Raw genomic sequence first — 55,514 nt, 5'->3', positions numbered from 1 at the left:
CCTCGCATAGCCTGTAACGCTATCTTCCGCGCTGTTGCGCTCATGAAGGAAAAAGCTCAGGTTGCGATTAATCGCACAATCAACGATCGCGACAAGCTATTATTTCGGAGCAAGTGCTAACCAGCGATCAATTACATACTGGCACAGCGGCTGGATAAAAACCACGCGGGAAATTTGTGATTACACACAGGTTAAGGGCCTATTTCTGACGATAGCAAAAAACAGTAAATAAAATCATCACGCCATCATCAATTAATTGCTCCTTCCCTCAGTGATTTACGTCTCTTTCAGCCAGGCAACCGTAAAACTATTCGCCCTTCATTACGCCGTATAACGCAAAAGAAAATAAAAGCTGAAAGTTCTGAGGTCAAGTATAGCTTCTCTTTTTCAGAGCTATCCGGTTAGCTAAAAATCGCAGAAAGCTACTTTTTAACCAAAAGTAATTGTGAATAAGTATTTATTTTACAGAAAACTATAGCGTATCAGGGAAATGAACCACAGGATGAAGGGCAGGATAGTTTATTTGCAGAGCTAAATGCTGTTCGATGGTTTACAGGCGTCCATGCCCGCTGAGCTAATCTTTATCGCTGTTTTCGTAGCGCTCTTTTGCATCCCGCGCTTCCTGCTCGCTTTCATGTTCGCTAATCAGCGAATTAGGCTTGGGATGATCGGCACGTAGCTCATAGCGTGTAACGCTCTGTCCGGCAGCGCCTTTATCAACCTGTACAATTCGGGCTTCGCGTGGGTAAGGTGGTCTGGTTGGCATAAGGTCTTCCCTCTTGTGGTGAAAGTGGTATCCGCTCTCTCCGTCCGCCTGTCGGCATTCGTAAGGCAAGTATAGACAATCATGCTGTTCCACCAGCGCCACGGCAAAGAAAGATAACAAAAACAGCCGGATTGCTAACCAGTGAGGCTGATACCTGAGCGATCGCTACGTGCCAGCGCCGCCAGAATCTGCGCCGCTACCCGTTCAGGTGCCTGCATCGCATCAATAACGTGATGGGCCGCATCCCGGTAGAGCACTTCCCGCTGTTTCAGCACCTCTGACATTTCTTCCGTAATCGGTCGCCCCGTCAACGTAGGCCGCTGGGCGCTTTGCGGATAAGCAGAGAGGCGCGCAGCCAGCACAGCGGCGTTAGCCTGAAGCCAAATAACCTGTCCCTGCTCGCGCATAAAGCGACGATTAATCTCTGCCAGTACCATGCCACCACCGGTAGCGATAACGGTTTGCGGTGCGCTAACCGCCATCAGCGACTCGGTTTCGCGCTGGCGAAACCCTTCCCAGCCTTCCGCCGCCACAATATCGGCTACCGTTTTGCCGGTAACCTGCTGGAGATGATGATCGGTATCGCAGAATTCATAGTTCAGTGCCAGCGCCAGCGCGGCACCGACGGTGGTTTTACCGCAGCCACGCGCGCCGATTAAAAAAACAGGTGATGACATAACTGTCTACCCTCTGCCAGCGCTGCGCTATGCCGCAGATGGCTTATTGATCTATGCATGCCGGGCATCATACCGACAAAAAAATGCTGGGGCTACCTGTAACGTTGTTTTTACGCCCCTCAGTAAGGTCAAGGCTAATGCTGCCTGAAAGGATGGATAACAGGGAAAAGTATTTTAATCTTTGGCTCATGATGAGCTGGCAATATTTACTTACGCAGCGCCAATTTACTTTCGCCATATAGCGTCCAGAATAAACAAAGAGAGCTTGTTGAAGGAGGTTCCCATGCAGAGTGAAGAACAACGTTTGATAGAAAGTCTGTTTAGCCGACTAAAGCAGGCTGAAAGCCAGTCCGCACCGCGTGATGGTGCCGCCGAACGCCTGATTGAACAGCAGCTGCGCCAGCAGCCTGCCGCGCCCTACTATATGGCCCAGGCAATCCTGATTCAGGAAGCGGCGATGAAAAAACTGAATGCTCAGGTTACCGAGCTGGAGAATCGACTGGCGCAGGCGCAGCAGCAGCCTGCCCGCCAAAGCGGCGGCTTTCTTTCCAGTCTGTTTGGCAGTGGTCAACGGCAGACCCAGCAGCAGCCCGCCTGGGGCAATAGCGCACCGCAACAGCCATACGGCCAACAACCCTATAACGCCCCGCAGCAGCCTTACAGCGCACCTGCGCCACGCGGCAGCGGTTTCCTCGGCGGCGCGTTACAAACGGCGGTGGGTGTGGCAGGCGGCGTGGTGATGGCGGATATGCTCACCAGCATGTTCCACCATTCACAGCCGGAAGAGATTGTAAATATTATTAATGAGCCAGCGCTGCCCGATCCGGAACCGCTGGATACCAGCCTGGATACCTTTAACAACGGCGACGATCGGGCATTTTTGCAGGATGCCAGCTGGCAGCAGGATGATAATGCCGGTTTCGACAACGACGATTTCGGCAATGATGATTTCAATGACGACGACAGCTTTATTTAAGCAGTCATCCTGCGCGGTCGATGAAGGCTGACCGCGCACTCCTGTTATCTACGCTGCTGCGCCAGTAACCACTTATCCAGCTCGGCGGCAAACTGCTGGCGATCGCGTTGGTTAAGCGAAGCTGGCCCGCCGGTTTGTATACCGCTGGATCGCAGCGTATCCATAAAATCACGCATCGTCAGACGCTCACGGATAGTGGCGGCGCTGTAGCGTTCGCCACGCGGATTCAGCGCGGCAGCGCCTTTCTCCAGCACTTCTGCCGCCAGCGGAATATCGGCGGTTATCACCAGATCCGTCGCGCTGACGCGCTGTACGATCTCATTATCCGCCACGTCAAAACCTGCCGCCACGCGCAGCGTGCGGATAAAACGTGAAGGCGGTACGCTAAGCGGCTGGTTAGCCACCAGAATCAGATCGATCTGGCTACGCTCCGCCGCACGATAGAGAATATCTTTAATCACTTTTGGACACGCATCGGCATCCACCCAAATTGGCATCGGCTTTCCTGATCAGGAGTGGGGAATAATGCTGATTTTGCCGTTCTTCTCCAGAATGGCAAATTTTATCTGCTCAAGCCGTTCCAGCCCCTGCGAACTGCGCGCCGAAGCCAGAATATCCTCTTCGGTAATCCCTGCCCTTTTTGCCCGCTGCGTCAACAGCTTGCCATCCTCTACCAGAATCAGCGATGCACCATCAATTAACAATTCCAGACGCGGAAACCAGCTTTTAAACTTGCCGAGCAGAATATCCATCACGATCAGCGTAATGATGGTCAGCGCCGCGCCGGTTACGGAAAAATCATTACCTAACAGCGCCTGCTGCGTCGCCTCACTGATAATCAGCAGCAGAATAAAGTCGAAGCTGGTCATCTCCAGCAGCGTGCGTCGTCCGGCAATTTTCAGCACTACCATCAGCAGGAAGTACATGCTGACCGCGCGCAATACCGTTTCCATACTTTTTCTCCTAGGGATAAACCCACTGGGTAAACTGCAACTGCGCGCCGCTATTATCGGCAACGTTAAACCGGTAACGTCCCGGCGACTGCGGCTGCCCACCCAGCCAGATTGAAGCGCCGTGCGGAACGTTTTGCGCGTGATACCACAGCGTCAGTGAGTGCTCGCCGCTTTCGGCACGCAGCGGCTGCGGCTGTATACTTTGTAGCTGAAAATTATCCACGCCGTTGCCGCTGAGCGTGATGCGGTACGCGCCTGGATGTGACGAACGCAGGTGTATGGTCATTGCCGCATCGCTTTGCTGACGCGCGAAGCGCTCATACTCCACTTGTAAATTCCCCTGCGGTGCGGCAATACGGCGATCGCTCAAAAAGCCTTTGGAAAACAGCCCGCAGGCACCGCAGATTACGATGGCGATTAACAGCACGTAGCCGCACTGCTGTATACGCCACTCGATACGCTGCCAGCGCATATGCTCCTGAACCGGATAGTGGCGGTTCCGCCCTTCATCTTGCTGAAACGGGGCCATTTTTCCCTCCTTTAGTGACGCTTTGAGTTTAGCCGAAGCTGGATAAAGCGGCAGAATGACGTAAGCTGGTGCATTACGCGAAACAGCTAAGCAGATGGAGGAACCATGCTGGAAAAGAAAATCGGCTTCATTGGCTGCGGTAATATGTCAAAAGCGATTATTGGCGGACTGGTAGCAAGCGACCAGATTAACGCGGCTCAAATCTGGGTCTATGACCATAAGTCAGAAACCAATCAGGCTATGGCGCAACAGTATGGTATTAACGCCGCGCAGAGCGCCGAAGAGGTGGCGCGCGAAGCAGATATTCTGTTTGGCGCGGTAAAACCGAACGTGATCCTGAAGGTTCTGAAAGATGTCGCCAGCGTGCTGAATAAAGAGACGCTGGTAGTCTCTATCGCCGCAGGCGTTACGCTGGATGCACTGGCAATGGCGCTGGGACACGATCGTAAAATCGTCCGCGTAATGCCGAATACGCCCGCGCTGGTGAATGAAGGCATGACCTCTGTTACGCCAAACGCGCTGGTTACGCCCGAAGAGACCGAGGAAGTGTTATCTGTCTTCAACAGCTTTGGCAAAGCTGCCGTGGTGCCGGAATACCTGATTCATGCTGTGGTTGGCGTCAGCGGTTCGGCCCCCGCCTACGTCTTTATGTTTATCGAGGCGATGGCCGATGCCGCCGTGCTGGGTGGTATGCCGCGCGCGCAGGCCTATCAGTTTGCCGCGCAGGCGGTAAAAGGAGCGGCGCAGATGGTGCTGGAAACCGGTAAGCATCCGGGCGAGTTGAAAGATATGGTCTGCTCACCGGGCGGCACCACGATTGAAGCGGTCAAGGTGCTGGAGGAGAAAGGCTTCCGTTCGGCAATTATTGCCGCGATGGAACAATGTATGAATCGCTCTGAAGCGCTGAGTAAAAACTAAGTCTCGCCTTTTGACGCGGTAAAGCGAAGGCGGCGATGATTTTCATTATTCGCCCTCTCTGCCGCTTATCCCAGAAACATCACGCCCGCCTTACTGTGGTAAAGCGGGCGCAATAACACAGAAAGTCAATCATCAATAACGTGGATAGTTGAGCAGCTTATCAATATAGCTGTGCAATAAAGAGGCATCCTCCGCGCTGGCACCATCGGCAGCCGTTGCTAAAGCCTGACCAATTCCCTGACTTAATTCCTGACGTTGTTCATCACCCAATTTTCGCAGCAGCGCCGTAACCACAATTTCCAGCGCTTCTACCTGGGCGACCAGCTCTTTTGACTCTGACTCTTTCTCTGCCAGCTTATCCAGTAGTTCTGCAATAAGGTATTTCATCACATCATTCCGACAATAATGCAAAAACAAACACTATCACCTTAATTAACAAATTTGAAGCAAATGACACTGGTGTTTTACATATTTTCCAGTTGCATAGTGAAAGCGTGATGGGTTTCATACTGGTTAAACCTTATCCGGCGTGCGCTTTGTTTTGGGTTGCAGTGAGAGCGGGCATAGAGAGCGTGAAGAAACGCGGGCAAAGTTAAGCAAACGGCAACAGGCAGCCTGGAGGAACAAACCCGCTTAGAAAAGCCCGTTATATGGTTAATGCTTTCGAGGTAGATAAAAAAGTGCGCTATTATTTACGTGCCGTTGCGAGGTAATAATAAATATAGCGCTGGGCTGGTTTAATATTAGTACAGCTGATCATTTATTAAGGATTTAATTATGTGTTGTCCTGGCAGTCATTTTTGAAAATTATTTTCATACAACAGGCGGCATACTGAAAATATTATACATTGCATACTGCTGTCATTTTCCCGGCCCCAAAAAACGAAAACCCCGCGCAGGGAGCAGCAGGGAGTAGCGGAGTTTACGGGTAGTTTAGCGCATTTCAGGGAAGCGCAGAGCATACCAGCTCGGGAAAATATTTTAATATTAAATAACCGGTGTCTGCGGCTAATTTGACCCACCAGCGGTTTATTGTCAATATCGTGACAAGACAATAAACTTTAACGCCTTTCCGTCATCATTAATTAAAAATCTCATCCACCATTATTTGATAATTTCCTCTGTTCAGTTGTGCAGTTGAATTTGTCGGCTTACGACTAAAACCATTAACTTTCAGAATAACCATCCTCGTCATCATTATCTGCTGTACATCAGCTGACCTCTGGTAAAACAACCGCAGCGTGAAGATGAAAAAGATCAGCAAGAATGTTCCTGGAAACGGTAGAAATAAGATCAACACTTTTTTATTTATGCTTTTTCTTCAGCAACTTATAAAAATTTTTAATATGACATCATATTAATATTATTATTTTTCAAATAGTTAAAAATAAACCACGCCGGAATGTTATCCTGGAAAAGCGCGCCGGGTTACCTACACTTAATAACGCTAAGCAGAATAAGTCTTGCTCTGGCGATTCATATTCTGACGCTCACTCAACCGGAACGGTAATCAGGAGACGATTATGGCAGAACATCGTGGTGGTTCAGGTAACTTTGCAGAAGACCGTGAGAAAGCCTCTGAAGCCGGTAAAAAAGGCGGGCAGCAGAGCGGCGGCAACTTTAAAAATGACCGTGAAAAAGCTTCTGAAGCGGGTAAGAAAGGTGGACAAAGCAGCCATGGTGGCCGTAAGTCCTGACCGATTTAACAAGCTTACCACGCACCGCTGATGTCAGTAATAAACCAGCCACATCAGCCGAAGGTAATACTCATGCTGCGAGATTTGCGGCAATAAAAAACCCGCCAGAAGGCGGGTTTTTTTAATTCTGATTGCTTAGCGTACGGTTACGTTAGCAGCAGCCGGGCCTTTCGGACCGTTTTCGATGGTGAACTCAACGTTCTGACCTTCTTCCAGAGTTTTGAAACCCTGGTTCTGGATAGCAGAGAAGTGTACGAATACATCTTTGCTGCCGTCAGCCGGAGAAATAAAGCCGAAACCTTTCTCAGCGTTGAACCATTTTACTAAACCAGTCAATTTTGCAGACATTTGTCTTTCCTTCAGTCAATTAACGCCCTGTGGGCAACAGGTTTGTGTACAGATGTTATGAGGCACTCAGGAAGGCGATACTGAAGAAGGGATATCAGAGATAACTCTTACACTGCAGACTGCTTTACTAAAACTGCTCGCATACCCGGTTCTGTTTTAACAAACCGACGGCGCATTTACTCATAAATGCTCAGGCAATGCAAGCAGGATTTCACGCTTGCTCCACGAAAAAGACAGATGTGGTTCGCTAAGCGGCAAAATATTTCATTTTGTTACTGGCATTTCTTTCTGGCGGATCTATGTTTAAAAAATCGCCACCTGCTTTTGGCGTGGCGGTAGACGGCGCGTTTTTCTGGTCCCTGCCCGGTAAGCGGTTATCAATTTTGACCGCCGCAGGCTGATGCGCCGACGTTGCGTTTTCGGAGGTTGAACATGAGAACACAATCCACCAGCGCTGGGCGCGAAATTACCGATTACTTTAACAGTCCGGCATGGCATGCGCCTAAAGAAGCGGAACTGCTGGCGGTCATCATGATGGAACTGATGCAGTCAGGTAAGCCCACCACCGACAAAGCACTTATCGCCAGCGTGATTAAAAAGCTCGATCTGGAACGGGAAGAAAACGTGCTACAGGGCTATCGCAACGTGCTGGCGCAGCTGATGAAAGGTATTAACAGACGCTAGCCGTGCGGTTTAAACCACAAATACCAAAACAGCGCGACCTCAGCCGGATGTGCATGGAGGGCGCGATAAAGATGGCGATCGATGCCGCCCAGCTCAAATCCTAACTTTTCATACAACAGGCAGGCGGCAACATTGGTGTTTTGCGTCTCCAGCGTGACGCCAGCCAGCTGCTGCTCATGTGCCCAGCCTACGCCGTGCGTTAGCAAAGTAGTAGCGCAGCCGCTGCGCCGAAACGCCCTGTCGATGGCGATATCCTCCACCAGCGCTAATCCATTCCAGTGGCGGCTGATAACCAGATAACCCGCAGGCTCGCCATCAACCAGCGCCACGAAAAAAGCGCCGTCCCGGCTGTTAAGGTAGTCAGCAAACTGCTGCGGATCGTTAAAGTAATTTTTTTCGCGCGCCTTTACCGTTCGCAGGCTCGCGCTTATCGGACGATCGAACGCCGCATCCAGCTCCTGCTCAACGGTAAACCGGTAGTCCAGCGTCTGAAGCGCCTGTAACAGCGCCGGTGTGGCATCCACTACCGACAAACTCTTCTTGTTCTGCATCTCCTCGCCTCCTCTAACTTCCCCAGTCCGTCCGACCAATAATAGCGTGTCGTTTTCCAGGCGTGACCGATTGTGGCTGCGCGGTAAGCTAAAGCCGATCGCGGCATAAAAAAATCCCGCACGCGGCGGGATGAATAAAGACGAGCACTGCATTGTTATAGACAGGGAAATCACACTCTTTCCCCGTTACCCTATCCTGTGCAGATGACAACAGCGTGACAGCCATTGCCCGGTTAAACAACTCAGCCGCAGTAAACGCGGCTAATCACATCGTCTTTATCGCCGAGGAAGTTCAGACGATTAAGGTTGAAATCCATCGTAACCGCAGAGTGATAAGGAATAACACGCACCGGGCCATTTATGTGCAGACCGTTTACGGCAGTTAACGGTTTGCCAATATAGTTCTGATAGTCAGACGCGCCGCAGCGGTTATTTTCTACATCGGTCGCCGCTGTATCGCTGCTTTTTTGCGGGTGCTGACAGGCCGCCAGCATAAAAAGCGCCATCACCAGCGCCGCTTTACCATAACGTTTCACCGTTGTTCTCCTTCAGGATCTGTGCATTTCACGATCGGCTTTAAAGCGTAACAGATCGTCTAAAGAATGCAGCCCGTTTTAGCATCGGTTGCTACAGACTCAACGGTAAAAGAGGCACGAATAGCGCAAATTATGCACACCTGCTGCGTATAATCGTCTAAGATTAATCTCAGGAGGTGCGTTATGGAACTGGCTATCTTTATTGGCTTTGCGGCGCTGATGACCTGCGTGGCCGTCCGCGTTCGTTAAGCACCTGAACGGGTCAGCCTGGCTGGCCCGTTTCTTTCTGATTTTCATCCTCTTCCGTACCGTGCAGCAAACGCGCAAAGTCGCCTCCAGGCATCGGCCTGCCGAGAAAGTATCCCTGCCCCTCATCACAGGCGATCGCCTGTAATTCCGCAAACTGCTCGGCGTTCTCAATCCCTTCGGCGGTGATCACCAGTGAAAACGCTTTGCCCAAACCGATGATGCCGTTAACGATAGAGTGCGCCTGCTGCGAATGCGGAAAATCCTTCATATAGGAACGATCCATCTTCAAGCCGTCAAACGGGAAGGTTTTCAGATAGCCCAGCGAGGCGTAGCCGGAACCGAAATCGTCCACCGTTAATCTCACTCCCAGCCGTTTCAGACTCTGCATCACTTTTAACGTGTTGTCAGGATTTTCCAGCGTCACGTTTTCCGTAATTTCCAGCTCCAGCCGTTCAGCAGGCAGGCCGGTCAATTGCAGAACGCTGGCGACGCGCCCCGCCAGATCGCCGCGACAAAACTCCACCGGCGAAATATTCACCGAAACATAGAATTTTTCGGGCCAGCTAAGCGCATCGCGACAGGCTCGCTGAAGTACCCAGTCGCTGATAGGCAGAATCAGGCCGGTCTCTTCAGCCAGCGGAATAAAACTGTCTGGCATAACCAGCGCAGGCGGAGAAGGCTGCCAGCGCAGCAGCGCCTCAGCACCATCCATTCTGCCGCTGTGTAACGAATAGCGTGGCTGGTAAAACAGGCGCAGCTCGTCGCGCGCGACGGCCTGGCCCAGCGCCCGCTCCATTTCGCGGCGGCGCACCAGCTGCTCCGACATCTCCGGCGAATAGAAAACCCAGCGATCGCGTCCCAGATTTTTTGACTGGTAGAGGGCGATATCCGCCATCCGCAGCAATTCTTCCGGCTGTAGCGCATCCTGTGGCGCGCGGGCAATGCCGACAGAAGCCCCGATATGCACCCTCTGGCCCGCTACGTTAAACGGCTTATGAATTTCCTGCATCAGGCTGCGGCAGCGCGCCTCAATTGCCTGTTGGCTGGTCAGGCCGCTCAGCAGCAAAATAAACTCATCGCCGCCCTGGCGTGACAGCAGATCTCCCGCTTTTAGACAAACGCGCAGGCGCTGCGAAACCTCGTTTAATACGCTGTCGCCCGCGGCGTGGCCGTAGAGATCGTTAATCGGTTTAAAGTGATCGAGATCGAGACTAAACATGACCAGCGGCTCTGCTTCCGTGGGCTGTGCCTGTAGTTTGCCACTGAGAAATTCATTCATGCGGTGGCGATTTGGCAGGCCGGTCAGCGTATCGTGCTGTGACAGATACTGAATGCGCGCCTGCGCCTCCACCTCCAGCGTAATATCCGATACCGTACCGCGAAACCCGATTAGCCCGTCCTGTAGCGCTACCGGCTTCGCCACCAGGCTACAGATACGCTCCTCGCCCTGCGCCGAGTGGTAATGGCAGCGCAGCGTGCGGCGATCGCCACCGGTTCCCAGGCGCAGCATCCACTCCGATACCGGCTGGCCTTTGCTGAGCAGCAGGCAATCGATGGGTTTGCCCAGCTGCACCGCCACATCGTAGCCGGTCACCGCCGTAAAGCGTGACGAGAGATAAGTCAGAACGCCATACGCATCGGTTTCCCAGATCCAGTCGGAGGCCGCCTCCGCCACGTCGCGAAAACGTGCCTCGCTGTCGCCCAGCTCCCGTTGACTCTGCCTTAGCTGCTCGAAGCGCCAGTCGGAAAGACGCGCATTATCCATCGCGTGACGCACGACTCGTCGTGAAACCATCCCCAGCATCAACATGGTCAGCGCCATCAGCGGTATCATGATGACCAGCAGATGATGCCCCGGCTCGCTGCTTTCCCAGCCCAGCCGCAACGGTTCATCCCGATCGCCCAACAATGTCAGGCTCGCCGGAATCACAGACGGCCCCTGCGCCGAAACGGTATGCAGCTGGCTGACGCCCACGCTTTTCCCCAGCGCCAGCATCTTCTGCGGCGTATAGCGATCGACAAACACCATGACCGAGGGCGGGTCCGCCGTGATGCTCAGCCCCGGCACCTTGCCGGTGGTTATCGGTGCAGCCGCGACGATCGCAGGCGTTCCTGCAATGCTGGCATTTCTTACCAGCGCATTTTCATCCTGTAAAAAGGTGCGCGCCTGCTGCACGATCTCAACGCTTGCCTTACCGAGCCAGTGCTCAAGCTGCATCGTGCTCAGTTTTCCGTTGATGACTGCATAACGCGTGCGTCCGCTGCCGTCCACCACAAACACGCCTTCATAGTGATATTCGCTGTAGAGCCCCGGCCCAAGATTTTGCTGATCGAAAGCCCAGGCTTTATCTACCTGCAAATGCAGGTGATTCCACGCTTCTCCCCAAAAGGCGTAGTCGCGAATATCGGTCAGGATCGATTTTTGCCGCGCCTGCCAGGCATTACGCACCAGGAACTTCTCCTGCGCCAGCGCCGCGCCGTTCTGCCGCACGGCGATGGCCACAATGGTCATGGCGGTGGTGAACAGTACGGCAGCCAGCATCATGCCGAGAACCAACAGGGTACGCCGCGTAAAGAACGTTGCCGGGGCATCCGCCGGGCGGAGGTTGAACGGTAATAAGGTTGGTAAATTCATCTGTGAAACCCTGATAAGAATGCGCTGGATAACCTCCGCTGTAGCACGCCGCGCCCGTTGCGGCATGGCGTTAAGTCCTGCCTGCCTTATGCTCAGGTTGGTTATCGGCCCACGTTGGCAAGGGTTTAGTGAAAACGCACAACGGCGTGCGTATCTCGACAGAAATAATGTCGATTGCTACACTCCCCTCCCCCTTTCGCCGCGCAGGCTGCCTATGAAAACGCAATCCGGCAAAGCCGTTGTCACTCTGTTCTATCTCGGCAGTTTTGTTATTTACTATTTGATCACGCTGGCGATCACCTGGTTTCCTAATTACACAGCGTTACGCCAGCAGGGATTACTGGTGCCGGTGCTTTGCCTGTTTGAGTTTGCCGTGCTGTGGCCGCTGTATCGTTTTTATCAGACGCGCCGCGAGGATATTCCGCTGGGGCGGATAGCGCTGAAGCCAGCGCTATTATTTGTCCTGCTGCTGCTGGGGCTGATGGTGGCGCAAATGTTGTTCCTCCAGCCGGAGCGCTGGCTGGAAGATCAGGCGCATCAGGACACCTTTACGCTCTGGGTGCTGTTTTTTTCTGCGGTACTGCTGGCACCGATATTTGAAGAGATTCTGTTTCGCGGCTTTTTACTCCAGGCATTTTTGCTGTGGGCGCCGCGCAGCCGCTTCGCCGCTATTCTGCTGACCTCGCTGCTGTTTGCCGCTATGCATACCCAATATATCCTCTGGCAAACCATTGTGGTGCTGACGCTGTTCTCCATACTGCTTTGCTATGCACGTTTGCGTGCCGGTGGATTACGGCTGCCGATTGCTCTGCATATGCTGAATAACCTGATCGCACTGCTGCCGTCGCTATGGTATGTGTAATATTGCGGTGAGTTGTTTTATAACCGTTTCCGCGAGGTTATAACTTTAATGCATAAGCATAGCGAATAATCTACTATCAGACCTTTCTGTTGTTCCCTTACACTCGCGAAAAAGTGGTAAGGAAATAAGATGAAAAGTTTAGCTCCCGCCGTTCTGACGCTGGCTCTCGCCGCCAGCTTTGCCGCCAACGCGGCGACGCCGCCCGATACGCTGGTTATCGCACAGTCTATTGATGATGCCAGCAGCTTCGATCCTGCCGAAGGCTTTGAGCTGACTTCCGTACAGGGCTTCACCAATATTTATCAGCGCCTGTTACAGTCCGATCCGCAAAACCCTGGCGAGCTGAAGCCGACGCTTGCCAGCAGCTGGGAAGCGGGGAAAGATAACCGTAGCCTGACCATGACGTTACGCGATGGCGCAACCTTCGCCTCCGGCAACCCGCTGCGCCCGGAAGATGTCATCTTCTCGCTGTCACGCGTGGTGAAGCTGAATCTCGATCCGTCATTTATTCTTACCCAGCTCGGCTGGAGCAAAGATAACGTTGACGGCCAGCTGAAAAAAATCGACGACAAACGCGTACAGATTAGCTGGACGGCTGACGTCAGTCCGGCCTACGTGCTCAGCCTGCTGGCGGCACCGGTTGCTTCCATCGTCGATGCGAAAACCGTGCTGGCTAACCAGAAGAATAACGATCTGGGCAACAAATGGCTGGCCATCCATTCTGCCGGTAGCGGCCCGTTCCAGATTCGTCGCTTTGTGCCACATGAGGTCGTGCTGTTGAGCGCTAACCCCAGTTCACCGGGCGATGCGCCAAAGCTAAAAAACATTCTGATCAAGAACGTGCCGGAAGCAGCTACCCGTCGCCTGCTGCTGGAACAGGGTGATGCGGATATCGCCCGTAATTTAGGCGTCGATCAGATGGCCGCGCTGAAAAACAAGCCGGGTGTGAAGCCGCTGGCGATCCCGATGGCGTCGCTCTACTACATTCAGTTCAATATTGATGCACAACCGGCGCTGAAAAATCCGGCGCTGTGGGAAGCTGCACGCTACCTGTTTGATTACCACGGCATCGCTGACGATCTGCTGAAGGGCCAGTTCCAGGTTCATCAGTCTTTCCTGCCGGAAGGCTTCCCCGGCGCGCTGAATGACAATCCCTACCGCTACGATCCGGAAAAAGCGAAAGCGATTCTGGCGCAGGCGGGCCTGAAAAATGTCAGCTTTAAGCTGTCGGTCAGCAACCAGCCGCCTTATCTGGATATCGCCCAGGCGTTGCAGGCCAGCTTCGCTAAAGGCGGTATCAAGGTTGAGCTGCTTCCCGGTTTGAGCACCGAAGTGGCAACCAGGGTGAAAGCCCATCAGTATGAGGCCACGCTGAACGCCTGGGGCGCGGACTACTTCGATCCCAATACTAACGCCGCCGCCTTCGCCTATAACCCGGAAGACGGCAGCAAAACGCTGGCGTGGCGTTCCAACTGGCATATTCCTGAGCTGAGCAAGCAGACGCTGGCGGCAACGGCGGAAAGCGATCCGGCGCAGCGCATCAAGCTCTATCAGGCGATGCAGCGTGAAGTGATGAAAAACTCGCCTTACGTAATTGGCTTACAGGCGCGTAATTTGATCGCCGTGCGCGATAACCTGAAAGGCTACGTGCAGGGCATCAATCCGGATATGGTTTATTACAGCCAGGTCAGTAAGTAATGCGTTTATCTGCAACAAATGCCGGGTTCGCCCGGCAGTTCTGGCGGTCTCTCAGCCGCTTTATCACCAGCCTGCTTTCCCTGTTAGTCACGCTGCTCGGCCTGCTTGCTTTTACCTTTATGCTGTCGCATCTGTCGCCCGTCGATCCGGTCTTGCAGGTGGCGGGCGATCATGCCAGTGAATCCACTTATCAGCAGGTACGCCACGATTTAGGGCTGGATAAGCCGCTGCCGGTGCAGTTCTGGCGTTATCTGACTCATCTGGCGCAGGGTGATTTGGGCACCGCCAATATCACCAGTCAGCCGGTGCTCAGCGATCTGGCGCGCACCTTTCCGGCGACGCTGGAACTGGCAACCTGCGCGATGCTGTTCGGCGCATTTTTCGGTATCGCGCTGGCGCTGCTGGCGGCCTGGAAACCGGGCAGCCTGCTGGATAACCTGGCGCGTCTGATCTCCCTGCTCGGCTATTCGGTGCCGGTGTTCTGGCTTGGTCTGCTCGGCCTGCTGCTGTTTTATGCGGTACTGCACTGGTCTGCCGGGCCGGGGCGGCTGGATGATATCTGGATCTACACGCTGGAACCAAAGACCGGCTTTGTGCTGATTGACAGCTGGCTGTCGGGCGACAGAGAGATGTTCCGCAACGCCATTGCCCACCTCTGGCTGCCGGTGGTGGTACTGGGGATGCTGTCGATGGCGGCGATTACCCGTCTGCTGCGTGCCGCGCTGCTGGAGGAAAACGGCAAAGAATATGTCACTCTGGCGCGTGCTAAGGGTGCCAGCCGCGGGCGTATTTTGCTGTGCCACCTGTTGCCTAACGTGCGTGGCACGCTGATTACCGTGCTCGGCCTATCTTACGCCACGCTGCTGGAAGGCTCGGTGCTGACGGAAACGGTATTCGCCTGGCCCGGCGTGGGCCGCTACCTCACTACCGCGCTGTTCGGCTCTGACGTGCCCGCCATTCTTGGTGCCACGCTGCTGATCGGCAGCTGCTTTGTTCTGTTAAACGCGCTGGTTGATGCGCTGACCTGGTTAACCGATCCGAGAACCCGATGACACAACATTTATCCGATGCAGAAATCGTGGTAGCGCCGCCGCGCCGCCGTCGTCGGCTGACCACGCTGACTATCGGCGCAACGCTGGTAGTGATTCTGGTACTGACCGCTCTGCTTGCACCGTTGCTGGCCCCCTTCGATCCCAATGCGCAGACTATCTCCGCCCGCCTGCTGCCGCCTTCCGCCACCCACTGGTTCGGCACCGACGGCTTCGGGCGCGATCTGCTGTCACGCGTGATTTACGGCACGCGCCCTACCCTGCTGCTGGTGTCGCTGATCCTGGTGCTAACCATTCCGGTCGGCCTGCTGGTGGGCATTGTGGCGGGCTACTCTGGCGGCTGGGCCGAACGCGTGCTAATGCGCATTACCGATATTTTTCTCTCGCTGCCGAATCTGGTGATTGCGCTGGCGCTGGTTGCGGTGCTTGGTCCCGGCCTGCTGAACGGCGCGCTGGCGCTTGCCCTGACCAGCTGGCCGCCCTTTGCTCGACAGGCGCGGGCGGAAACGCTGGCGCTGCGCCGTAGCGACTACCTTGCCGCCGCACGGATGCAGGGTATCAGCGGGCTGCGCCTGATGTTTGGACATATTTTACCGCTCTGCTTACCGAGCGCGGTGGTACGTGCGGCGCTCAGCCTCGGCGGTATTATTCTTTCTGCGGCGGGTCTCGGTTTTCTTGGCATGGGTGTCCAGCCACCGACTGCCGAATGGGGATCGATGGTAGCGGAAGGCAGTAAGGTGATTTTCGATCAGTGGTGGGTAGCTGCCGCACCGGGCGGCGCTATTCTGTTCGCCAGCCTGGCCTTTAACCTGACAGGCGACGGCCTGCGCGACCGACTGGATACCCGCCATGCAAGCTGAACCGTTAATCGTTGCTAAAAATTTGACCATCCACAGCGGCACGACGCCGCTGGTTAAGCCGATCGACTTTACGTTAGGCCGCGAGCGCGTGGCGCTGGTAGGCGAATCAGGGTCCGGTAAATCACTCACCGCTCGTTCGCTGATGGGGCTGCTGGCTCCAGGTCTGCATCTACAGGCGCGTCAACTACAAGTCGCCGGACGCGATGCGTTAACGCTGAGTGAGAAACGCTGGAGCCAGCTACGCGGCAGCGAGCTGGCGATGGTTATGCAGGATCCGAAGTATGCCCTTAATCCAACACGCACCATCGGCTGGCAGGTTGAGGAGCCGCTCAGGCTGCATCACAGGCTAAGCCGCGCTGAACGGCGGGAAAAAGTGGCAGAAATGCTGGCGTCGGTCGGCCTGCCGCAGCCCGTTCAGCTAATGACGCGCTATCCGCATCAGCTTTCCGGCGGCATGGGCCAGCGCGTAATGCTGGCGATCGCCCTGATCGCCGATCCGCAATTTTTGATTGCCGATGAGCCCACTTCGGCACTCGATCATGAAATGCGCGATCAGGTACTGGCGCTGATCCGCCGCCTGGTAGAAGAGCGCAATATGGGCCTGTTGTTGATCAGCCACGATCTGCAACAGGTATCCGAGCACTGCGAGCGCGTGATGGTGATGTATAAAGGGCAGCTGCTGGATAGCCTGCCTGCGGCGGAGCTGCCGCGCGCTACCCATCCCTATACCCGCACGCTGTGGGCCTGCCGTCCCAGCAAGGCCACGCACGGACAGCCCTTGCCGGTGCTGGATCGCGCCGCGCTGGAGGTACAGCTTGAACATGATTGAATTACAGAATCTTAGCGTGGCACATCGTCAAGGCTACGATCTGCGTACCGTGGTACATGATGTTTCACTGTCGGTAGCACCCGGCGAATGTTTCGGCCTGGTCGGCCCTTCCGGCTGTGGTAAATCCTCACTGCTCTGGGTGATGGCGGGCCTGAATCCGCACTGGCAGGGCGAAATGCGTCTTGCCGGACATCAGGCGCAGCCGGGGAGCGCCTTTACCGGCGATCTGCGGCGCGAAGTGCAGATGGTATTTCAGGATCCTTATGCTTCGCTGCACCCGCGCCATCGTCTGCGTCGCACGCTGGCGGAGCCGCTGAAACTGCTGAAGCGGGACAATATCAACGATCGCATCAACGCGGGCTTTCGCCACGTGGGTCTCGATCCGGCGCTGGCTGACCGCTATCCGCATCAGCTCTCCGGCGGTCAGCGCCAGCGCGTTGCCATTGTACGCGCGCTACTGCTGGAGCCTAAGGTGCTGTTACTGGATGAGCCAACTTCGGCGCTGGATATGTCGGTACAGGCAGAGATCCTGAATCTGTTGAATCAGCTAAAACAGCAGGATGGTTTAACGATGGTGCTGGTCAGCCACGATCCGGATGTAATCGATCATATGTGCGATCGCGCCGTTCAGATGGCGGCGGGACGGATTGTCGCTGCCCGCAGCGCCTGAGGTCATAGCTCAAGGCGGCCTGCGGGCCGCCTCAGATTATCGATAACCGCGCTGAGAAAAGGCGATAAGCAAGCGTCCCGTCTGGGGACGCCGGATATATCGTACTGACAGGTTTATCGATCAGGCAATGACGGAGCCCGACGCGTCTTTTTTCTTTTCAGATTCAAAATGCGTTTTGAACTGCTCATAAATAGAGATCATATTGCTGGCATCACCCTGCATCGGGCTAAGCTTACCCGCACGCACCAGCTCAATCACCAGCTGTAGCGCAGCCTGTTTCGGGCTGCTGGAAGGATGGGCAATCTCGTTCGACATAAAACATTCCTGTCACTGTTTGGTTGAAACGGCAGAGTTTAGCCCAAACCGCAGGAAAAAGCCGCGCTTCGCTACCACGTTATTGTTGCTGCTGTTTTAGCCAGACCTGCATACGATCGATCTCCGGCTGCTGCGCCGCAATAATCTGCTCGGCCAGTTTGCGCATGTCAGGGTCTTTGCCATACTGCAACTCGGTTTTTGCCATCTCAATTGCGCCCTGATGGTGTGCAATCATCCCCTGCGCAAAGGCTACGTCGGCATCCTGCGCCTTCAGCCCCTGCATCATTCGATCGTGCATTTCCATCATGCCGTGCTGATAGCTTTGCTGTGCCGGACTTAGCGCCTGATGCTGATGCGCTTCGCCAGCGGCCCATGTTCCCATCGGGGACGCCAACAGGGTAAAGATGATTGCTACAGAAAGGTTTTTCATTATTGCTCCTCGTTAATCAGATTCAGGCCAACGCTAACAAGGCTAGACCTTACCCTTAGGGGAAGGTCAATTAATGGAATGGCAACAATAAAATAAGCGAGGCCGTCACGTTTCCGCATTGAAATAATAGCGAACAAATTATATTCCTGCGCACGTTCACATTTTTCATGATTGGCGCATGTTAAGACATCAGACCGGATAGACGTTCAGTTTCGCGCGCGCATTTGAATCAGATAAATCCATCTTCCCTTTATTTTTTTAGCGCCAATAATAGCTTTAGCTTCAGGAACAGCGATGGTTAATGCGTCAAATAAAGATCGGGATACAGCGTATGAAATATTCCAGTAAGTTTGTTCCGCTGTTACTGTTTATCGGGCTGGCGGCCAGCGCCCAGGCGGAAACCGTTGCCGTTTCTCTTTCACAAGAGCAGGATGGCGGCGCTCAGGGACGCGCCTGTATTTACGTTTATCAGGGCAAGGCGGAGTTTCGTAACGTCAAAGCTGGCGAAGCCTGTCAGCCGGAAATTTTACTTGAGACACACTAAGATTCTTCCCCGCTCCAGCAGACAAACCGTGATCTGGGCTTATCGGCTATACTTACATTTTGAAATATCAGTACCCCGAATAAATAAGGCGCTCGAAAGGAGCTGAGAATGTTGATTGGATTTGTGCTTTTAGTCAGCGCCTGCGGTCACGACGCCTGCGATGCCCTGCCGGTTACGGAACATATCTATCCAACACGGGTCTCCTGCGAACATATGGCCTGGCGCATTCAGCAACGGCGGCCCCATGCGGTACTGCTTTGCGGTGAAGTTCATCGGTAAGTGAACGTAAAGATGCTTTTTTCTGTCGCTTAGTCGTTTGCTATTCGGCACTAAACGGGTCAAAATATGAGCTGTTTTCGCACTAACTAATATCGTAGTGAATCCCATGAAAATCCGGAAACCCCGTCGTCCTAACGGACGATGGATTTATTACATCCTGCATGATGGTATTCTCTGGCCCTGCCCGGTACGTTGGGAATGGGAGAGCGGCTACGGCGGCTGGCTGCCGTTCTACTTCTCTCCAACGCTGGAGTTTGTCGTAGGCGATCCGGCGAAGGCCTGGCGCGTGCCCGGTTCCGGCAACCGTCCCGCTAAACGGCAACGTTGGGCGGAAGCGGCCTGAAGCAGCGCGTTCTGTCGCGCTGTTTGGCTCGTCGTAGCGGTAAGCGTATATCGTTAACGACGGGCCGGTATCTTTCCTTTCTTATTCATTTTCCCTCCCGCTAAAGCAGATTTTATTTACCGCATAACCTTTAACGTTATTGATCATCGTCTTTTAACGCAACTTGTAACGCCCCTAAAAACACTAAGATTTTTCCTGCGATCAATTGACTCATTACCTCTTTAGTGGCGTAAAGCCGCCTAAATTATAAGACGATATTTTGTAGTGCTCTGCGCTACGTTTTTGTTCGCCGCTGCGCTACGCCTCCTGTTTTTGCTGCTGTTGCTGTCCGTTATTTACGCAGACATGGCAAAGCCTTAACATCAACTTTCTTTTTTTAACAGCAACTCACTCATCATTATTCAGTTTTCATAACGAAAGCGGCGCGTTAAGGTAAAGGCATCCGGAATACCGTCAACGAATAATAAGGAACGGTTATGTCATTCTCAGCAGAAACGCACGCGATTTCACGCAATCCAGCCAGCGGTGAGATCCTTTCCGCCCTGCCCTATATCAACGAACAACAGGTTGATGCCGCGATTGCCGCTAACCATCGGGCCTTCCAGCAGTGGCGTCAGCAGCCCATCGCGGCGCGGGCGCAAAAGCTGCGCGATCTGGCAAATGCTATTCGCCGTCGTAGCGAAGAGATGGCGCAAATCATCACCGCTGAGATGGGCAAACCCATTCTTCAGGCACGCGGCGAAGTCGAAAAATCAGCCCGCCTGTGCGAATGGTATGCCGACCATGGCCCGGCGATGCTGGCAACCGAACCCACGCAGGTCGAAAATAACCAGGCGGTGATTGAGTATCGCCCGCTCGGCCCGATTCTGGCGGTGATGCCGTGGAATTTCCCACTGTGGCAGGTGCTGCGCGGTGCGGTGCCGATTCTGCTGGCAGGCAACAGCTATCTGCTGAAACATGCACCGAGCGTGATGGGCTGCGCCCTGTTAATCGAGGCGTTATTTAACGATGCTGATTTCCCGCCGCAGTTGTTCAGCGTGATCAACGCAACCAACACGGGCGTAAGCCAGGCAATTAACGATACCCGCATCGCAGGCGTAACGGTTACCGGTAGCGTACGTGCGGGCGCGGCTATCGGCGCGCAGGCTGGCGCAGCGCTGAAAAAATGCGTGCTGGAGCTGGGCGGATCCGATCCCTTTATCGTGCTGAAAGATGCCGATATTGATGCAGCGGTAAAAGCCGCCGTTGCCGGACGCTATCAGAATACCGGACAGGTCTGCGCCGCAGCCAAGCGCTTTATTATCGAGCGCGACATTGCCGATGCCTTTAGTGAAAAATTTGTCGCGGCGGTGCAGCAGCTGAAAATGGGCGATCCACGTCATGAAGAAAATGATATCGGCCCGATGGCGCGCTACGATCTGCGCGACGAGCTGCATCAGCAGGTGCTGGCGACGTTGAACGAAGGAGCCACGCTGCTGACCGGCGGCGATAAGCTGGCCGGTGCGGGTAATTATTATCAGCCCACGGTACTGGCCAACGTTACGCCATCAATGACGGCGTTTCGTCAGGAACTGTTTGGCCCGGTTGCCGCCATTACCGTAGCGGAAAACGCACAGCACGCTCTGCAACTGGCCAACGACAGCGATTTTGGCCTGATGGCGACGATCTATACTGCCGATGAAGCGCTGGCACAGGAGATAGCGGCACGTCTGGAGTGCGGCGGCGTCTTCATTAACGGCTACAGCGCCAGCGATGCCCGTGTTGCCTTTGGCGGCGTGAAGAAAAGTGGTTTTGGACGCGAACTGTCGCACTTTGGCCTGCACGAGTTCTGCAACGTACAGACCGTCTGGCGCAACCGGGGATAACGGACAACAACGGTGCCTGGGTAAGCCGGGCACCGTCATAATAAAGGTTTAAGCGCTATCCCAGCGCATCGCCTTCATATCGATCACAAAACGATATTTCACATCGCTTTTTAACATTCGCGTAAATGCTTCCTCAATCCTTTCACCATCAATAAGCTCAACATCAGCGGTAATATTATGCTCGCCGCAAAAATCGAGCATCTCCTGCGTTTCACGCAGGCTACCGATAGAGGTGCCGCTAATACTAAGACGACGGAAAACCATCGGCGTGATATCAGGTGCCGGATGTGGATTTTCCGGGATCCCTACCAGCACCAGATGTCCGTTAGCGCGCAGCGTATTCAGGTAAGGATCCAGATCGTGCGGCGCGGCGACACAGTCAAGAATAAAATCGAGCCGTTGATGCCAGGCCGCCATCTGCTGCGCATCACGGGAAATCACCACGTGCTGCACACCGAGACGACGCGCATCCTGCTCTTTTCCTGCCGAGGTGGTAAACAGCGTTACTTCAGCGCCCAGCGCGGCAGCAAATTTTACCGCCATATGTCCCAGCCCTCCGAGGCCGATAACGCCTACCTTATCACCTGCTTTCACCTGCCAGTGACGCAGCGGCGACCAGGTCGTCACGCCCGCACACAGCAGCGGCGCGACCGCTTTCGCATCGAGATGCTCCGGGATGGTAACCACGAATCGGCTGTCGACGATCATAGTCTGTGCATAGCCGCCGCGCGTGGTTTCACCGCTGACACTGTCGGTGCCGTTATAGGTTGGCACAAAGCCCGCTTCGCAATACTGCTCCTCTTGCTGCTGGCAGAAATGACAGCTGCCGCAGGAGCCAACCATTACGCCTACGCCAACCAAATCGCCCGCACGCAGATGAGTGACCGCTGCCCCTGCTTCGGTAATACGGCCCACGATCTCATGTCCCGGCACCAGCGGATACTGGCTGACGCCCCACTCGTTACGCACCATATGCAGATCGGAATGGCAAACGCCACAGTAGAGGATGTCAATTTTTACATCCTGCTCGCGCATGGCTCGCAGCGTGATGCTGCCGGTTTGTAATGGCACATCAGCCGCGTGCGCTACGATTGCGTTAATTTTCATGCAGGTTATCCACGTTAAACGGGCCGGAAAGTGGCCCGCTGGCAAAGGGCGCTTACTATAGACAGCTGGTTTCGCTTTTGGTAGTAGTTACTTTTTAGAAACATAGTCACCAAATGGTTACCTTATGCCAACACTGGTTGATGGAAAATTGTACTTTTATGCCGACTCGGAACCGCGTCGGTTAATGGAGCTGTTCGCGGTGAAATGGACCACGATGGTGATCCATGCGCTTTATCACTGGCCGGGTGGCAAGTGTCGTACCGGCGAACTTCAGCGCAGCCTGCAAGGTATCTCTAAGAAAATGCTGATTCAGACCCTGCGTGAGGTAGAACAGCGCGGGCTGGTGCAGCGCCACGTCTATAATGTGATCCCGCCGAAGGTGGAATATCAGCTAACCCCGCTGGGCTGGACGTTTGCCGAACCGATCGAGCAGATGTATCAGTGGGGGCTGAAAAACAAAGCGGCGCTGGATGCGATGGAGGCTGCCTTACGAGCAAGCCGTCACGTGGATGAATAATCAGTGCCATCCTTTGTCTGATAACGCGCGTTCTGCTCCGCGCCGTACTGAAACAGAGTCTGATAAGCGATATTATTATCTGCTTAATTATTTGACGACTGGTGTGGCGCGGCTGTGCAGGTAACGGGCGCTATCCCGGTTCATTTTAAGGTTCCTCCCTGATGCTCAGGGAGCGGCCTCTTATTCGAAGGAGTACCTGGTGGCGGTAAAATTGATTGCGGTTGATATGGACGGAACCTTCCTGGATTCCGCCAAAGGTTATAACAAGGCGCGCTTTCTGCGTCAGTATGCCCGCTTGCAGGAACGCGATATTCGTTTCGTGGTTGCCAGCGGCAATCAGTACTATCAGCTGCAAAGCTATTTTCCTGAAATCGCCGATGAGATCGCGTTCGTGGCGGAAAACGGTGCCTGGATCAGCGATCGTAATGAAGAAGTGTTCTGTGGCGAACTCAGCGCCGAAAAGGTAAAGCAGGTGCTGGCGATCCTGGCAACAGAGCCAGACATTCATACCGTGGTGTGCGGCAAGCGCAGCGCCTGGATCGATCCTTCGATGCCGGACGAGGTGGTGGCGCGGCTGTCAAACCACTATCGACGGCTGGAAAAATGTGACGATCTGAGCACCATCGACGATACTATCTTCAAGTTCTCGCTTAATTTGCCGCAGGAAGGCGTTGCGCCACTGATGGCGCGGCTGACCACCGCCCTTCAGGCGGCGGGCGATATTATGCACCCGGTTTCCAGCGGCTTCGGCTTTATCGATTTAATCATTCCTGGCCTGCATAAAGCGCACGGCATCAGCCTGCTACAGCAGCGCTGGGGCATTGACGATTGTGAAGTGGTAGCGATTGGCGACAGCGGCAATGATATTGAAATGTTGCGACAGGCGGGCTACAGCTTTGCGATGGCAAACGCGGTGGAAGCGGTGCTGGCGACGGCGCGTTATCGTACCGAAAGCAACGATGATGAAGGCGCGCTCAACGTTATTTCTCGCGTACTGGCGCGCGAGTATCCGTTTAATTAACGCGCCACATGACGGCAGCAACGCGACTGCCGTCAACAGCATATCGTCAGATAACGGCCACGCCGCCGGTTACCGCGATGGTTGCCCCGGAAATATAGCTGGCCTCATCGCTGGCAAGCATTACATAGGCGGGTGCCAGTTCAGCCGGCTGCCCCATGCGCTGAAGAGGAACTTCTTTACCAAAGTTTTTCACCTGTTCCGGCGGCATGGTGGACGGAATTAATGGCGTCCAGATAGGGCCAGGCGCTACCGTATTAGAGCGGATGCCTTTATCCGCCAGCAACGCCGCCAGACTGCCGGAGAAGTTAACGATCGCCGCTTTGGTCGCTGAATAGGCGATCAGTTTGGGCTTAGGCTGATCGGCATTCACCGAGGCGGTACTGATAATAGAGGAGCCGGCTGGCATATGGGGCACCGCCGCCTTACAGAGATAAAACATGGCGTAGATATTGGTTTTAATGGTGCGATCGAACTCATCATCGCTGATTTCATCCAGCGATTCGCGCGTCATCTGAAACGCGGCATTATTCACCAGGATATCAATCTGACCAAAGTTGCTGACCGCCTGTTGCACGATATGGCGGCAGTGTTCTGATTCGGTAATGTCTCCCGGCACCAGCACGGCTTTCTGCCCTGCCGCTTCGATTAGACGAGCGGTATCTTTCGCATCCTCATGTTCGTCCTGGTAAGAGATCAGTACGTCTGCACCTTCTCGCGCAAAGGCGATTGCCACAGCGCGCCCAATGCCGGAATCACCACCGGTAATAATGGCTTTTTTGCCTGCCAGACGGCCTGAACCCTGATAGCTTTCTTCGCCATGATCGGGCGCGGGCTGCATATCAAAAATAGAACCTGGTACTTCCTGCTGCTGCTCTGGCTGTGGCGGTTGTGGTCGACTGGTCATAATCGCTTCTCCTTCAGGTGGGCGGCATCTGATACCGTAAATACAATTCAGGATGGTTATTATTCAGTCAATATCGCGGCTCAAACGGTACTGGCGGCATAACTGAATACCGTTTCAGTATAGTTGACGGCCTCACATTGCAAGCGCAGCGGCGGGAATCAGAAGGCGCAAGCGAGGCCGTCGGCACCCGCTGATTTAAGCCTCGCCGGGCGAGTTTAGCTCTCTGCTAACTTTCTGGCGGAAAGCGTTTTAGTCCGGCTTCTGGCAGCGAGACAGGAGAGCAAGACGGCTGGCGGTACGCTGAATATCATCCAGCTCAACGCCCTGCGTTAGCGCGGGTAATGAGCAGGTTGTGGTAATAAACAGCTGGCATGCACTATCGTAAAGTACATCAATAAGATTAATAAAACGCTGCTGGACGGCGGGTGAAACGCTTTCCAACGGTGGCACATCTTCAATTAACCAGCGGTGATAATGCTGGCTGAGCGCCAGATAATCCATAACTGCCGTGGGCGTTTCGCATAGCGCATGAAAAGAAAAATGCAGTACCTCCTGCGCGGGCGAAAGCACCTCCAGCGTACGATAGCCTACCGGCAGCGGCAGAGGCGCGGCGGCAGGTTCAGGCAGCATCAGCTGTTGACGCCATGCACCCGCACCGGGAGGCAGCATTGCCCCGGTACTGAACGGATCGTGCTGATGCTGTCGCGTGCGGTAATCATCCCCGCCCGTCAGCGCTACCAGCGTCATATGCTGCTGTATCAGCTCAATGCTGGGCACAAAACGCTGATGATACAGGGGATTAGCCAGCAAATTCTCCGGTGGATGGTTAGATGTCGCCACCAGCAGTACGCCGCGCTGGAAAAGCTGTATCAGTAGCGGCTTAATCAACATCGCATCGCCAATATCATGCAGATGAAATTCATCAAAGCAGAGCAGCTGACAATCATTAATGCTGGCGGCTATCGCCGCATCCACGCTGCTGCCACGGGCGATTGTCTGATGCAGCTCACGAAAGAAAAGATGGAAATGTATCCGCTTTTTCTTTGTCAGTGGCACCCAGCGGAAAAAGGCGTCAACGATAAAAGTTTTTCCTCGTCCCGGCAGCCCCCAGACATAGAGCCCGTCACCGTTTTTGCCACGAGCCTGCCCCGTCAACAGGGGGGCAATTAATCCATCCAGCTGGGTTATCAGGCGTTGCTGCTGTGTATCCAGCACAATCTCTTTTTCTGCCGCCGTGCGCTGCATTGCCTGCTGAAAAGAGACTTCGTACCGGGTAGCTGGCTGGGTCATTTCACTCTCCTGTAGACGATCGCGATCGGCCCGCCATCATAGCCTGTACCGCAACAAACGGCAGCAACGGACTATCCTCCGGCTCCAGCGGGTTATCTGTAAAGATAAGCGTTTTTGCGTTACGCCGGGCCAGATAAATGACAAAACAAATATTCAGCGGCAGCATCATGCCTGAATTTATTATTTTCATTTACCGCAAATCTTCGCAATATAATTCCACCCAACGCTAAAAATGGTAACTTTTCTATTTCTCTCACAGAAAAACTCAGAAAATACTGAAATTTCTTATTAACTCTCAACCCGTGTAATGAAATACCTTCCGTATACAGCAACGTTATTGCGAAGAGGTATTCTACAAATCATTTCCACTATGGAAATTTATAAATTCTTTAGCGTCACAATTTCAATCGTGCTAAAAGTGATTTTTTTCGGCGATATTTCGATAAATGAATAAAATAAAAAACTCCTGTATTACATAAATTTACAGGTAACGTTTGGCACTCTTCTTTTATACAGACCTTATCCGCTCCCTGCTTTAGTCACCACAAAATCACAATTATTTATTCGATTTTAATTTCAATAAAAAACATTACCAGACTAATCAAATCTCCATCTGAAATTAGGCTATTGACAAAATCCGGGAACCCCTTAAAATCCATCATGTATATATATACAGTAGTACGTACGAAAGTAATCTGGAAAAGTATTTTCAAACTTCACGTTAAGGAATAACGCATGACCGTAACTAATAATGCACTCGCTTCACTGCCACTTTCAAAAACCTATTTTGACTTCGAAAACTGGTCAAAAGAAGTAACCGGAAAAAATCTCGTTTGCTGTGCGCCGAAAAATGGGGATGAGCTGATAACGGTAGCAAACTGGGCCTACAAAAATGGCTATACGGTACGCGCTGTCGGCTTCAAACATAACTGGTCGCCGCTCACTATCGCCAACGGTAATAATAATGAAAAAGTTCTTCTGGTTGATTTAACCCGTCACCTGAATAAAGTCACCATTAATAAAGGTGAGTCTTACGGCTATTTTACCGCTCAGGCCGGTATTGATATGGAAACCCTGCTGACCAAGCTGGAGAAAAAAGGCTACGGCTTCTACTCCACGCCTGCACCGGGCGACCTGACGCTGGGTGGCGTTCTGACTATCGACGGCCACGGCACCTGTACGCCAGCCGTTGGCGAAACGAAGAAGCCTGGCGGCACTTACGGTACTGTCAGTAACGCCATTATGGCGATGACCATCGTGGTCTGGAATGCGCAGAAGCAGTCTTATGAGCTGAAAACCCTGCAACGTAACGATCCGGAAATCGCACCGTATCTGACCGCTCTGGGCCGTACCCTGGTATATGATGTCACCATGCAGGTACCGGTAAATGATAAGATGCGCTGCGAAAGTATCGTGGATATTCATATTGATGAACTGTTCGCTGCCGAAACCAAACCTGGCATGCGTACCATGGAGCATTATCTGAATGCCTGTGGGCGCGCTGAGGCCATCTGGTTCCCGTTTACTGAATATCCGTGGCTGAAAACCTGGACGATATCACCAAAGCGTCCACGCAACGTTAAACAGGTTAACGCGCCTTTTAACTATACATTCTCCGATCAGGCACCCATTCAGATCTCCAGCCTGGTTAAGGCTATTGCTAACAACAAGCCAGATCTGACGCCGTTACTGGGCCAGACAGAAATGAGTCTGGTACAACTGGGCCTGCGCGAAACGCTGACCAGCGATATCTGGGGCTGGAGTAAAAACCTGCTGCTTTATGTTCGTCCTGACACGCTGCGCGTTACCGCTAACGGCTATGCAATTATCACCCGCCGTGACAAAGCACAGCGCGCCATCCATGACTTTATTCAGCAGTACCTGAAAATGGTGGATGTGTACAAAGCCCGTAACTCTTACCCGATGAGCTGCGCCATTGAAATCAGGGTTACCGGGATTGATAAACCGCAGGATTCAGTGGTGCCCGGTGCCGTTGCGCCTGCGCTTTCCGCCGCTCGCCCGGTTGAAGGCCATCCGGAATGGGATGTGGCTATCTGGATCGATAACCTGACCATGCCCGATACGCCGGACGCATTGCAGTTTTACGTGGAAATGGAAGAGTGGGTGTTTAGCCACTACAACACGCCGGATTCAACCGTACGTGTTGAGTGGAGTAAAGGCTGGGGCTACGGTGAAAAAGGTGCATGGACCAGTGAAAAAATGTTGACCAGCGTCGTTCCTTCCTGCTATCCGGACTGGAACAAAACTATCGACATCTTTGACAAAAACGATCCGCATAAAATCTTTACATCACCCTTTATGCGTAAGCTGTTAGTGAAACACTAACAGCCAATAAAAATAAAAACTAACAAAGAAAGCGGCGGCCTCACCCGCCTGCTTTCTGCAAAAAGGCCTGGTTAACAGGCCTTTTTTAATCAGCAGAAATTATTTCCACCACTGGGCATTCCAGTGATAATTAACCCAGCTATCGTCGCCACCCAGCAGAATACCAACGGTAGAAATAGCTTTCATTATGCTAAAGCCGATAAAATCAGCAGCAACATGGATAATACCAATGCCTACCGCATCAAAAACGGTCCCCACTGAGGAAACTAATGGGGTGTTCAGAAAATCATTAAACAGCTTTACACCAAAAATAATGGTATTACCAGCCAGAGCCAGGCCACCGCTTACTAATCCAAAAGCACCATCAATCAAACCGGCCCCGGTTACATGCTCAACTTCAGCAAAAGTCAATTCACGCATAATAAACTCCTTTTTAATTAGTCCTGTTTATTCGCCTTCGTCAGTTAACCTCTGACTTAACATTTTTAATCTACAACCGAAGGGATACTATAACGATAATTTCACAACGATATCGTATATTTACTAATTCCCTCTTCAGAAAGAGAAAAAGGTTTTTGAATAATTGAAAAAATATTTATTTCCACTCCGCTTTTCACTCCATTTTTAAATTAAACAACACCACCAAAATAGAGTATTTCTCCGCTATCCAGCGCTGTCTCCTGATTATTAATCTGTCGGATATGAAATAATGCTCAATTAGTAAAAATCTTTAGGCCTGCTGCTGAGGCAACCCGCTAAGGCTGCCCCGGAAGATATTGTGTTAATGACCGCTGATATGTCCTGCCAGTGTGGCCTGCGCCTGAAGATCCACCTGCAAACAAACCAGGATAGCGTCACGGCTGGCTTCAATTGGCGGCAGCGGGTTTAAGCCGTCGCTCAGTGCATCGCCCTTACCCAGCCGTTCACCACCTACGGTGATAGTACCTTCAGCAACGTAAAGCCACTGCGCCAGTCCGGCGTGCCAGGGTGCTTTTGTTATCGCCTGTTTCGCCAGGCGAATATCCCAGGCCCATACCCGTTGCCGCAGCGTCAGCGGGGCCGCTTCCCCTTCTGGTCCCGCCAACAATGTCCACCGATCTTCAGCGATGCCTTGCGGGCGAGTCATAAACTGAACGCGCCCTTCTCCACCTGCTTCTTCAGGCCGGATAAAGATTTGCAACATTTCCGTCTCTACGACAGGAGCAGACTCCTCATGCTCCGTACCTTCACCGGCGCTAATCAGCATCACTTTTTTCGTGGACAGCGGCGTCCGTTCGCCAGACCGATCTTCATGGAACAGGGAGCCACGCCAGACGTAATGCAGAATTTCATCATTAACATGCTGATGCATGGCGATACGCGCGCCGCTTTTCAGTTGCATATGGTCAACAATGGCCAGCGGCCCAAAGGCACTGCTGTTAGCCGCCGGGTCTATTTCACCAGGGCGCATGCGCCTGATGGTAAAAGGGCCATATTCAAACAGCTGTGTCGGGCTGGCACGCATGATATTCATTATTTCCCCTCCGGTGTTCCCCGGCAGACAACGCCGGACAGCAGCAAAAGTTATCCGCAGTCCTCTTTACAACGGCTTAGCGGCGTCGTTTATTTTGTCAGTTCGGCAGTCATGTGTACGCCGTTATTAAAATTCGCTTCGGTAATTTTGTAGCTGGCACCTTGCTGCTGTGCCTGCGCAGCGATTTTTGCCTCGGCGGCATCCAGCGTCAGCGCGGTAGCCGTTACGCTTTCAGCAAAGCTGGTGAATGAAAGCGTAGAAAGCACGACGGCTGCAGCAAAAAATTTGACGTTTTTCATAATAATTTTCCCATACAGTAGAAGGTTGATGAGGCATACTGCCTCGATGTGCTAATAGTAGGCAGGAAGATGGGGTTTAAAAAGCGGAAGGATTTGCTAAAAAAGTTCATAAAATTTGAATAAAAAACCATAGTGTGTTTTCTTCCTGTAGCCAGGATTCCGTTCACTACGCTTTCAACGCAAGCGCGCCCTTTCCCTTTTGTTAGCAACTAAGCAGCTTATTTTTCGGGCAGGCGTTTGTTTAGGGGAAACAGCCTCAGGCCCGCTTCAGTCACAACCGATTATTTACAGAAAATGCTTCACATCAGGCCTGTACCGCGTCATGAACTCAATGGCTTAGCTGAACTCATCTGATAAAAGAAACTGACTGTCTATGGCCCTGATAGCGTTTCGCTCTCGCCAGAAAAACAATAAATTTAATTAATGATTAAATGGATTAAACACCAGGGATATTCCGAAGAAAGACCGTAAACCTCCCTGTTTATTGCGCATATCCCCGTCTGACCTATACTTCGAACAAGAACTTTAGCAACGAAACTGTTTAATAAAATAAATATAACAAGCGTAGCCGTCACTTCAATAAACCGTCTACTGCGTTATTAAGACCCTTCATTACCTTCCTTAACTTTCACAGCAGTTACGGCATTACCCGCCGACATTTTGCCAAAAGATGTCAGCCATACACGAAGCAGCGCGCCCCCTCCATGCCGCTTTTTCCTGCTTCTTTTTTGCTTTATCAGGTGCGTTCACCCGCCGGGAATGTTGCGGATCGATCGCTGGAGAACGGTAATGACAACTTTTGCATCATTCTGGCAGGCAGGTTACGAAGGCGCGGACCATATCAATCCGCACGGCGAACCGCTGGCGATGAACGAAACCAACGATCATCTGCGCCGCGCCGGTGAGGATTACGCTGCGCTAAAAGCGTTTAATATTTCCACGGTGCGGGAAAGCATCGGCTGGCGGCTGGCGGATCGTCACGGCGACTATGATTTCTCCTCACTCGCTACCCGGCTACAGGCAGCACAGGAACATGATATTCAAATCATCTGGACGCTGTGCCATTACGGCTGGCCAGACGATCTTAATCTCTTTTCCGACGACTTTATCCCGCGCTTCGCTGCCTTTTGTGGCGCGGCAGCCCGTTATCTGGCCCCCTGGTCCACACAGCCGCCTGTCTATTCCCCCATCAATGAGCTTTCTTTTCTGAGTTGGGGGCTGGCCGTTGGCCTTTTTCCCTGCCGCTATCTGCCCCAGCGCGATCCCGCCGATGCCTGTAAGCGCCAACTGGTGAAGGCTACATTAGCCGCCTGCGATGCTATCTGGCAGGCCGATAGTCGGGCGCGCATTCTGCACTGCGATCCCATCATTCACATTATCGCCAGCGAGCAGACGCCGGAGGCGGTGCAGGTCGCCCGCTCACACAGTAACGCACAGTTTCAGGCGTGGGACATGCTGAGCGGCAGGCTGGCACCGGAGCTGGGAGGGGCACCGCGTTATCTCGATTTGATCGGCGTGAACTATTACCACGATAACCAGTGGGAGTTTCCTTCGATGGCGCGCCTGTACTGGCACCTTGGCGACCGCCGCCGAAAGCCGCTGCATCAGATGTTGACGGAGCTGCATCAGCGCTACCAGCGTCCGTTGCTGCTGGCGGAAACCAGCCACTTTGGTAGCGGACGCGGGGCCTGGATCCGCGACGTCGCCGCGCAACTGGCTCAGGCACAGCTGGCAGGCGTGGATCTGCGCGGTGCCTGCCTCTATCCCATCCTCGATCGCCCCAAGTGGGAGGATCTGAACGCCTGGCCCCGTAGCGGCCTGTGGGATCTTGACCACAACGGAATCGATCCTTTCCTTCGCTTAATCAATCAGTCTTACGCGACAGCGTTGCGTGAAGCGCAAAAGACGCTTGTTAATTTCCAGTCGTTTACTCCTCCGGCAGCGGAGAATAAGGAGAATGGTATGCAGCAGAAAACCTTGATTGTTTTTAGCCACCTGCGCTGGGGATTTGTTTTTCAGCGTCCACAGCATTTGCTGTCGCGTCTGGCACAGCATTACCGCGTGCTGTTTATTGAGGAACCTATTTATGATGAACAGGCGGCGTCACTTCACTATGACACGCCCGCCCCCAACATCACCGTGATCCAGCCTCATACGCCGATAGCCGCGCCCGGTTTTCACGACGATCAGATCGCCACCTTACAGCTGCTGCTGACGGAGCTGGTTGATGAGCAGGAGCAGCCGGTAGTGTGGTTCTACACGCCGATGGCGCTGCCGTTGCTCACGCCTTTTACGCCGTCGCTGGTGATCTACGACTGTATGGATGAGCTTTCCGCCTTTAATCAGGCACCGCGTCAGCTTCAGCAGCGTGAATCTGCGTTGATGGCACGCGCCGATCTGGTTTTCACCGGCGGCTCCAGCCTGTATGAAGCGAAAAAGCACCGGCATCACGCCGTTTACTGTTTCCCCAGCAGCGTTGATGCAGTGCATTTTGAACAGGCGCTGGATCGCAGTAACGGCCATCCGCTCCAGCAGACGCTGCCGCCAAAGCGCCTGGGTTACTATGGCGTTATCGACGAACGTCTCGATCTACCTCTGTTAGCCGCGCTCGCCGATGCCCATCCGGAATGGCAGCTGGTCATGGTTGGTCCGGTGGTAAAAATCGATCCGGCGACGCTGCCGCAGCGCGCCAATATTCACTGGCTGGGCCAGCAGCCCTATGAGGCGCTGCCGCAGTTCCTTGCGGGCTGGGACGTTTGCCTGATGCCTTTCGCCCTGAACGCCTCTACCCAGTTTATCAGTCCGACAAAAGTGCTGGAGTATATGGCTGCCCAGCTGCCAATTGTCAGCACGGCAATCACTGACGTGGCGCGTCACTATGCCGAACTGGTAGCGATTGCTTACTCCCCGGAGGAATTTATCCATGCCTGCGAGCGGGCGCTGACGCTGGAGGAATCAGATCGCGCGTTACTGGCGCAGCAGATGCAGGCGGTGGTTGCCGCCACCTCATGGGACGCCACAACGCAGCAGATGTATAAGCTGATGAAAAAAGGTGCAACGGCAGCACGCTCCCCGACGCCCGATATCACCCCGGTTATTGCCGACGAAGTGCAGCAGGTTACACACCGCCTGAATCCCGCCGAACAGCTTTCGGTGGTGCCCTGCCTGATTATCGGTGCCGGGCCAACGGGCCTCAGCGCAGGCTATCACTACGGCAAAGGAGCGGTAGTACTGGAGAAGAATGCCTCGCCGGGCGGCTGGTGCCGTTCGCTGAACGATAAGGGCTTCACCTTCGACTACGCCGGACACATTATGTTTTCCCAGGACCCTTACGTGCTGAAAATGTATGAAATGCTGCTGGGAGATAATCTCCACTGGCAGATACGCGAGGCCTGGATCTATAACGAAGGTGGAACATACACGCGCTATCCCTTCCAGGGTGCGCTGCATGGACTGCCTGCCAAAGTGATTAAAGAGTGCATTCTCGGCGCGATTGAGGCGCGTTACGGCACCGCTGGGGAAGCAGCGAACGCGGCGGTGACCCTTGCCGAAGCACGCGACTGCTGCGCCGATGGCGTGGTGGCGGATGGCGAATCCTGCGTACCGCAACCGGAAGCGAGCAAGACGGAAAACTTCGAGCAGTTTATCTATAAAACCTGGGGACGCGGCATCGCTAAATATTTCGCCCTGCCCTATAACAAGAAGCTCTGGACGCTGCCGCTGACGGAGATGGAAACCTCATGGCTGGGCGGACGCGTACCGCTGCCGGATCTCGATCAAATTGTCGAAGGCGCGCTGGCACCGCTGGAAAAACCGATGGGACCAAATGCCCGCTTCGGCTATCCGCTGAAAGGCGGTTTTCAGGCGCTGATGCACGGTTTCCTGCCGCATATGACCTGCGTTCTGGAAACCAACAGCACGCTGGCGGCGCTGCATCCTGAACAGCATATCGCCGTGCTGGCCGATGGTCGACGCTATCGCTATGAGCAGCTGATCAGCACCATGCCGCTGCCGCAGCTGATTGCCTTAATCGGTGATGAAGCACCAGCGGCAGTGCATGAGGCAGCCTCGAAACTGCGCCACGTTTCTATTCGCTGCGTCAATATCGGCGTAGGGCGTGCCGATCTCACCGAGAAGCACTGGATCTACTATCCCGGCGATACGCTATTCCACCGTATCTTTGTGCAGGGTAACGCCAGCCCGTTCTGTAACCCGCCAGGCGGCTGCGGCCTGACCTGCGAGATCAGCTACTCGCCGGATAAACCGCTGCCGGTCAATGGCGACGCGCTGATCCAGCGCTGTATTGAGGAATGTATTGCCGTTGGCATGATCAACGCCGACGATCCGATCATTACCGCCAGTCAGGTAGATATTCCCTACGCGTATGTGGTCTACGATCATGCGCGCAGCGCCAATATCGCGCTGATCCGCAGCTGGCTGCTCCAGCAGGATATCCTGCTGGCGGGCCGCTACAGCGAATGGGAATATTACAATTCCGATCACGCATTCCTCGCTGGCAAACGGGCGGCTGAATCTGTGAAAGCCCGTAACACCTCGCTGAAAATCCAGGAAACCGGCTACTGACGCTCTGCGGCATCAGGTGACGATCTGATGCCGATCTCCTTCGCATCCTCAGCATATCAGGCTGATCGCCCTGTCCGTCTGATCTACAATGAGTGACGTCGGTGAGCGCTCCCCTGCGCAGATAATCATAACCATACCGGCGGCAATAATACTGGGTGAAGCATGAAGATACGTTTTCTTTCCAGCAATGAGCTAAAGCTGGACGAAGTGTGCAGAATTCTGGGGCCGGTTGGCGTGGAAGTTCTGCCAGTAAGCTGTCGTATTGAAGAAATACAGACGGAAAATGAAGTGGCGCTGGTGCGCGACAAGCTCACTAAGGCGTTTGCCCTGATTGGGCGGCCGCTGTTCGTCGAGCATACCGGTCTTTATCTGGATGGGCTGAACGGTCTGCCCGCCGGACTGACGCGCGTTTTCTGGAACCGGCTGAAGGTGGAACGTTTTACCGCGCTGGTACAGGCGCTGGATAATCAGAACGCCACCGCCAAAACGGTGCTCGGCTACTGCGACGGGCGCAAAATGTATCAGTTTTCCGGCGAAGTCCGCGGTAAAATTGTCGCAGAGCCCGCCGGTTCACGTGATTTTCTCTGGGACTGTATTTTCGTGCCGGAAGGCCATACGCAGACCTTCGCCGAAATGGGCGAGCTGAAACATGAGATCTCTATGCGGCGTCTGGCGCTGGATCGTTTTGCCGCCTTTCTGAAAACCGCAAGGAGCCAGCCATGAAGCCCGAACTCAAACGCGCTTACAATGCCGGTAAGCTGATTCTGTTTGCCGGAGCCGGGGTATCGCGCAATCTGGGCCTGCCGGAATGGCATGAGCTGATTACGCATCTCGCTCACGAGTTGGGCTACGATCCGCAAATTTTTAACGCCTACGGCACGCATCTGTCGCTGGCGGAATACTACAAGCAGAAAAAAGGATCGCTGGGCCCATTGCGCAGCTGGATGGATCGCGAATGGCATCGCCCCGATATCGATGTGCGCTCGTCGGAAATCCATACCATGATCACCCAGGGTGACTTCTCACGTATCTATACCACCAACTACGATCGCTGGCTGGAAATGGCACATGATGCCCACAAGGTGCCCTACTATAAGGTGGCTAACGCCGCCGATCTGGTTTCGTTGACGGAAAACCGACGCCATATCATCAAGCTGCACGGCGATTTTGATGATGACACCTCGATCGTGCTGGATGAGAGCAGCTATTTTGAGCGTCTCTATTTTGATTCACCGCTGGATATCAAGCTCACGCACGATGTGATGGGCAATTCGGTGCTGTTTATCGGCTACAGCATCAGCGATTTTAATATTCGCCTGCTGTTTTATCGCCTGACCAAAATGTGGGGGCGCACCGGCCTGGCTTCCGCCCGCCCTACCTCCTATCTCTTTACTAACCGCACCAATCCGGTAGCAAAAGAGGTGCTGGGCCAGTGGGGCATCGAAATGATTGTGTCGGAAGAGGATAACCCGCGCAAAGCGCTGGGCGACTTTCTGGCTGAGCTGATCGCCTGATACGGCCTGGCGGCAGGAAGCATCGTTTTACACTAAAGCGTTTTTTGCCAAAACCAACGGTTAGCCCATGCCCGACAGCGCATTAAACATGCGATATGACGGGCACAGGCCAAAGGTTTCGCCTTACCGATCGCCTTTAGCGAGACGTATCGACCTGTAATTTGTCATAGCCGCACAGGTAATACCATGCCATTGATAACAACCAGCAGCCGATAAACAGGCCAACCATCCAAAAACCCAGGTGACCAAGATTATCATTCAGCACCGCAATCTTGTGCCATATGTTGCCCTGCAATTCCAGCTTATCAATAATCAACCCCAGAGCTTCCAGGCCGCCGATAAACAGAGCCACTACTACCGATGCCCCGGTAATCGTCAGGTTATAATAGAGTTTGCGTACCGGACGTGAAAAGGCCCAGCCATATGCCCCTATCATCACATAATTATCAAGGGTATCGATTAGGATCATGCCAGCGGCAAACGCAGCGGGAAACAGCATCAGATGCCAGAATTGCATCCCCTGACCAGCACCAGTGGCGGAAATTGACAGTAAACCAATTTCGGTAGCGGTATCAAACCCCAGGCCAAACAGAAAGCCAACCAAATACATATGCCAGTTGCGGCTGACCAGGCCAAACAGTGGACGACACAGGCGGCTAAGCCATCCGCCTCCCAGGTGCAGCGTATCAAGCTGTTGGGACTGCAGCGGTATCCCCTGTTTTACCTGACGAAATTTTTTCCATACGTCCAGCAAAATAACCAGATTCAGTAACGCCACAATCATTAAAAAAATAGCGGATACGGATGTTCCTATCACGCTACCGATCTGATGCCATTTTTCAAGCCGATCGCGTAACAGCATGGTAGCGGCGGCAACCAGAGCCGTTGCCAGAATAACAATGGTTGAATGTCCCAGTGAAAAAAATGCCCCGATACCGATAGGTTTTTTGCCCTGCTGCATCATTTTACGTGTGACGTTATCAATCGCCGCAATATGATCGGCATCCACAGCGTGCCGTAACCCAAAGCTATAGGCGAGAACAACCATGCTCATCAGGGTGGCGTTATGCCCAAAAACGGCAAAAGCCAGCAGCCAGACGGCGATATTAACCAGTACGATCAACGTCAGTAAGCCTGCGGCATGCCAGCGCAGCACGGCATGGCCATGTTCAGGTGCAATATTATGCTTCATTAACTTCCTCCCTGTTAAATGAACAGCAGTCATCGAACTGCTTTTTTGGCCTGGCCAACAGACAGCACCAGGTGACCACGACAAAAGGCATGGTAAACGCTGGCATACCCAGAGGCATAAGCAATGTATTTAAAGCGCTCTGCACTAAAACGGCGGCCAACACGCCCAGCACGCTACCGATAGCATCCCGCCAGCTGGCGAAGGGAAAAGCAGCCCCTAAAGCGACGGCGGTTAATACCGCGCTAAAGGAGTAAAGACCGTCATTAAACGCTTCTGCATCTGCACTCATCAGCCAGGCAAAGCCGAAAGCCACAATGGAACCGCCCAGAGCGCAGAGCATAGCCCGCCACGAGCTACACGCTAATCCCAACAGCATCAGCATACCTGCCAGGTCGCTTTGCAGCAGAAAAACCTGGGAAACGCCTGACAAAAGGGCATCCGGCATTAGCAGAGGCAACGCTGTCTGGACAGCCGTTACATGTGGTAAAACCGGTACGGGCAGAGGGCCCGGCTTCAGCGCGGCGAAATGATAGCTGGCTAAAAGTGCGATCCAGCTGATTAATACAAAAGGGGCCGTCAGTACCGGCAGTCGATAAACGGCAAAAGCCCGTTCCATCGCCGCAGTCAGCATGACTGAAAGCAGGCAACAGAACATTAGTACGCCCCACATCAGCGGCGTCGCCGCCAGAAAAAAAGGCAGCGCCGTGCCAATTAAACAGCCGTTATAGCCGTACAGCCCCTGCGCCGTTTTCTCTCGTTCTGCTGGCAATAATATCGCTGCTGTAACGGTCGACGTTGCCGTTCCCAACAGACACCCAACAGCGATCGTCAGCTCGTGCGCCTGACCGGCCGCGATAAAGACAGCAATAAAAAAGAGTAACCCGCACAGCGCACTCTCCTGAAACATGACCTGTGCGCAGCCACGCAGCACCCAGGTAGCGCCCTGTCCCGCGGCACTGCACCACCGCAAGCAGCTATTTCGCATACATTTCTCCCTTTCAGCCTCAGCGCCAGAGAAACTCTGGCATTAAAGACGCACCGGTTATTTCCTGGCGGGCAAGCTGCCAGAAAGCACGCATCGCACGTTTTACCTGATGCGCTTCATAGCCCAGCGCCTTAAATATCACTCCACACTGATTCGGCAGCAGGCTGGCTCCGCTGGCTATCCCGGTTGCCGCGTCATAGAGAGGTAACGTTTGTTGTAAAATAGCGGCATGATGATGCGCTGGCGTAAGCAGTATGAGATTACCAAATACGGAAAACGGCCCCATCACCCCCACATTATCCAGCGGCTGGCTTTTTGGCGTCAGTAGATAACGCTCGCTAAACAGCTCGGTGCCCTCGTTTGTCTGTGCAACGATCGACGAGGAATAGAGATCAAAGTTAAATCCCCCGTCGGCAGCATGATATTTGCGGCCAGACGTCACAATCTCACCATAAAGCAGCGTGGCCGTCGGATGGATAACGATCTGCGTCGTGCTGAAAAAGCGGGAGTTGCTATGCGGAATAACCGGATCGGGCATTAACTCCAGGTAGCTTCCTTCTTCCAACGTGATTTGCTGGCGCTGGGCAGCATAGTTATGGCTCATCGCATGAATTTTGGTTGCCGCCTGGGTGGTGACATGACCGCAGGCACCGGGCAGCATATGTATGTCCAGCGCCTGACGATCGCCCTGTAGCAGACAACCTGAAGTGGAAATCATAAAAACACAGGGCATGTGCGGCATCGCCTCATCCCAGTACAGCGCCCGCTGTACCAGGCTGGGGGCGCGACGATCCATATGTGCCAGTACGCTACGCCGGTTACGCCGGGCAAACTCCAGACGCAAATAACCACATTTCCCCGGCCTGCCGCTGGCCATTTGCGGCGGCTCCTGTTGATATGCCGCCAGCTCAGGCGCTTCTCGTCCAATATGCGCTATCTCTCTGAGCGCCTCCTCTGCCCTCATGGAGCCACCTGCCCGGAATGGGTAAAAAGAAAATCGCGCATAATCATTGCCACCAGCTCTGCAACGCCTTCACCCGTTTTACAGTTGGTCAGAATATAGGGACGATCGCCACGCACGGTCCGGGTATCCTGTTCCATTATCGCGAGGCTGGCCCCGACATAAGGCGCGAGATCGATTTTATTAATCACCAGAATATCGGCCTGTACCAGGCCGGGACCATTTTTACGGGGGATCTTTTCTCCTTCGGCAACATCAATGACATAGATATAGAAATCAGCCAGCGCCGGGCTAAACGTCAACGTCAGGTTATCGCCACCGCTCTCGATTAACACCACGTCGCTGTCCGGGAAACGCGCCTCCATCTCCTCAACCGCTGCGATGTTCATGCTGGGATCTTCACGCACTGCGGTATGAGGGCAGGCTCCCGTCTCCACGCCCAGAATTTTTTCTTCGTCCAGAATACCCTTTAAGGTGCGCTTAACCTGTTTAGCATCTTCAGTGGTGACGATATCATTAGTGATAATCAACGGCCTGACGCCTTTTTGTATCAGTAGCGGTGTAATAACCTCAATAATGGCGGTTTTTCCTGAACCAACCGGCCCGCCAATACCTATACGGGTAATTTTTTTCACAATATTTCCTTAGCGAAGTAAGCCTTAATTGCTGAACAGACGCGTAAATGCCCGGACATGCAGCGCCGCTAATACATCACTTACCGGCGCGTAACTGGCCATCTGATCGACATTCCCCTGTTCAGCCAGATCGCATAGCGCCTCAACGGAGTCGTTAAGTTCAAATAAGATGCGCTGAGTTTCCAGATGCGTGATACGCATCAGGCGCATGGCCGCGCTGAGCAACGTCATTGCCACGCCATACAGATGCACCACTACCGCCTCACGCGGCGTCACGCCGAGCGCATTCAGTACCAGTGCCTGCGTAATGGGATAGGTACCCGGCGTTTCACCCGATGCAATCTTCTCCAGCCACCAGGCTATATCAGGATCGTCGGTAACGATGACGGCCATTTCTGCCAGCTTTTTTCCCATCCGGGTAACCATTACCCGGCTTTCTTCATTCAGCTTGCGATTAAACAGCTTGCGATCGTGAATCAGCGCTGCGGCCAGATCCTGCTGTTGTAGTCGTTGACAGCAGGAGGCGACGGCGCGTGCGTCTCCAGTAGCGGCCTGCTGTAAAGCACTGCGGGTAAATGCCGCCAGCGTTGCCGCATTGTGTACCACGCCGTGCTGAATGGCGGATTCCACGCCGTTGGAGAAGGCAAACGCACCTACCGGCAGTACCGAATCGCCAAATTGCATAATGCGAATCAGACGTAATGCATTCATTTCAATTTGATCGCATGCTGGCCCAACGCATGTTCAACATGTACATGCGTGGCGGAATCTTCGGCCCCCCCGAATAGCAGACGCGCTTCCGCCTGCGTCAGCGCTGGCAGAACGCTCTCACCGGGGACAAAGGAATACGGCAGATAATGGAATCCATGCGTTTTCATTACGGCTTCCATTACGTGCGTTGCAACGGTAAGCGGAATAAAAATACGCGTCTCCTTAAGCACCGCTTTCCAGTGCTGATTACCCAGCGCATGCCCCAGCTCGAAACCGATCCGCATCAGGCTGTGCGGCTCCCGGGCCAGCAAGCTTTCCAGATGAATCACCATCACATCGCGCAGCTGGATCTTCACCACTACCGCCCGTGCCTGCTGTTCATCCCACAATATGACATCACCATCCTGCAACAACTGTTGACGCGGTAGCGCAATACCCAGATCCAGACCAGCACGCGTCGTTTTACGACAGCAGCTTTTTTGCGCCTCCCACTGCGTTAGCTCCAGTAAATCCACCGGGTTACTGGCTACTCGCGTCTGCCACAGCGCATCCCGTTTGATATTACCCAGCACTTTTTCCACAATAATCATGCTTTCACCTGGCTCCTAGCTGAAGAAGTAACGCTGGTTAAGTGCCACCGAGGCCACCGGCTCAACGGTGGCATGTTCACCATTTACGCGGACGGCAAACGTCTCAGGATCCACGTCAATGTGCGGCGTTTCAGCATTGCGCTCCATGTCGCGCTTGGTGACAGAACGGCATTGCCTGACCGCCATAACCTGGCGTTCAAGCCCCAGTTTTTCTTTTACATCCGCTTCCAGCGCCGCGCGTGAAACGAAGGTAACGCAGGTGTCGCGCAGCGTTTTTCCCTGTGCGCCAAACATAGGCCGATACCAGACAGGCTGCGGTGTCGGCAGGGAGGCATTAGGATCGCCCATGATCGCCCAGTTAATCATGCCGCCTTTGATAACCAATTTAGGTTTCGCGCCGAAGAAGCGTGGCTCCCACAATACCAGGTCCGCCATTTTTCCTGTCTCGACCGAGCCAAGCACGTGGCTGATGCCCTGAGCAATAGCGGGATTAATCGTGATTTTTGCCACATAGCGCAGTACGCGAAAATTATCGTTATCTGCCGCATCCTCCGGCAGTTTGCCGCGAGCTTGTTTCATCGCGTGGGCAGTTTGCATCACCCGCAACCAGTTTTCTCCTACGCGCCCCATCGCCTGTGAGTCGCTGGAAAACATCGACAGGACGCCCATATCGTGCAGAACGTTTTCCGCTGCGATTGTTTCAGGACGAACACGGCTCTCGGAAAAAGCAACGTCTGCGGGAACGTCAGGGTTGAGGTTATGGCAAACCATGATCATGTCGAACAGCTCCGCCTGGCTGTTAATGCCAAACGGCAGCGTTGGGTTGGTTGAACTGGGCAAAACGTTCATTTGCGCCGCAACTTTAATGATGTCAGGCGCATGCCCACCACCCGCTCCTTCCGTATGAAAGGTATGGATAGTACGGCCTTCAAACGCATCGATCGTATCTTCTACGTAGCCACCTTCATTGAGGCTGTCGGTATGGACCGCCACCTGGATATCCATCTCATCCGCTACGCGTAACGCATGGCGTAACGCTGAGCCAGTTGCTCCCCAATCTTCGTGAACTTTAAGCCCGGCGGCACCGGCGCAAATTTGCTCCCGTAATGGTCCGGCACAGGAGGCGTGTCCCTTACCCAGCAATCCAATATTTACCGGTAAACTTTCAACCGCACGCAGCATACGTTCGATATGCCAGGGCCCGGCAGTAACCGTCGTGCCGTTAGTTCCATCGGTTGGTCCAATGCCGCCACCAAAAAAGGTGGTCACACCATTAGAAAGCGCATGTTCTGCCTGCTGCGGCGAAATAAAATGGATATGCGTATCAATACCGGCAGCGGTTAAAATAAGGTGTTCGCCAGAAATGACATCCGTGCTTACCCCCACCACCATGCCTGGCGTTACGCCATCCATCATGCCGGGATTACCGCACTTACCAATACCCGCGATCAGGCCATTTTTAATACCGACGTCCGCTTTTATCACGCCCTGTCGGGCATCCAGTACGGTAACGTTGGTAATTACCAGATCCAGCACGTCGGCGCTGAGCATTCGGTTATCCGCGCCCATGCCATCGCGTAATGATTTACCGCCGCCATAGACTGATTCATCACCGTAACCGCGCAAATCGCGTTCAATTTCGATAAACAGGTTAGTATCGCCGAGGCGAATTTTATCCCCGGTCGTCGGCCCGAACAGGCCAGCATATTCCTGACGAGAAATAACAGGCATGAAAAACTCCTTAACCGTTAGCGGCTTGTTGATTTATCCCAGGTTTGATAACCCAGCGCGATAGCGTGTTTTACCGCCTGAATTTTTTCAGCGCGTTCGCCTTGTGCTACCGGACTTTCTCCTGTCCAGCCATCGACCAAATTATTAAATCCATACAGCGTTTGTTTTCCACCTACCGGTATTAATCCCACTTCAATTTCATCACCCGGCTCAAAACGAATAGCGGTGGTGGCGGCAATATTTAATCTTTTGCCATAAGCCTGCTGCCGATCAAATTGCAGCGCTTTATTCGCTTCAAAGAAGTGAAAATGGGAACCAACCTGTATAGCACGATCGCCCGTATTACGTACCTTAATCCGGGTTTCTGGTTTGTCAGTATTAAACGCAATCGGATTTTCTTTCAGAATATAACCACCGACTTCCGTCTCACTTTCCTTATCTGAATAACACACAGCCCCTCCTTGAATTTTTACGCCAAAATTCCCGCTATAAACTGATGTAAAATAATTAATATTCAAACAGTATTTTACTGAATAGGATCATGCACCGTAATTAACCGGCTACCGTCGGTAAAAATAGCCTCTACCTGTACATGAGGTATAAGATCTGGAACGCCTTCCATAACATCATCCTTACTGAGAACCTGCCTCGCCTCAGACATAACCTCTTCCAGGGTTTTACCGTCCCGTGCGCCTTCCAGCGCAGCCACCGTAATAATGGCTACCGCTTCCGGGTAATTAAGTTTTAGCCCCCGCGCTTTTCTTCGGGTGGCAACATCAGCCAGGGTATAAACCATGAGCTTATCTATTTCTCGCGGTGTTAATTGCATCGCTCCTCCTTATTTAAATAACTTCTCCAGCGACAGAGATAATTATTTTAAATGGTTCCTTAAACAAGAGGATGATTTAATCAAAAAGTAACAAAAAGAAAAAAACCTTGTTAGAATATTTTTACGAGAAAAAATTAAATGCTTATTTCCACCCCATATGCCGCTACACTTTTTTTTGCCGTTTACTCTTTATTTAACTTTCCCATCCATTTACGGGAAATAAAATGAAACAAGTTAAGTAACGATTAAGCATCAAAAAAACAGGTTATTAAATATAAGATTTTTAATTATTAAAAATAAGGAATCAATAAAAGAAATAACGCGCTTTCTTTGTGACTGCACAATATACGGTGACGTGATTTTTAATTGCCTTCATTCCATTGCTAAATACTGCTGCGGTATGCAAACCAGGCCATATCCGCAGCAGCAACGGTATGTCATTATCCGCTACTTCAATTCCAGCCGCCGCGCCAGGCGATGCAAATTACCCGCATCCATCTCCAGTCGGCGAGCGCAGGCGGCCCAGTTGTTATCGCTGGCCTGGAGCGCACGCAGGATATACTGACGCTGAAAATCGCGCGTGGCGTCCTGTAAGTTCTGCTGCGGCAACGCTTCGGCAGGCTGCGGTATTTCCATTACTTCCGCGCCGTTATCCAGCGAAAAGTGATGCGGCATCAGCAAAATATCGCCGTTGCGCGCATCTGCCTGCGCGACGATGGTTGCGCGATAGATAGCATGTTCCAGTTCGCGGATATTGCCCGGCCAGCGGTAGCTGCTCAGCATTGCACGCGCCGCCGCGCTGAGCGCGATATGTTGCAGGCCAAACTTCGCCCGGCACTTCTCACAGAAATAACCGGCCAGCAGAATGATATCTTCGCCACGCTCGCGTAGCGCCGGTACCTGCAATGGAAATACGCTAAGGCGATGATAGAGATCGGCCCGGAAAGTCCCGTCGGCCACCGCCTGACGCAGTTCAAGGTTAGTCGCCGCCAGGATACGCACGTCCACCTTCAGATGACGATCTTCCCCCACGCGTTGCAGGTCGCCATATTGCAGTACGCGCAACAGCTTCGCCTGTAGCGTCAGCGGCAGTTCACCAATTTCATCAAGGAACAACGTACCGCCATCGGCCATTTCAAACTTCCCGGTACGATCGTGCACCGCGCCGGTAAAAGCCCCTTTCACATGGCCAAACAGCTCGCTTTCCGCCACGGTTTCCGGCAGCGCCGCACAGTTGAGGTAAATTAACGGGCTGGCGGCACGTGCCGACTGGCGATGCAGCGCCTGCGCAACCAGCTCTTTCCCGACGCCGGTTTCGCCGGTAATCAGCACGTTAAGATCGGTCGGTGCCACTACCGCAATCTCTTTCTTCAGCTGCTGCATCGGTACGGAATCACCGATCATCTCGCTCTCTTCCGTCCCGCCGCGCCGCGCATGATCGGGCGTGAAGGCGTTGCCCGGCTGCTCCAGCTGTTCCAGCAACAGCGCATTATTCAGCGCGCTACCCACCAGGCTCGCCACCACGCGCAGCTCTTCATCGCTGTAATCGTCAAACTGGCTGGCGTTCATGCCGTCCAGCGTCAGCGCCCCAATCAGGTTTTGACCGGAAAACAGCGGCAGGCCAACGCAGGCGTGTACATGTAGCTCATGCCGATCGGGGATCAGTCCGTCATAGGGATCGGGCAGGCTGCTGTCGGCGGGAAAACGCACCACGTCGCCGGCACGGGCAATCGCCTCCAGACGCGGATGCGCCTCGATTTTAAAGCGCCTGCCCATCACGTCCGGTGCCAGTCCCGCTGTCGCCAGCGGGCGGAAATGCTGCGCCTCGTAGCGCAGCAGCGCGGTGGCATCGCACTGCAACAGATGATGAATGCTGCTAATCATGTGCTTAAAACGGTCGGAACGGGAAAGGCCGTTCTGAATTTCAACCGCCAGTGCGGCAAGGCTCTCTACTGAAATCGTCATGCTGTCGTTTCCACAATGCAATTGTCAAAAACACAATAGATTAAAACTGTCATTTCAACAATCCTTAAAATTTAACTCATTAAAAATCAATGAGATAAAAACTGGCACGCGAAGTGCAATAACAGGTTAACTTTATGAACCTGTTAGAGGAACCAAGATGAGCATTCACGTTAAAAATAACATTACCTGGGTAGGCCAACGCGACTGGGAAGTACGTGATTTTCATGGTACCGAATATAAAACGCTGAGAGGCAGCAGCTACAACAGCTACCTGATCAAAGAAGAGAAAAATGTCCTGATCGACACCGTTGACCACAAATTCAGCCGTGAATTTGTCAACAACCTGATGCAGGAAATCGCTCTCGATAAAATCGACTACATCATCATTAACCATGCGGAAGAAGACCACGCCGGTGCTCTGACCGAGCTGATGTCCCGCATCCCGAATACGCCGATCTACTGCACCGAAAACGCCATTGACTCCATCAACGGTCATCACCATCACCCGGAATGGAACTTCAACGTGGTAAAAACCGGTGATTCACTGGATATCGGTAACGGTAAAAAACTGATCTTCGTTGAAACGCCGATGCTGCACTGGCCGGACAGCATGATGACTTACATGACTGAAGATGCCGTACTGTTCAGTAACGATGCCTTCGGTCAGCACTACTGCGACGAACATCTGTTCAACGATGAAGTTGATCAGACTGAACTGTTTGAACAGTGCCAGCGTTACTACGCTAACATCCTGACACCGTTCAGCCGTCTGGTGACGCCAAAAATCACTGAAATCCTCGGCTTCAACCTGCCGGTCAGCATGATTGCTACCTCTCACGGTGTGGTATGGCGCGACAACCCGACTCAGATTGTCGAACTTTACCTGAAATGGGCCGCTGACTATCAGGAAGATCGTATCACCATCTTCTACGATACCATGTCCAACAACACCCGCATGATGGCTGATGCTATCGCACAGGGCATTAACGAAATCGATCCTCGCGTAGCGGTAAAAATCTTTAACGTCGCGCGCAGCGACAAAAATGAAATCCTGACCAACGTATTCCGCTCCAAAGGCGTGCTGGTGGGGACTTCCACCATGAACAACGTGATGATGCCGAAAATCGCTGGTCTGGTAGAAGAGATGACCGGTCTGCGTTTCCGCAACAAACGTGCCAGTGCCTTCGGTTCACACGGCTGGAGCGGTGGTGCGGTAGATCGCCTGTCAACCCGTTTGCAGGACGCCGGTTTTGAAATGTCCCTCAGCCTGAAAACCAAATGGCGTCCGGATGGTAAAGCGCTGGAAGAGTGCCGCGAACATGGCCGCAACATTGCTCGCCAGTGGGCGCTGTCACCGCTGCCAGCACAAGCCGCACAGCCGAAAGCTGCCGCTGCACCGGCCGCCGCACTGGAGGTAGCCGTTAACGCCGCACCGGAAAGCGCCGACAACAGCGTTGCGGCAGATGCCGGTCAGAAAATGATTTGCAGCGTCTGCCTGTGGGTCTACGACCCGGCGACCGGTGAAGACTCTCAGGATGTAGCGCCGGGCACCGCCTGGGCTGACGTACCGGAAGATTTCCTCTGCCCGGAATGCGGCATGGGTAAAGACGTCTTTGACCCCTACGAGGGCTAATACTATGTCATCAGATATCATCATTATCGGCTCCGGCTTTGCCGCCCGACAGTTGATTAAAAACCTGCGTCAGCAGAACAAAGAGGTGCCGATCCGTCTGATCGCCGCCGACAGCTGCGACGAATACCACAAGCCAGAGCTGAGCCACGTCTTCTCTCTGGCACAGCGGGCCGATGATTTGACCCGCATCACCGCCGCCGACTACGCGGAAAAAAATAACGTGACGCTACACCCGCATACACGGGTAACGCGTATCGATGCTGCCGCACATCGTATCGAAACCACGGCAGGCGACTTCACCTATGGCAAGCTGGTGCTTGCCACGGGAGCAGAGGCGCTGGTACCGCCGATCGGCGGCAGCGAGCTGATGTACACCCTGAACAGCCAGCAAGAATATCGCCGCTGTGAAGAGAATCTGCAAAGCGCCAAACGTGTACTGCTCATCGGTGGCGGCCTGATCGGCACCGAGCTGGCGATGGACCTGAACCGCGCCGGTAAAGCGGTGACGCTGATTGACCGTAGCGGCAGCCTGCTTTCCGCGCTGATGCCGCCGGAAATCAGCGGTCGTCTGCAACACCGTCTGGTGAAATCAGGCGTCGAGATGCGTTTCAACTGCGAGCTCTCCTCGCTGGCGCGTCATCACGACACTCTGGTGGCCACCCTGAGCAACGGCCAGCAGATCACCTGCGATGCCGTGGTATGCGCCATCGGCCTGCGTCCTAATGTGGCGCTGGCACAACAGGCGGGCCTGGAAACACGTCGCGGTATCGTCGTGGACGATCGTCTGACTACCACAGACCCCGATATTTTTGCGCTGGGCGACTGCGCGGAAATTCAGGGCAAGCTGATGCCTTACCTGCAACCGGCCCAGCTGGCGGCAATGACGCTGGCGAAAAACCTGACCGGCAACAGCGCCAGTCTGAGCCTGCCGGCGATGCTGGTAAAAATCAAAACGCCCGATCTGCCACTGCACCTGGCAGGTAACGCTGGCGATGCAGATCTGAACTGGGAAATGCAGTTCAGCAAAGCAGGCATTGTAGCGAAAGGGCTGGACGCCGCCGGACAGCTGAAAGCGTTCGTGGTCAGTGAAGATCATATGAAGCAGGCGCTTCCCTTGCTGAAACAGTTAACCCGTTAATAACGGAGTAAATTATGACCGATCTGATTTGTTATCAAACGCTGCCGCTTTGGGATAGCACCACGCTGCCGCCAATCTGGTTGCAGCCCTATCACACCGAACCGGGAAGCTGGGCGCAGATAAAGCTGTATAAAGGTACGCTGGATCTTGCCCTGCTCACCGAGCGCGGTGAGGTAGTGGAAACGCTGACCCTGAATCCGGCTTCACAGCCGCCGCGTCTGGCACCGCAGCAGTGGCACCGTGTCGTTTCCTTCAGCCCGGACATGGAGTGCCAGCTGGCGCTCTATTGCAAGCCGGAGGATTACTACCACAAACGCTATCAGCTGACGCCGACGCACTCTGAAGTGCTGGAAGCAGCAGGCCGCATTCCGCCTGGACGGGCGCTGGATCTCGGCTGCGGTAACGGTCGTAACGTGCTTTATCTGCAACAGCAGGGCTTTAACGTTGAGGGCTGGGACAGAAACAGCGACAGCCTGAACAACCTACAGCAGATTATCAACACGGAAGAGCTGGCAGGCATTCAGCTGCGGCAGTGCGATTTAAATCAGGTAACGATTGAGAAACAGTACGATTTTATTCTCTCAACGGTGGTCATGATGTTTTTGCAGCCGAAAACCATTCCTGGGCTGATTGGTCAGATGCAGCAGGCAACGGCACCGGGCGGTCACAATCTGATTGTGGCTGCGATGAGTACGCCGGACTATCCCTGTCCGATGCCGTTCCCGTTCACCTTCAGTCGTAGCGAACTGCTCGGTTATTACGACGGCTGGGATATTCTGAAATACAACGAAAATCCCGGTGCGCTGCATAAAACCGACGCGCAGGGCAACCGCATTAAGCTGCGCTTCGCCACTCTGCTGGCACGCAAGCCGGTTTAACGCGACGGTTGCTTCGATAAAACAAAAGCCCGGCACTTAGCCGGGCTTTCTGTTATAAGTGGCGATCGGACGATTATTTGCGATCGTGGCGTTTTAATGCATCGCCTGACAGGAAACATTTTACCTGCTCGTCAATTTTTTGACGGCTTTCCTCCGTCGTCGGATTAAAGACCAGCATCGCCAGATCCGGTCGCCCTTCCACCGTAAACGTCGAGAACTCGAGATCTATCGCTCCAGCCTGCGGGTGATAAATGCGTTTTGCCCCTTCACCGTGGCTAACAACATCATTGCTGCGCCACAAGGTATCAAATTCAGGACTCAAACGGGAAAGCTCCGCCACCAGCTTATCGGTTTGTGTCGATTTACCCGCTCGCGCTACGTCGGCACGAAACGCGCTAACCACCAGCAGCGCCATCGCCTGCCAGTCAGACTGCGCACGGCGTACCTCAGGATCGGTAAACATTCGGCGCAGAACATTACGCTCCGCCAGCGGCAACTGTCCATAATCCGTTAATACGGACGCAGCGGCACGATTCCAGGCAATCACATCCCAGGTCACAGTTTTAACAATCGCCGGAATGGTGAGCACATCCAGCACCCGCTGTAGTCGCGGCGTAACAGCACCGGAAACGATGAATTGCGCGTCGGGCGGATGACCAAACGCCAGAATAAACAGGTGTTCACGTTCGGGGGGAGTCAGACGCAATGCCCGGGCGATACGATTAAGTACTTCCCGCGATGGCGCACCGCCGCGCCCCTGTTCAAGCCAGGTGTACCAGGTGGGGCTGATATTGGCGAGCTGCGCAACCTCTTCACGGCGCAATCCGGCTGTACGCCGCCTGCCCGGCATAAAGCCAAATGCGGCAGGATCGAGACGCAAACGCCGCGCCCGCAGAAAATCGCCCATTGACTGCATTGCCGTTTGCATCGTCGTTATCCTGTTAAGGTTTATACCCTGATAAGGTCCCTACTTTTACCGTATGACTATAGCGCTACTCTGTTCCGGAACCCTAATCTGGAGGTGTGTTATGCGAGTATTTCTTACCGGAGCCAGCGGATTTATTGGCTCCCGGATCCTGACGGAACTGCTGGCAGCCGGACATCAGGTGACCGGGCTCGCCCGCTCAGATAGCAGTGCACAGGCGATCAACGCAGCGGGGGCCGAGGTTCAGCGCGGTACGCTGGAAGCGCCAGACGCTTTCATGGCAGCAGTACAGCATGCCGATGCCGTTATCCATACCGCGTTTGATTTTGATTTTCAGCGATTTACTGAGAGTTGCGAAAAGGACAGGCGGGTTATCCACGCTATCGGCCAGACGCTGAAAAACAGTGCCCGGCCATTTATCATCACCTCAGGAACCGGCATCGGCGATGACGGCAACACGGCTCTGGCCCGGGAAGATCAGTTTAAGTCTGACAATATAAATCCGCGAGTGGCCACGGAAATTGAGGCTAATGCTCTGCTCGCAGAAGGCGTTAATATACGGATCGTGCGCCTGCCACAGGTTCATGACACCACACGTCAGGGGCTTGTGACCTGGTACATTCAGCACGCCATTGAAAAAGGTGCGGTTGCCTGCATCGGTAATGGTGACAACTGTTGGGCGGCAGCGCACGTCAGTGACGTCGCCAGGCTATACCCGCTGGTGCTGGAACACGGTGAAAGCGGTAAACGCTATCACGCCATTGCAGAAGAAGGCGTTCCGTTCCGGCAGATAGCGGAAGTCATTGCCCGTAAGCTCAATCTGCCGCTGATATCGCTATCACCTTCAGAGGCTGAAGCCCATTTTGGCGGGTTAGCCCTGTTTATCGCCATGAACCTGCGTGCATCATCCGCCTGGACGCGTCAGCAGCTGGGCTGGCATCCTACCGGCCCGGGTCTGCTCGACGATTTGCAGAATATGGATTATGCCTCGCTATTATCATCCCGATAGCCGACTTACCCGGCTCCCTGTAACGGGAGCCGGGTAAAGTGGGTTTACTGGTTAAACGCCCAGCTGGCAGTGGTGGCCATCGCCCGTTCAAAAGCCTCTCGCCCGCTTCCCGCAAGCCATGATTCAAAGGATTGCAGTTGCGGATTCATTTGCCGCATTGCCGCCAGGTCAGCGTGCCCTACCAGCCGCCCATCATCCACCATCGCGGTCAGCTTTTGCAGAAAAGGATTTGTGGACAGCACATCGTCAGAAAAACGGGAATACGTGACGGGTCGCCCCGCAGCCGCAGTGAAGAATGCCTGAAGCTGTAAGCCGGTGACGGCGTCACTGGCAATTTCAAACGTTTTGCCTTTAAACCTCACCGGATCAGCATAGACGGCGGCGACAATTTTTCCGATATCTTCAACCGCGATGACCTGCATGAAGCCTTCCGGCTGCATAAAAAAATGAAAATGGCCTTCATCAAGCCCGAAGCCGGGCATCACCAACAGTTCCATAAAGGTGACCGGACGTACAATGGTCGAAGTGATGGGCAGCGTGCGGATATGCCGTTCAATTTCAGCCTTACTGTCATAATGCGCCACGCCGGTGGGTTGATCGCCCACCGCGCTGGCTGAAGAGTAGACCAGATGCTTTACGTCATACTCGACGGCAAGGCTGGCGATCGTCTTGCCATAGAGGACTTCGTCGTCGTCGGTTATCGTTCCGCCCGGCGAACTGGGTTGGACACTGAAAACGCCGTATGCCCCGTTCATCGCTGCTCGTATCGTCCCGATATCATCGAATGCCCCGGTGACAATTTCTGCTCCGGCATCCCGAAGCGCGAGTGACGCCGAAGATGAGGGATTACGCACCATGGCACGCACAGAGTAGCCTGCGTTAAGCAGTGCCCTTGACACCGAGCCACCCTGCTGGCCCGACGCGCCGAAAACCAATATGAAAGACTGGTTATTCTTCATTTATTTTTCCCCGCCTCAGTCCAGCCATAGTTACCCTGTCTGTCGATGTTCAGCCAGCCGCAGGACTCTCCGGCAAAAAAAGCATATTCACCGCCGGAGGAGAGTATCAAAGCCGCATGATCGGGGCGGTGCCCCGGCGTCGGTGTATATAAATCCGCTACCGGAATATCAATTTCACGTTCCGGCACTTTAAAAATAACGCTGTTGCCTGTTCGATACTGTTGCATCACGCCCTCCGCACATGCTGTGCATGTTTGATTTAACAACGTGATGTTCACTATCCTTTTGGAAGGTATAACATTCAAATTGATTATTATGATGAAGAAAATCAGCGAAAATGATTTCCGCCGGATAGATTTGAATCTGCTGACGGTCTTTCTGGTGTTATATCGTGAGGCCAGCGTTACCCGTACCGCAGAAGTTCTGCATCTGGGACAACCCGCTATCAGCGGAGCGCTGAAACGGCTACGCGAAATGTTCAACGACCCGCTGTTTGTTCGCAGTACCAAAGGAATGCTGCCAACGCCGCGTGCCGAAGCGCTGATATCCGATATGCAACCGTTGATGGAAGACCTGCATGCAGTGATCTTTGGCGCACAGGACTTCTCTCCCGCTACGGCAAAACGCATTTTTCGGGTAGGAATGAGCGACTGGAGCGAGCACTGGCTGATGCCGGATTTATTGCCCGTTATCACCCATGACGCTCCGGGTCTGGAGCTGCATATTGTTGCCGCCGATCCCTTCCAGGTTCGTCGATTACTGGAAGAAGATATGATTGATATTGCAGTTTCGCTGAATAAGCCAAGCATCGGTGAGGTCGTGAGTGAACCCGTCATGACAATGGGTGTTTCCACACTCTGGTCGCCACAGCAGATCCCATGCGATGGGCCATTATTGATAAACGACTTTATCGCTTATGAACACATCATGGTGTCGTATCGTGAATCAAACCACAGTGAAATCGACCGGCAACTTATCAACCAGGGGTTACAACGCCACGTGCGTTACGTTACGGCAAATTTTTCTACCTTTCCTTTGCTGTTAACCACCATGCCAGTTTTCGCCACGGTTCCAGACGGGTTGGGCAGACGATGGCAGCAGCATTTTGCGTTACGATCCAGCGCAACGCCTGTAAATTACCCTTCTTTTACGCTGTGCATTTTGCGTCACAAGCGCCGGGTACAGGATCCTGCACTGAACTGGCTAATGGCACAGTTAAAATCAACCATGCTGCGCTTTTAATCATAAGTCGTTGGGTTGATGCAGCACCGAGCGGCTTCGGTCATAAAATTTCGCGGTCATCCTGCGAAATTCTGGCCGTAAATCATCCCACCCGCAGCGTGTCGCGGACACTCTGACTGCAGCGGGTTTCTTCCAGCGGCGCGCCGTTCAGATCCGTACTGAACCAGTAAATATCGCCATTCGTGTCATTAAAAAGTTTTTATCCGGCTTTTTTTCAGCGTAATGGAACAGGCAGCCTACGAGTTAATGGCCGTAATTTTTCACGATCGTCCCACAGGCCAGGAAAAACCTCAAATTTCAGATCGTCCCTGTTTATTCCTGTATCAAAATAACGACAAAGACGATCATGGAGATCATCATGCCCCCACATATTAGTTAATTCATATTCTTCTATCAATTTACGGTCTTGTGGCAGTGTTAAGTCTTCTTTTATCACCGGTGCCTGAGTTACACTAATATTTCCATCAGGCCCAAGATCTATTAGCTTTCCTCCCATGAATAAAAATCCATTTCTATTCTCAGGATAATGCCCTTTATCCATAGAACTATAAGCATGAATCCAGTACGGTTCATAAGGTTTAGAGCTAGGTCTTACAGTTCCTGATTTGATTTTACCCTGAATAAGATCTTTATTAATAACTTTGCCAACAAACACCCTAAATAAACTATTTATTTCATTTAAATCAATATATTCCCATACACCACTAGTGTTAGATAAATCATAAAATCGCATTGCCGGGCTAGTTAACATCTGGCCTATTGTATATAAATTGTCACGCAGCTTAATATTAACCAAATCCCCTACTTTCCAAGTAATTCTTTTAGCCATAATTAACACCCCCCACTTTTATTCTTACCATTAAAATGTTCATCAGCGGCGTTAAGGTATTCGGTTCTTCTGGCATTACCCTGACCAACTGGATTCTGTTTATTAGCAGTACCTACCAGGCCACCTAATTCTTCAAATCTCCTTTGTTCTAATCCTCTGGCAATATCTTTACCTTTCTGACCATAACCATCGTATATAATTTGAGGTGCCTGTCCGCCAAAACGCTCAAAGTTTCCTCCATAGCGATAATTCAATACATTTTGCGCTGTTTGATGTCCTTGCATACTGGCATAGCCAACGTAAGGTTTTCCTGTAGTAGCATCAATACCTTGATAAGTAATATGAGTTGCCGTTGTCGGGCTACATGCTAACCCCCACGGATCGATCCACGACACCGGATTCGGCGCGTACTGGTAAAGATTCAGCCCGCCCGCCAGCCCAATCGGGTCCTGGCTTATAAAGCGCCCCACCTGCGGGTCATAATAACGGAACAGATGTAGTGCAGTCCTGTTTCGCTGTCAGCATATTGTCCCGCTTAGTACAGCGACTGACGCCGCAGGACAATCTCCTGTACTATAAGGAGAAATCTTATCGAGATAATTCTTCACTATAAATAAAACAGCAATTAGAATTAGTTAAACCCTTTAAATTTCTCTTGGACTTATCAATAAATAAACAATTAATATTTTCCGGTGAAGCTAAATGAATAACTCTATTGTTAATTTGTTATTTTTTTATTGTATAATTAAGCTTATTACAGTCTCACCAATTTCTGCTACCGATACATTCCTCAGCTCTATACATCATTGAGTTTTCTGAAAACTTTCTTTATAAAAAAGAAGTATTATTCAACTATATTTCCTTGAAAATAAAATTTTATCACCTTTTATATTCCAAAAATCCTCATCGGTAATGTTTAATGACAACTTGTTACAATACTCAGT

The 55,514-nt window shown here is 53.1% G+C and carries 58 protein-coding genes and 2 pseudogenes (1 of these 60 running past the window's edge); 25 read left to right on the top strand and 35 right to left on the bottom strand.

Translation table 11 applies throughout. From position 1 onward, the window contains the following. Positions 1-574: 574 nt before the first annotated feature. Both C7M51_RS01780 and aroL read right to left on the bottom strand, forming a co-directional pair. Positions 575-766 carry a YaiA family protein gene (locus C7M51_RS01780; RefSeq protein WP_160619961.1) on the bottom strand — a complete coding sequence of 64 codons (192 nt, stop codon included), beginning with the start codon at positions 764-766 and terminating at the stop codon, positions 575-577. A 134-nt stretch (positions 767-900) separates the two neighbouring features. Then, entirely contained in the window at positions 901-1,443 is a 543-nt protein-coding gene (aroL, locus tag C7M51_RS01775; RefSeq protein WP_160619958.1) for a shikimate kinase AroL, read from the bottom strand. 283 nt (positions 1,444-1,726) lie between these two features. Between aroL and C7M51_RS01770 the strand changes: the two genes are divergently transcribed. Further along, positions 1,727-2,419: a DUF2076 domain-containing protein gene (locus C7M51_RS01770; RefSeq protein ID WP_160619956.1), complete on the top strand. Its 693-nt coding sequence runs from the start codon at positions 1,727-1,729 to the stop codon at positions 2,417-2,419. Positions 2,420-2,463: 44 nt separating this feature from the next. Here C7M51_RS01770 and C7M51_RS01765 read toward each other — a convergent pair whose 3' ends face one another. The 3 genes from C7M51_RS01765 to C7M51_RS01755 are packed head-to-tail and all read right to left on the bottom strand — an operon-like array spanning position 2,464 to position 3,901. Further along, positions 2,464-2,916, bottom strand: a complete 453-nt coding sequence (locus tag C7M51_RS01765; RefSeq protein ID WP_160619954.1) for a YaiI/YqxD family protein — start codon at positions 2,914-2,916, stop codon at positions 2,464-2,466. 12 nt (positions 2,917-2,928) lie between these two features. Beyond that, entirely contained in the window at positions 2,929-3,372 is a 444-nt protein-coding gene (locus C7M51_RS01760; RefSeq protein WP_160619952.1) for a DUF421 domain-containing protein, read from the bottom strand. 10 nt (positions 3,373-3,382) lie between these two features. Then, positions 3,383-3,901, bottom strand: coding sequence for a hypothetical protein (locus C7M51_RS01755; protein ID WP_160619950.1), 519 nt, complete (start codon positions 3,899-3,901; stop codon positions 3,383-3,385). Between the two features lie 105 nt (positions 3,902-4,006). Here C7M51_RS01755 and proC point away from each other — a divergent pair, with 105 nt between their 5' ends. After that, a complete protein-coding gene (proC, locus tag C7M51_RS01750; RefSeq protein ID WP_160619948.1) occupies positions 4,007-4,819 on the top strand; it encodes a pyrroline-5-carboxylate reductase in 813 nt (270 codons plus the stop codon). A gap of 132 nt (positions 4,820-4,951) precedes the next feature. Here proC and iraP read toward each other — a convergent pair whose 3' ends face one another. After that, positions 4,952-5,206: an anti-adapter protein IraP gene (gene iraP / locus C7M51_RS01745; RefSeq protein ID WP_160619946.1), complete on the bottom strand. Its 255-nt coding sequence runs from the start codon at positions 5,204-5,206 to the stop codon at positions 4,952-4,954. A 1,136-nt stretch (positions 5,207-6,342) separates the two neighbouring features. Here iraP and C7M51_RS01740 point away from each other — a divergent pair. Continuing rightward, positions 6,343-6,516, top strand: a complete 174-nt coding sequence (locus tag C7M51_RS01740) for a con-10 family general stress protein (RefSeq protein ID WP_160619944.1) — start codon at positions 6,343-6,345, stop codon at positions 6,514-6,516. A gap of 135 nt (positions 6,517-6,651) precedes the next feature. Here the strand turns inward: C7M51_RS01740 and cspE are convergent, their stop codons facing one another. Beyond that, the gene (cspE, locus tag C7M51_RS01735; protein WP_038627682.1) at positions 6,652-6,864 is read right to left on the bottom strand and encodes a transcription antiterminator/RNA stability regulator CspE; all 213 of its coding nucleotides are present in this window, start codon (positions 6,862-6,864) and stop codon (positions 6,652-6,654) included. Between the two features lie 432 nt (positions 6,865-7,296). Here cspE and C7M51_RS01730 point away from each other — a divergent pair, with 432 nt between their 5' ends. Further along, positions 7,297-7,548, top strand: coding sequence for a biofilm development regulator YmgB/AriR family protein (locus tag C7M51_RS01730; RefSeq protein ID WP_160619942.1), 252 nt, complete (start codon positions 7,297-7,299; stop codon positions 7,546-7,548). Here the strand turns inward: C7M51_RS01730 and C7M51_RS01725 are convergent. The 3 genes from C7M51_RS01725 to C7M51_RS01715 form a co-directional block, all read right to left on the bottom strand. Further along, a complete protein-coding gene (locus C7M51_RS01725) occupies positions 7,545-8,099 on the bottom strand; it encodes a GNAT family N-acetyltransferase (RefSeq protein ID WP_160619940.1) in 555 nt (184 codons plus the stop codon). The genes C7M51_RS01730 and C7M51_RS01725 overlap by 4 nt on opposite strands. 242 nt (positions 8,100-8,341) lie before the next feature. After that, the gene (locus C7M51_RS01720; protein WP_160619938.1) at positions 8,342-8,635 is read right to left on the bottom strand and encodes an I78 family peptidase inhibitor; all 294 of its coding nucleotides are present in this window, start codon (positions 8,633-8,635) and stop codon (positions 8,342-8,344) included. 262 nt (positions 8,636-8,897) lie between these two features. Beyond that, positions 8,898-11,519 carry a bifunctional diguanylate cyclase/phosphodiesterase gene (locus C7M51_RS01715; protein WP_244323788.1) on the bottom strand — a complete coding sequence of 874 codons (2,622 nt, stop codon included), beginning with the start codon at positions 11,517-11,519 and terminating at the stop codon, positions 8,898-8,900. A gap of 214 nt (positions 11,520-11,733) precedes the next feature. Here C7M51_RS01715 and C7M51_RS01710 point away from each other — a divergent pair, with 214 nt between their 5' ends. The 6 genes from C7M51_RS01710 (at position 11,734) to C7M51_RS01685 (ending at position 17,487) form a co-directional block, all read left to right on the top strand. Next, on the top strand, positions 11,734-12,381 hold the full coding sequence (locus C7M51_RS01710) for a CPBP family intramembrane glutamic endopeptidase (protein ID WP_160619936.1): 648 nt from the start codon (positions 11,734-11,736) through the stop codon (positions 12,379-12,381). 129 nt (positions 12,382-12,510) lie between these two features. Beyond that, entirely contained in the window at positions 12,511-14,079 is a 1,569-nt protein-coding gene (locus C7M51_RS01705) for an ABC transporter substrate-binding protein (protein ID WP_160619934.1), read from the top strand. Continuing rightward, entirely contained in the window at positions 14,079-15,131 is a 1,053-nt protein-coding gene (locus tag C7M51_RS01700) for an ABC transporter permease (protein WP_160619932.1), read from the top strand. Before C7M51_RS01705 ends, C7M51_RS01700 begins: the two co-directional genes overlap by 1 nt. Further along, entirely contained in the window at positions 15,128-15,988 is an 861-nt protein-coding gene (locus C7M51_RS01695) for an ABC transporter permease (protein WP_160619930.1), read from the top strand. The genes C7M51_RS01700 and C7M51_RS01695 overlap by 4 nt, the downstream gene beginning before the upstream one ends. Continuing rightward, positions 15,978-16,817 carry an ABC transporter ATP-binding protein gene (locus tag C7M51_RS01690; RefSeq protein ID WP_160619928.1) on the top strand — a complete coding sequence of 280 codons (840 nt, stop codon included), beginning with the start codon at positions 15,978-15,980 and terminating at the stop codon, positions 16,815-16,817. The genes C7M51_RS01695 and C7M51_RS01690 overlap by 11 nt, the downstream gene beginning before the upstream one ends. Then, positions 16,810-17,487, top strand: coding sequence for an ABC transporter ATP-binding protein (locus C7M51_RS01685; RefSeq protein WP_160619926.1), 678 nt, complete (start codon positions 16,810-16,812; stop codon positions 17,485-17,487). The genes C7M51_RS01690 and C7M51_RS01685 overlap by 8 nt, the downstream gene beginning before the upstream one ends. 120 nt (positions 17,488-17,607) lie before the next feature. On the opposite strand, the gene C7M51_RS01680 is transcribed toward C7M51_RS01685, so the two are convergent. Together C7M51_RS01680 and copM are read right to left on the bottom strand one after the other, a co-directional pair. Further along, positions 17,608-17,802 (bottom strand): hypothetical protein, encoded by a 195-nt coding sequence (locus C7M51_RS01680; protein ID WP_160619923.1) that lies wholly within the window; start codon positions 17,800-17,802, stop codon positions 17,608-17,610. Positions 17,803-17,881: 79 nt separating this feature from the next. Then, entirely contained in the window at positions 17,882-18,232 is a 351-nt protein-coding gene (gene copM, locus C7M51_RS01675) for a CopM family metallochaperone (RefSeq protein ID WP_160619921.1), read from the bottom strand. 331 nt (positions 18,233-18,563) lie between these two features. Between copM and C7M51_RS01670 the strand changes: the two genes are divergently transcribed. The 4 genes from C7M51_RS01670 to sad all read left to right on the top strand — a co-directional run bounded on the left by C7M51_RS01670 (position 18,564) and on the right by sad (position 21,263). Next, positions 18,564-18,776, top strand: coding sequence for a hypothetical protein (locus tag C7M51_RS01670; protein WP_160619919.1), 213 nt, complete (start codon positions 18,564-18,566; stop codon positions 18,774-18,776). A gap of 108 nt (positions 18,777-18,884) precedes the next feature. Continuing rightward, entirely contained in the window at positions 18,885-19,055 is a 171-nt protein-coding gene (locus C7M51_RS22205; protein ID WP_167522358.1) for a hypothetical protein, read from the top strand. 106 nt (positions 19,056-19,161) lie between these two features. After that, complete coding sequence (locus C7M51_RS01665) at positions 19,162-19,398, top strand: hypothetical protein (protein ID WP_160619917.1); 237 nt, start codon at positions 19,162-19,164, stop codon at positions 19,396-19,398. A gap of 476 nt (positions 19,399-19,874) precedes the next feature. Beyond that, the gene (sad, locus tag C7M51_RS01660; protein ID WP_160619915.1) at positions 19,875-21,263 is read left to right on the top strand and encodes a succinate-semialdehyde dehydrogenase; all 1,389 of its coding nucleotides are present in this window, start codon (positions 19,875-19,877) and stop codon (positions 21,261-21,263) included. A gap of 48 nt (positions 21,264-21,311) precedes the next feature. Here sad and C7M51_RS01655 read toward each other — a convergent pair whose 3' ends face one another. After that, complete coding sequence (locus C7M51_RS01655) at positions 21,312-22,370, bottom strand: NAD(P)-dependent alcohol dehydrogenase (RefSeq protein WP_160619913.1); 1,059 nt, start codon at positions 22,368-22,370, stop codon at positions 21,312-21,314. A gap of 124 nt (positions 22,371-22,494) precedes the next feature. On the opposite strand from C7M51_RS01655, the gene C7M51_RS01650 reads away from it, so the two are divergent. Next, positions 22,495-22,887 carry a winged helix-turn-helix transcriptional regulator gene (locus C7M51_RS01650; protein WP_160619911.1) on the top strand — a complete coding sequence of 131 codons (393 nt, stop codon included), beginning with the start codon at positions 22,495-22,497 and terminating at the stop codon, positions 22,885-22,887. 199 nt (positions 22,888-23,086) lie between these two features. Next, positions 23,087-23,908: a Cof-type HAD-IIB family hydrolase gene (locus tag C7M51_RS01645; protein ID WP_160619910.1), complete on the top strand. Its 822-nt coding sequence runs from the start codon at positions 23,087-23,089 to the stop codon at positions 23,906-23,908. Positions 23,909-23,954: 46 nt separating this feature from the next. Here the strand turns inward: C7M51_RS01645 and C7M51_RS01640 are convergent, their stop codons facing one another. The 3 genes from C7M51_RS01640 to C7M51_RS01630 all read right to left on the bottom strand — a co-directional run bounded on the left by C7M51_RS01640 (position 23,955) and on the right by C7M51_RS01630 (position 26,292). Next, a complete protein-coding gene (locus C7M51_RS01640; protein WP_160619908.1) occupies positions 23,955-24,812 on the bottom strand; it encodes a glucose 1-dehydrogenase in 858 nt (285 codons plus the stop codon). Positions 24,813-25,061: 249 nt separating this feature from the next. After that, positions 25,062-26,102: a cell division protein ZapE gene (zapE, locus tag C7M51_RS01635; RefSeq protein WP_160619906.1), complete on the bottom strand. Its 1,041-nt coding sequence runs from the start codon at positions 26,100-26,102 to the stop codon at positions 25,062-25,064. Between the two features lies 1 nt (position 26,103). Then, on the bottom strand, positions 26,104-26,292 hold the full coding sequence (locus C7M51_RS01630; RefSeq protein ID WP_160619904.1) for a hypothetical protein: 189 nt from the start codon (positions 26,290-26,292) through the stop codon (positions 26,104-26,106). A gap of 545 nt (positions 26,293-26,837) precedes the next feature. Between C7M51_RS01630 and C7M51_RS01625 the strand changes: the two genes are divergently transcribed. After that, complete coding sequence (locus C7M51_RS01625) at positions 26,838-28,448, top strand: cholesterol oxidase substrate-binding domain-containing protein (protein ID WP_160619902.1); 1,611 nt, start codon at positions 26,838-26,840, stop codon at positions 28,446-28,448. Between the two features lie 99 nt (positions 28,449-28,547). Here C7M51_RS01625 and C7M51_RS01620 read toward each other — a convergent pair whose 3' ends face one another. From C7M51_RS01620 to C7M51_RS01610, 3 genes are all read right to left on the bottom strand, one after another. After that, positions 28,548-28,868, bottom strand: a complete 321-nt coding sequence (locus C7M51_RS01620) for a hypothetical protein (protein ID WP_160619900.1) — start codon at positions 28,866-28,868, stop codon at positions 28,548-28,550. Between the two features lie 361 nt (positions 28,869-29,229). Next, positions 29,230-29,961, bottom strand: a complete 732-nt coding sequence (locus C7M51_RS01615; protein WP_244323787.1) for a pirin family protein — start codon at positions 29,959-29,961, stop codon at positions 29,230-29,232. A gap of 89 nt (positions 29,962-30,050) precedes the next feature. Further along, positions 30,051-30,260: a YdgH/BhsA/McbA-like domain containing protein gene (locus tag C7M51_RS01610; protein ID WP_160619898.1), complete on the bottom strand. Its 210-nt coding sequence runs from the start codon at positions 30,258-30,260 to the stop codon at positions 30,051-30,053. 789 nt (positions 30,261-31,049) lie between these two features. Here C7M51_RS01610 and C7M51_RS01605 point away from each other — a divergent pair. The 3 genes from C7M51_RS01605 to C7M51_RS01595 all read left to right on the top strand — a co-directional run bounded on the left by C7M51_RS01605 (position 31,050) and on the right by C7M51_RS01595 (position 36,358). Then, positions 31,050-34,844, top strand: a complete 3,795-nt coding sequence (locus C7M51_RS01605) for an NAD(P)-binding protein (RefSeq protein ID WP_160619896.1) — start codon at positions 31,050-31,052, stop codon at positions 34,842-34,844. Between the two features lie 162 nt (positions 34,845-35,006). Beyond that, the gene (locus tag C7M51_RS01600) at positions 35,007-35,567 is read left to right on the top strand and encodes a non-canonical purine NTP pyrophosphatase (RefSeq protein ID WP_160619894.1); all 561 of its coding nucleotides are present in this window, start codon (positions 35,007-35,009) and stop codon (positions 35,565-35,567) included. Then, entirely contained in the window at positions 35,564-36,358 is a 795-nt protein-coding gene (locus tag C7M51_RS01595; RefSeq protein WP_160619892.1) for an SIR2 family protein, read from the top strand. The genes C7M51_RS01600 and C7M51_RS01595 overlap by 4 nt, the downstream gene beginning before the upstream one ends. 136 nt (positions 36,359-36,494) lie before the next feature. Here the strand turns inward: C7M51_RS01595 and C7M51_RS01590 are convergent, their stop codons facing one another. The 10 genes from C7M51_RS01590 to norR all read right to left on the bottom strand — a co-directional run bounded on the left by C7M51_RS01590 (position 36,495) and on the right by norR (position 45,957). Continuing rightward, on the bottom strand, positions 36,495-37,550 hold the full coding sequence (locus C7M51_RS01590) for a HoxN/HupN/NixA family nickel/cobalt transporter (protein ID WP_244323786.1): 1,056 nt from the start codon (positions 37,548-37,550) through the stop codon (positions 36,495-36,497). Further along, positions 37,540-38,535, bottom strand: a complete 996-nt coding sequence (locus C7M51_RS01585; protein ID WP_160619888.1) for an urea transporter — start codon at positions 38,533-38,535, stop codon at positions 37,540-37,542. The genes C7M51_RS01590 and C7M51_RS01585 overlap by 11 nt, the downstream gene beginning before the upstream one ends. 19 nt (positions 38,536-38,554) lie before the next feature. Then, positions 38,555-39,499 carry an urease accessory protein UreD gene (locus C7M51_RS01580; RefSeq protein WP_160619886.1) on the bottom strand — a complete coding sequence of 315 codons (945 nt, stop codon included), beginning with the start codon at positions 39,497-39,499 and terminating at the stop codon, positions 38,555-38,557. Next, positions 39,496-40,131, bottom strand: a complete 636-nt coding sequence (gene ureG / locus C7M51_RS01575) for an urease accessory protein UreG (protein ID WP_160619884.1) — start codon at positions 40,129-40,131, stop codon at positions 39,496-39,498. Before ureG ends, C7M51_RS01580 begins: the two co-directional genes overlap by 4 nt. A 24-nt stretch (positions 40,132-40,155) precedes the next feature. Beyond that, positions 40,156-40,842, bottom strand: coding sequence for an urease accessory protein UreF (locus C7M51_RS01570; RefSeq protein ID WP_160619881.1), 687 nt, complete (start codon positions 40,840-40,842; stop codon positions 40,156-40,158). Then, positions 40,839-41,432, bottom strand: a complete 594-nt coding sequence (locus C7M51_RS01565) for an urease accessory protein UreE (RefSeq protein ID WP_160619879.1) — start codon at positions 41,430-41,432, stop codon at positions 40,839-40,841. The genes C7M51_RS01570 and C7M51_RS01565 overlap by 4 nt, the downstream gene beginning before the upstream one ends. 15 nt (positions 41,433-41,447) lie before the next feature. Beyond that, positions 41,448-43,163, bottom strand: a complete 1,716-nt coding sequence (locus tag C7M51_RS01560) for an urease subunit alpha (RefSeq protein WP_160619877.1) — start codon at positions 43,161-43,163, stop codon at positions 41,448-41,450. Between the two features lie 17 nt (positions 43,164-43,180). Beyond that, the gene (locus C7M51_RS01555; protein WP_167522376.1) at positions 43,181-43,630 is read right to left on the bottom strand and encodes an urease subunit beta; all 450 of its coding nucleotides are present in this window, start codon (positions 43,628-43,630) and stop codon (positions 43,181-43,183) included. A 59-nt stretch (positions 43,631-43,689) separates the two neighbouring features. Next, a complete protein-coding gene (locus tag C7M51_RS01550) occupies positions 43,690-43,992 on the bottom strand; it encodes an urease subunit gamma (RefSeq protein ID WP_160619874.1) in 303 nt (100 codons plus the stop codon). Positions 43,993-44,439: 447 nt separating this feature from the next. Continuing rightward, the gene (gene norR, locus C7M51_RS01545) at positions 44,440-45,957 is read right to left on the bottom strand and encodes a nitric oxide reductase transcriptional regulator NorR (protein WP_160619872.1); all 1,518 of its coding nucleotides are present in this window, start codon (positions 45,955-45,957) and stop codon (positions 44,440-44,442) included. A gap of 157 nt (positions 45,958-46,114) precedes the next feature. On the opposite strand from norR, the gene norV reads away from it, so the two are divergent. Genes norV through tehB form a run of 3 tightly spaced genes read left to right on the top strand, consistent with a single transcriptional unit; the run spans position 46,115 to position 49,606 of the window. Further along, positions 46,115-47,590 (top strand): anaerobic nitric oxide reductase flavorubredoxin, encoded by a 1,476-nt coding sequence (gene norV / locus C7M51_RS01540; protein WP_160619871.1) that lies wholly within the window; start codon positions 46,115-46,117, stop codon positions 47,588-47,590. 4 nt (positions 47,591-47,594) lie between these two features. Continuing rightward, a complete protein-coding gene (gene norW, locus C7M51_RS01535; protein ID WP_160619869.1) occupies positions 47,595-48,728 on the top strand; it encodes an NADH:flavorubredoxin reductase NorW in 1,134 nt (377 codons plus the stop codon). Positions 48,729-48,742: 14 nt separating this feature from the next. Next, the gene (gene tehB, locus C7M51_RS01530; RefSeq protein ID WP_160619867.1) at positions 48,743-49,606 is read left to right on the top strand and encodes an SAM-dependent methyltransferase TehB; all 864 of its coding nucleotides are present in this window, start codon (positions 48,743-48,745) and stop codon (positions 49,604-49,606) included. Between the two features lie 73 nt (positions 49,607-49,679). Here tehB and C7M51_RS01525 read toward each other — a convergent pair whose 3' ends face one another. Continuing rightward, positions 49,680-50,534, bottom strand: coding sequence for a helix-turn-helix transcriptional regulator (locus C7M51_RS01525; protein WP_160619865.1), 855 nt, complete (start codon positions 50,532-50,534; stop codon positions 49,680-49,682). Between the two features lie 100 nt (positions 50,535-50,634). Here C7M51_RS01525 and C7M51_RS01520 point away from each other — a divergent pair, with 100 nt between their 5' ends. Beyond that, on the top strand, positions 50,635-51,540 hold the full coding sequence (locus C7M51_RS01520) for an SDR family oxidoreductase (RefSeq protein WP_160619863.1): 906 nt from the start codon (positions 50,635-50,637) through the stop codon (positions 51,538-51,540). Between the two features lie 44 nt (positions 51,541-51,584). On the opposite strand, the gene C7M51_RS01515 is transcribed toward C7M51_RS01520, so the two are convergent. Both C7M51_RS01515 and C7M51_RS01510 read right to left on the bottom strand, forming a co-directional pair. Beyond that, positions 51,585-52,499 (bottom strand): NmrA/HSCARG family protein, encoded by a 915-nt coding sequence (locus C7M51_RS01515; protein WP_160619861.1) that lies wholly within the window; start codon positions 52,497-52,499, stop codon positions 51,585-51,587. Next, positions 52,496-52,648 (bottom strand): annotated as a pseudogene (locus tag C7M51_RS01510) (MBL fold metallo-hydrolase); the annotation flags it as partial. The pseudogene C7M51_RS01510 and the gene C7M51_RS01515, both read right to left, overlap by 4 nt. Before the next feature lie 169 nt (positions 52,649-52,817). Between C7M51_RS01510 and C7M51_RS01505 the strand changes: the two are divergent. Next, entirely contained in the window at positions 52,818-53,741 is a 924-nt protein-coding gene (locus C7M51_RS01505; RefSeq protein ID WP_160623535.1) for a LysR family transcriptional regulator, read from the top strand. A 214-nt stretch (positions 53,742-53,955) separates the two neighbouring features. On the opposite strand, the gene C7M51_RS01500 is transcribed toward C7M51_RS01505, so the two are convergent. From C7M51_RS01500 to C7M51_RS01490, 3 genes and pseudogenes are all read right to left on the bottom strand, one after another. Continuing rightward, positions 53,956-54,570, bottom strand: coding sequence for a hypothetical protein (locus tag C7M51_RS01500; protein WP_160619859.1), 615 nt, complete (start codon positions 54,568-54,570; stop codon positions 53,956-53,958). Positions 54,571-54,572: 2 nt separating this feature from the next. Continuing rightward, positions 54,573-55,105: pseudogene (locus C7M51_RS01495) on the bottom strand (RHS repeat-associated core domain-containing protein); the annotation flags it as partial. 313 nt (positions 55,106-55,418) lie between these two features. Beyond that, positions 55,419-55,514, bottom strand: the 3' end of a protein-coding gene (locus tag C7M51_RS01490; protein WP_160619857.1) for a hypothetical protein. Its footprint extends 522 nt past the window's final position; the window shows 96 of its 618 coding nt (coding positions 523-618); the start codon falls outside the window, past its right edge; the stop codon is at positions 55,419-55,421.

Source organism: Mixta intestinalis, assembly GCF_009914055.1.
In the GTDB taxonomy this organism is placed as follows: domain Bacteria; phylum Pseudomonadota; class Gammaproteobacteria; order Enterobacterales; family Enterobacteriaceae; genus Mixta; species Mixta intestinalis.
The sequence above is the reverse complement of the archived record's forward strand: the minus strand, read 5'-3'. Positions and strand labels throughout refer to the sequence as shown.

Excerpts from the sequence above, each read along its gene's own strand:
- C7M51_RS01780 (WP_160619961.1), bottom strand. The coding sequence starts at position 766 with ATGCCAACCAGACCACCTTACCCACGCGAAGCCCGAATTGTACAGGTT.
- aroL (WP_160619958.1), bottom strand. The coding sequence starts at position 1,443 with ATGTCATCACCTGTTTTTTTAATCGGCGCGCGTGGCTGCGGTAAAACC.
- C7M51_RS01770 (WP_160619956.1), top strand. The coding sequence starts at position 1,727 with ATGCAGAGTGAAGAACAACGTTTGATAGAAAGTCTGTTTAGCCGACTA.
- C7M51_RS01765 (WP_160619954.1), bottom strand. The coding sequence starts at position 2,916 with ATGCCAATTTGGGTGGATGCCGATGCGTGTCCAAAAGTGATTAAAGAT.
- C7M51_RS01760 (WP_160619952.1), bottom strand. The coding sequence starts at position 3,372 with ATGGAAACGGTATTGCGCGCGGTCAGCATGTACTTCCTGCTGATGGTA.
- C7M51_RS01755 (WP_160619950.1), bottom strand. The coding sequence starts at position 3,901 with ATGGCCCCGTTTCAGCAAGATGAAGGGCGGAACCGCCACTATCCGGTT.
- proC (WP_160619948.1), top strand. The coding sequence starts at position 4,007 with ATGCTGGAAAAGAAAATCGGCTTCATTGGCTGCGGTAATATGTCAAAA.
- iraP (WP_160619946.1), bottom strand. The coding sequence starts at position 5,206 with ATGAAATACCTTATTGCAGAACTACTGGATAAGCTGGCAGAGAAAGAG.
- C7M51_RS01740 (WP_160619944.1), top strand. The coding sequence starts at position 6,343 with ATGGCAGAACATCGTGGTGGTTCAGGTAACTTTGCAGAAGACCGTGAG.
- cspE (WP_038627682.1), bottom strand. The coding sequence starts at position 6,864 with ATGTCTGCAAAATTGACTGGTTTAGTAAAATGGTTCAACGCTGAGAAA.
- C7M51_RS01730 (WP_160619942.1), top strand. The coding sequence starts at position 7,297 with ATGAGAACACAATCCACCAGCGCTGGGCGCGAAATTACCGATTACTTT.
- C7M51_RS01725 (WP_160619940.1), bottom strand. The coding sequence starts at position 8,099 with ATGCAGAACAAGAAGAGTTTGTCGGTAGTGGATGCCACACCGGCGCTG.
- C7M51_RS01715 (WP_244323788.1), bottom strand. The coding sequence starts at position 11,519 with ATGAATTTACCAACCTTATTACCGTTCAACCTCCGCCCGGCGGATGCC.
- C7M51_RS01710 (WP_160619936.1), top strand. The coding sequence starts at position 11,734 with ATGAAAACGCAATCCGGCAAAGCCGTTGTCACTCTGTTCTATCTCGGC.
- C7M51_RS01705 (WP_160619934.1), top strand. The coding sequence starts at position 12,511 with ATGAAAAGTTTAGCTCCCGCCGTTCTGACGCTGGCTCTCGCCGCCAGC.
- C7M51_RS01700 (WP_160619932.1), top strand. The coding sequence starts at position 14,079 with ATGCGTTTATCTGCAACAAATGCCGGGTTCGCCCGGCAGTTCTGGCGG.
- C7M51_RS01695 (WP_160619930.1), top strand. The coding sequence starts at position 15,128 with ATGACACAACATTTATCCGATGCAGAAATCGTGGTAGCGCCGCCGCGC.
- C7M51_RS01690 (WP_160619928.1), top strand. The coding sequence starts at position 15,978 with ATGCAAGCTGAACCGTTAATCGTTGCTAAAAATTTGACCATCCACAGC.
- C7M51_RS01685 (WP_160619926.1), top strand. The coding sequence starts at position 16,810 with ATGATTGAATTACAGAATCTTAGCGTGGCACATCGTCAAGGCTACGAT.
- C7M51_RS01680 (WP_160619923.1), bottom strand. The coding sequence starts at position 17,802 with ATGTCGAACGAGATTGCCCATCCTTCCAGCAGCCCGAAACAGGCTGCG.
- copM (WP_160619921.1), bottom strand. The coding sequence starts at position 18,232 with ATGAAAAACCTTTCTGTAGCAATCATCTTTACCCTGTTGGCGTCCCCG.
- C7M51_RS01670 (WP_160619919.1), top strand. The coding sequence starts at position 18,564 with ATGAAATATTCCAGTAAGTTTGTTCCGCTGTTACTGTTTATCGGGCTG.
- C7M51_RS22205 (WP_167522358.1), top strand. The coding sequence starts at position 18,885 with ATGTTGATTGGATTTGTGCTTTTAGTCAGCGCCTGCGGTCACGACGCC.
- C7M51_RS01665 (WP_160619917.1), top strand. The coding sequence starts at position 19,162 with ATGAAAATCCGGAAACCCCGTCGTCCTAACGGACGATGGATTTATTAC.
- sad (WP_160619915.1), top strand. The coding sequence starts at position 19,875 with ATGTCATTCTCAGCAGAAACGCACGCGATTTCACGCAATCCAGCCAGC.
- C7M51_RS01655 (WP_160619913.1), bottom strand. The coding sequence starts at position 22,370 with ATGAAAATTAACGCAATCGTAGCGCACGCGGCTGATGTGCCATTACAA.
- C7M51_RS01650 (WP_160619911.1), top strand. The coding sequence starts at position 22,495 with ATGCCAACACTGGTTGATGGAAAATTGTACTTTTATGCCGACTCGGAA.
- C7M51_RS01640 (WP_160619908.1), bottom strand. The coding sequence starts at position 24,812 with ATGACCAGTCGACCACAACCGCCACAGCCAGAGCAGCAGCAGGAAGTA.
- zapE (WP_160619906.1), bottom strand. The coding sequence starts at position 26,102 with ATGACCCAGCCAGCTACCCGGTACGAAGTCTCTTTTCAGCAGGCAATG.
- C7M51_RS01630 (WP_160619904.1), bottom strand. The coding sequence starts at position 26,292 with ATGAAAATAATAAATTCAGGCATGATGCTGCCGCTGAATATTTGTTTT.
- C7M51_RS01625 (WP_160619902.1), top strand. The coding sequence starts at position 26,838 with ATGACCGTAACTAATAATGCACTCGCTTCACTGCCACTTTCAAAAACC.
- C7M51_RS01620 (WP_160619900.1), bottom strand. The coding sequence starts at position 28,868 with ATGCGTGAATTGACTTTTGCTGAAGTTGAGCATGTAACCGGGGCCGGT.
- C7M51_RS01615 (WP_244323787.1), bottom strand. The coding sequence starts at position 29,961 with ATGAATATCATGCGTGCCAGCCCGACACAGCTGTTTGAATATGGCCCT.
- C7M51_RS01610 (WP_160619898.1), bottom strand. The coding sequence starts at position 30,260 with ATGAAAAACGTCAAATTTTTTGCTGCAGCCGTCGTGCTTTCTACGCTT.
- C7M51_RS01605 (WP_160619896.1), top strand. The coding sequence starts at position 31,050 with ATGACAACTTTTGCATCATTCTGGCAGGCAGGTTACGAAGGCGCGGAC.
- C7M51_RS01600 (WP_160619894.1), top strand. The coding sequence starts at position 35,007 with ATGAAGATACGTTTTCTTTCCAGCAATGAGCTAAAGCTGGACGAAGTG.
- C7M51_RS01595 (WP_160619892.1), top strand. The coding sequence starts at position 35,564 with ATGAAGCCCGAACTCAAACGCGCTTACAATGCCGGTAAGCTGATTCTG.
- C7M51_RS01590 (WP_244323786.1), bottom strand. The coding sequence starts at position 37,550 with ATGAAGCATAATATTGCACCTGAACATGGCCATGCCGTGCTGCGCTGG.
- C7M51_RS01585 (WP_160619888.1), bottom strand. The coding sequence starts at position 38,535 with ATGCGAAATAGCTGCTTGCGGTGGTGCAGTGCCGCGGGACAGGGCGCT.
- C7M51_RS01580 (WP_160619886.1), bottom strand. The coding sequence starts at position 39,499 with ATGAGGGCAGAGGAGGCGCTCAGAGAGATAGCGCATATTGGACGAGAA.
- C7M51_RS01570 (WP_160619881.1), bottom strand. The coding sequence starts at position 40,842 with ATGAATGCATTACGTCTGATTCGCATTATGCAATTTGGCGATTCGGTA.
- C7M51_RS01565 (WP_160619879.1), bottom strand. The coding sequence starts at position 41,432 with ATGATTATTGTGGAAAAAGTGCTGGGTAATATCAAACGGGATGCGCTG.
- C7M51_RS01560 (WP_160619877.1), bottom strand. The coding sequence starts at position 43,163 with ATGCCTGTTATTTCTCGTCAGGAATATGCTGGCCTGTTCGGGCCGACG.
- C7M51_RS01550 (WP_160619874.1), bottom strand. The coding sequence starts at position 43,992 with ATGCAATTAACACCGCGAGAAATAGATAAGCTCATGGTTTATACCCTG.
- norR (WP_160619872.1), bottom strand. The coding sequence starts at position 45,957 with ATGACGATTTCAGTAGAGAGCCTTGCCGCACTGGCGGTTGAAATTCAG.
- norV (WP_160619871.1), top strand. The coding sequence starts at position 46,115 with ATGAGCATTCACGTTAAAAATAACATTACCTGGGTAGGCCAACGCGAC.
- norW (WP_160619869.1), top strand. The coding sequence starts at position 47,595 with ATGTCATCAGATATCATCATTATCGGCTCCGGCTTTGCCGCCCGACAG.
- tehB (WP_160619867.1), top strand. The coding sequence starts at position 48,743 with ATGACCGATCTGATTTGTTATCAAACGCTGCCGCTTTGGGATAGCACC.
- C7M51_RS01525 (WP_160619865.1), bottom strand. The coding sequence starts at position 50,534 with ATGCAAACGGCAATGCAGTCAATGGGCGATTTTCTGCGGGCGCGGCGT.
- C7M51_RS01520 (WP_160619863.1), top strand. The coding sequence starts at position 50,635 with ATGCGAGTATTTCTTACCGGAGCCAGCGGATTTATTGGCTCCCGGATC.
- C7M51_RS01515 (WP_160619861.1), bottom strand. The coding sequence starts at position 52,499 with ATGAAGAATAACCAGTCTTTCATATTGGTTTTCGGCGCGTCGGGCCAG.
- C7M51_RS01505 (WP_160623535.1), top strand. The coding sequence starts at position 52,818 with ATGAAGAAAATCAGCGAAAATGATTTCCGCCGGATAGATTTGAATCTG.
- C7M51_RS01500 (WP_160619859.1), bottom strand. The coding sequence starts at position 54,570 with ATGGCTAAAAGAATTACTTGGAAAGTAGGGGATTTGGTTAATATTAAG.